The sequence below is a fragment of the Paenibacillus sp. 01T47 genome (assembly GCF_056398245.1).
In genome coordinates this window covers 403,701-460,387 of sequence record NZ_JBFTPA010000004.1, presented here as the reverse complement: position 1 = coordinate 460,387, position 56,687 = coordinate 403,701, and the positions used below count along the sequence as shown (strand labels likewise).

Genomic DNA, 56,687 nt, shown 5'->3' with positions numbered 1-56,687 from the left:
CTATACATCGGAAGCAGCTTGGCATACAACCAATCAGCCGGTACGGCCGGCCTCTCGAATACGAGTATGCCGTTTACCGTTCCTCCGCTGTTTTCGCTCTTCTCTACATGCGCATAACGATTCATATTGAGCGTCATCCCCGGGTATGTGACGCGATAGCCGGTAGGGCAGAGCAAAACCAATAGAAGCACTATCGTAATCGTTAGAGTGACCACCCCGCGCTTTGGCAGCCACAGAGGGCTTAGAAGCCTCTTGGGAGCGTTCGAACGATTCCCTCCTATATTCAATGCCCTCGCCGCTCGCGACCGCTCTAACGCTTCAGTAAGAAGCATATCTACAAACACTAGCGGTGCAGCAGCGCCGATAACCAGCAGCATCTGGAACAGCATCTCTGGCGCAAACAGCACATAACCTGCTCCGATTATGCCTAGTCCAGCGATTATAATGCGTACTAGCTGTAAAATAAGCGTCCAGCCTTTTCTTTTCCGCTGCTGCCAAACCCCGAGCAAGGCACCAGCCGCCCAGCTAATCGGTATAAGGGCTAATATATTGAACAACCAATCGATCATTTCTATCCACTGTATCCCGCCGGATGTCTTCAGCGGGGCCGGCAGCCAAATGAGCTCTGCTGCAGCCAAACAGACAAGCGCTAGGACTAGTCCAAATAGGTAATAACGTGCTGGCCTCAGCATTCTTTTCCCCCTAAGCTTTCTCAAACGAAGCATATGTATTTCTTTTAGGATAAACAAAGGACCCGGGCGATACACATCGCGGGGTCCTATTTCATTTGCAAATATTGCCGCTGTTCCGAATCAATGCCTCTGTCTCTCATTTCGCCTTTCTCCACGCTTTGGATACGTTCAAGCCACTGCGCTGGGGAATGGTTCATACGACGTGCACGATCGAGCAGTTGAGCATACTGGGCACAATTGTCATACCCGCTAAGCTTGCGGATAACCTGAATATATTCGACGACAAGCTCTCTCGCATCCGCTGCGGTATAGCCGTATTCGGCAGCTAAAGCCTCAGCAATTCCGCGTTCATATAAGCTTAACCTGACCTGTGTTTTCACTTTCATGATACATCCACCTGCTTCCCGAATAAATATGGTAGCCGACTAGTTTCAAATGAGTTTCCCACCGTTCGGAGCAAAAAACGACCTGATTGCCGAGCCGCAGCGAATCGAGCTTCCTGCCTTTGCGCGACACTGTGATTTGCTCATAAAACCATTGCTCATCTTTCTTTAATTGTACTGCTTTATGTACGATTTTTCCAGTGTCATTGTCCGCCATAGGACCGATGATGATATCTGGATGCGCATCACAGGGATCAGTACCTTTGACCGCTGCCTTGCGGTGAGCAAGAATGAAGGACGCCCATGCTGGTGAATCGGATAAAAACAAGAGAGGCTCGACCTGCTCCGGTACCGAGTTCAGCTCTACGACAAGCACACATGGACGACCGCCGTCCCATGACTCCTTTGCTGCCTTATGCGACCATTTGCGTGCTTGCTCAGCCGATATTGTCGTATAAAATCCTTCTCCAAAATCTTTCCCCGGCCGCCAATAGGGTGAATTCAACAGCTTCTGCCCAAATGATTGCACAGTATCGCTTGTGGTTCCATGATATAAAAGCTGAGGCGTCGTTATGTCCACGCTCGCACTCCTTTCGTTTGGCTCCTCGTATGAAAATACAAAGACCCTACGAAATCAAACTGTCGCAGGGTCTTGTCGTGTATGACGTTCTATAATATTAATATTGTTATTTATTTCTTGATGTAAGGAATGATCTTCTCGATGACCTCATCCTCTGAAGGCGCCTTAATGTACCGTCCATTAACAAAAATAAATGCATAGCGGGCACATGGCCCGCAGTACGACTTGCAGCCTACACGAACCTCTGTGTCCGGCGCCAGCTTCTGCAGCTTGGGCAAAATCGATTTGATCTTCGTATGCTTGCATTTGTCGCAAACCATTATATCGTTAGCCATTATTCATCGTCCTGTCTCAACCGAATACGGAAAAATGCTAGTGATCACCGTGGTTGCCCTTGGTTGGATTCGTAACGGCAAAACCTTCTTCAGGCACATAGAAATAATCGATGCGAACGCCGTCCAGAAAAGCATTGTCTTTCTCCAAAATAACATCGATCCCTTTGTCAGTGGATACAACAATATCCTTCTCAGTCGGCTCGTCGATTCCCATACCGTAATGAGCATGGTCGCCGTGCGAATGAGTGACATAAATACGCAGCTTTTTACCTTCGTTTTCAGGCTTGTCCAGCTCTACTTGTAGAACTTTAGCAGCATTTTTTGAAATTTTGCAGTTCATAAATTATCCAGCTCCTCTTATCGTTAGGCCTTTCGGCAATCGTTATTATTTTATATTATACTTGCTCTCCATTCTACGGGCAAACCATTCGGCAAGCACCATCGTAACCGCGATGTCGTCAATCGGCATGAACGGCATGACGTCCGGCAAAACCCAGTAAAGAAAAACAGGCACGGAAAAAATCAGCTTGTCCAGCAGTGAAACATCCTTTGATCGAAGCAGCTGAAAAATACGGACAAACGTACGCTGCCAATGGCGCAGCGACAGCAACTTACGCATGAAATCCCACCTTTGCTGACCTTTTCCGATTAGTATAGCATAAGCATGGCGTAATTAACTACTAGAGGCCAGCGGCCGCTAAAGGCGAAGCGCCTCTAGCAGCAGCGGCTGCAGCTCCACATAAATTTGATCAAAATTACTCATCGGCAGCGGATTTTCGCCATAACCCGCTTCCACTGTAAAGCCAGGTCTGCGGAACTGATGAATGAACCAGTCCTTATATCCCGCATCGCTGCCAGTCAGCTTTACCGCTTCATATCCACTTGCCTGAGCGAGCCGTTTGGCAAGCTGCTCTGCATTTGCAGGCTCATAATCACGATAATTCCAATAGATTTCCCGCCCCTGCGTATGAAGAGCAAGAACCGCATCGAAACCGATTCTACTCGTAAATTGAGCCATGGCATTCGCCTCCGGCTCACTTAGCGGATACGGTCCTGGATAGTCGCGTGGTCCAGGTCCCTCTACCCCTCTGCGCTTGCACTCCTCTTCCCAAAACGCAGGGAATTGATCATTTAAGTCAACACCTCTAATGTTGGCCTTCCAGTTGCTGAACTGATCGGAGCCGCCATTCCACTCCATTAGCTGCTGATAATAAGGATGCCTCGGCAATGCTCCGTATTGTGCGAGCTCTACACCATCTGGGTTTACCATCGGGACAGCCCATAAAGTCACGTCTTTGCACAAATCGGCCACTTGCTGTCCACCCATTCGCTCCCCGCTGCAATAAGCTGCCGACAAATCAGCAACGAAGCGCATCAGCAGTGCAGAGGTAATCCATTCATTTGCATGAAAAGAGCCGTTCATATGAATTTGACGCGGGCCGTTGCCGCAGCGGAGCGCCAATAACGGCTTGCCCATTACGCTCTCCCCAATAATATGTGCCGATAAAAACGAGTATCTGCCTGATAGCTGCCGAACACCCTCCACTAAATCAAGATAGCCATACGTTTGTAAGGAGTATATAACCATCGCCCCCAGCTGCATAAATTTGCTCCTATCATGCTATGCAAGGTCTTACTTGTCCTATGTAGCAATCAACAAAAAGAAGCCTTGCTATGTTTAAGCCCGGCTTCAGTTTCTTATCATTTAAATGATATTGGGTATTTGCCAAACTACAGGCGTCAGTTCAATCTGCTTCCCAAGCCACTGCTGAGTAATGGATTGAAACATCCGCGGATCTCCGCTGCAAAAAAATTGATGCACCGGTTCCCTCTCCTCGCTCGCAAGCTGGTCATTGTTTTCCAAAATACTCCTGATCTCGCGTGTCGTCTCGTCCGCTGAGCTGATGAGCTTCACGCTCTGGCCCATCACCTCGGATATGGTTTCTGCTAGAAAAGGATAATGCGTGCAGCCAAGTATTAACGTATCCATTGGAAAAAGCCGCAAATGCCCAATGGAGCTCTGCACCGTTTCGTACGTTTCAAAGGAACGAAAATTCCCCTTTTCCACTAGCGGCACAAATCTCGGGCACGCTTCGCTTATCACTTGCACCTTCGGCGACAACGTCTTTAAAGCTTGCTCATAAGCACCGCTTTTGATCGTTCCCTCTGTGCCGATGACACCAACATAACCCGTAGCTGTAAGGCCTATAGCTGCTCTTGCACCAGGATCAATGACGCCAACAACCGGGATCGCGACTCTTGAGCGAATGTCTTCAAGTCCGGCCGCTGTTGCTGTGTTACATGCTATAACAATCATTTTCGGATTAAACTGAATTAAGTAATCGACGATTTCCCTCGTAAAACGAACAATCTCTTCTGAAGAACGCGGTCCATAAGGCGTTCGAGCCGTGTCTCCAAAGTAAAGGATTTTTTCTCGCGGCAGTTGGCGCATAACTTCCTTGGCAACGGTGAGGCCGCCAACGCCTGAGTCCAGTATTGCAATCGGTTGCTGCACAAACACACCGCTTTCCTAAACATAATGTGATGAATAGAGACAAAATAGCATATGAATACAGGCACAAAAACGTACCAGTATCTTATCGACATTTCGGACAAGCGGTCTGAAATTTCAAATTGAAAGCTCAATGTAAATGACAAAGGACCGTCAATGACTACGTTAGGTAGCATTGACAGTCCTTTTTTGGTTAATCCAGCAATAATGCAGAGGAATAAATGGGGTGCAGCCTTTTGCATTCGGTTTAGATCATCTCGGATCGGGTACATACGTGTAGAAACAATGTGGAGCATTGCATTTGGATTGAAAACAAAAAGGAGGGCGTTCAGATGACAAAAGTGAAATATCCGATCGGCCGTTTACAAGAAAAGGTCGCTCTCATTACCGGGGCAGGCTCTGGTATTGGCAGGGCAGCAGCTTTGAAATTCGCGAAGGAAGGCGCCAATTTGGTTCTGCTTGATGTTAAAGAATCCGCCATGGAGCAGGTATGCCGCAGTGTTCGAGAATACAATGTCGACTGCCTGCCTATTGAAACTGATATTTCCAATGAAGCTCAGCTTGCAGACGCCTATCGACAAGCACGCGAGCATTATGGACACCTAGACATTGTATTTGCCAATGCAGGTATTAACGGTGTATTAACACCGATTGAACTGATGGATATCGAAGACTGGAATACGACGCTTCAAGTTAATCTCACCGGCACATTCCTGACTGTAAAACACGCTATTCCATTGTTAAAGGATAAAGGCGGAAGCATTATTATCACCAGCTCCATAAATGGTAATCGGGTGTTCTCGAATATCGGTTTCAGCGCCTACAGCAGCACGAAGGCTGGACAGGTCGCTTTTGCCAAGATGGCTGCTTTGGAGCTTGCCCAGTACAAAATTCGCGTGAATGCCATCTGCCCCGGAGCTATTGAGACGAATATCGAGCAAAATACAGAGCGTACGCCAGAGCTCGAGAGTGTGTCGATTCCCGTTGAATATCCAGATGGCAGCCAGCCGCTGGAAGATGGGCCTGGCAGCGCAGCTCAAGTGGCCAAGCTTGCATTATTCCTCGCATCTGATGATTCGGACCATGTCTCAGGTACCACTGTTTACATAGACGGAGCAGAATCCTTGCTGCGCGGATAGCAATTATTAAGAATAGATAGAAGACCATATGATAAGGGGCGAACGCCATTGTTTAAAGAATGTTTACATCATTCATCGGATCTGAAATGGGCATATGCATACGATCGTGATACTTTCCATCTTAGACTTCGCACCAAAAGAAATGACGTTGAAGAGGCTGTTGCGGTAACAGGAGATAAATACGATTGGGATCAGCATCATCATGATGTTCCGATGGAAAAAATAGCTGCCGATTCCCTCTTTGATTATTGGGAAGCTGCCATCAAGCCGGAGTTTCGGCGTTTTTCGTACGGCTTTCGTGTACGCAGCGGCGAAGAAACGTTATGGCTCATCGAGAATGGCATCTTTGAGGAGCAGCCCACCCCAGCTGGCGGATATTTTGAAATTCCTTTTATTCATACGGTCGATTTGTTTGATGCGCCTGAATGGGCAAAGGAAGCTGTTTTCTATCAAATTATGCCCGACCGCTTCGCAAATGGCGATACGGTCAACGACCCCGACCACATACAGCCCTGGGGTGAAGCGCCGAGCGGCGAAAGCCACTTTGGCGGCGATCTGCAAGGCATAATGGATAATCTCAAGCATCTGACGGACCTCGGAGTTACGGCGATTTATTTGACGCCTTTATTTACAGCACCGTCAAATCACAAATATGATACGGTCGATTATATGCAAATCGATCCGCAGTTCGGAGATGCCGAGCAGCTTAAGAAGCTGGTTAGCACTTGTCATGATCTAAATATCCGAGTTGTCTTGGATGCTGTCTTTAATCATACGAGCGAGCAGTTTCCACCTTTCCAAGACGTGCTGGCAAATGGAGAAAATTCGAAGTACAAGGATTGGTTTCATCTGAATGGCTTCCCTGTAGAGGTCAAAGACGGTGCAGCAAATTATGCTACGTTTGGATTTTATGGCAATATGCCGAAGCTGAATACCGCAAACCCAGAAGTAAAACAATTTTTGCTTGATGTTGCTGTGCACTGGATTAAGGAAGCAGATATCGACGGATGGCGGCTCGATGTTGCCAACGAAATTGATCATGCTTTCTGGCGGGATTTCCGTCATGCCGTTAAGGCTGAAAAGCCGGATGCTTTTATTATCGGCGAGGTATGGAGCAATGCGCTTAACTGGCTGCACGGCGATCAGTTTGACTCTTCGATGAATTACCCATTTGCGCAGCACATCTTGGATTTTTTTGCTTCCTCCGAAGGAAAAGCATCGGATTTCGCCGATCAAATCAACCGTTTACTTATGCGATATCCTCAGCAAACGAATGAGGCGATGTTCAACCTCCTATCCAGTCATGACACACCTCGTGCGTCAACTCGTTTAAATGAAGACAAGCAGCGTTTAAAGCAAGCCGTTGTATTCATGATGACTTCTATGGGTATCCCTTGCATCTATTATGGCGACGAGATTGGAATGGATGGCGGCGATGATCCGGACTGCCGCAAATGCATGGAATGGGATGCGGACAAACAGGACCGCGAGCTGTTTGATTTCTATCAGCTCCTCATTGCCCTACGCAAGCAGCATACCGTCCTTCGTGATGGACGATTCCGCTTCTTATTTGCAGATAACGAACGTGGCGCCTTCATTTATGAACGCTTAAACGCCAATCAACATTTCACCATCTGGATTAACCATACCGAAGAAACCATTAAGCTTACGCATCCAATGGAGGCGGACGACTGGAAAGATGCGCTCTCGAATGAAGAAGTAACCACATTCGAAGAGCAGCTTCAGCTTGAGCTCAGTCCGCATGACTTCCGAATTTTGTATAGAAATATCTAATCATTTGAGGGCTTTTGCACCGTCTTTCTGGCGGAGCAAGAGCCCTTTTCACTTATCTATTTCCCCCTTTTTTTCTCCGTATCGGTTTCAAAGTCACCATGAAAGGTTAATGACTCCATATAAGAAACAGAGCCAACACTACTACACTTACTGGTCAGGGGGAAATTGAATTGAAGAACCATACTGAATGTATTGCTATGCTGTTAGCCGGTGGAGAAGGGCGGCGCCTAGCCCCGCTCACAAGTCAGTTTGCCAAACCTGTCGTACCTTTTGGCGATCGCTTCCGAATGATTGATTTTCCACTTAACAATTGTGCAAACTCAAATATTACTACGATTGGCGTGCTTACGCAGTACTGCGCCGAAAGCGTTCATAAATATGTAAATCAATCCACGAACGGCTATCAAACGGATCAAGCGAATAGCGGAGTAGCCTTCCTCCCTTCTTCAAGCAAATGTTTAGAGGGCTATGCAGGAACGGCCGATGCTATTTATCAGAACATCGACTTTATCGATGAGAAAGCTCCTGAGCATGTACTAATCCTCTCGGGCGACCACATTTACGAAATGGACTACAAGCCTATGCTTGAATTTCACAAAAATCGCGGTGCAGCCGTTACGATCGCCGTTAAACAAGTTCCTTGGCGCGAGGCAAGCCGCTTCGGCATTTTAGAAACGGATGAACAATTTCGGATCAATTCCTTTCATGAGAAACCTTCGGATCCTAGCAGCAACTTAGCTTCCATGGGCATTTATTTATTCCGCTGGGCAGACTTGAAAAAAATACTCATAGAAGATGCTGCTTCAGAAGCGTCAACTCATGATTTTGGCAAAGATATTATTCCTGCTCTTCTTTCCTCCAAAACCAATATGATCGCTTATCCTTATAACGGCTACTGGCGGGATGTCGGCACAATCAACAGCCTATGGGAAGCCAACATGGATCTGCTGGATGGCGAGCTAAAGCTTGGCGCAGCCAAGTGGACAGCTCAATCCGGAACAAACCAGTCTAGCGAAAAGCCTTACTTAAGCCCCGAAGCATCAATTACCGACTCCATCCTCCACCCCGCTTGCGCTGTGGAAGCAGAAGTAACACGCTCCATCATTTGCTCAGGCGTTACGATAGGCGTAAACAGCGAAATTTATGAGAGCATCATCATGCCGGGAGCCAGAATTGGAAGAAATGTTACGCTCCATCGCGCCATTATCGGTGAAGGTGCTATCATTCATGACGGCGCGTTCGTCGGTCGATTAGATGATGAAATTTCTGTAGTAGGGCCAGGTGAAGCCATTACCGCAACTTCACCATCGATGAACGACTACAATATGGAGCCGCTCGCAAGCTTGCTTCGTCCCGTATCCAATTACGTTCACAACCATATTGTTGGCTAACCCCTATCCATACTCGTGAATAAAAAAACAAACGGCAGGAGACTTCGCTCCCTGCCGTTTGCCTTTTTGTATTATACGAGTGAACCATTTTACCCATTGTCTAATTTACGTATGTTGCATCTACCGCTAAGTCTCTATTGTTCCTTTGCTGTAGCAGCTTCTGTTTCTCCGGCTTCTACTGCTTCAATTGCGCTTGCTGCTTGCTCATTGCCCTCTTCTGTAAATGCAATATCGCCACTAACCGCTTCTGTTTCTTCTGTACCCTTGTTGCGGCCTCTTACCGTGCTTACAACGCTGCTTGCCGCTTGTTTCGTACGATCGGCAATTTGAATCGCTTGGCCGCTGATCTGTTTAGCAATACGGCCCGTCGTATCGCCTACTTGACCTGCAACTCTAACCGTCGTTTCTCCAACCTTCTGCGCGCCTGTTGAAATATCCTGACGCAATTCCTTGCCCGGCTTCGGTGCTAGCAACAATGCAGCAATCGAGCCTACAACACCTCCAGCTAATGCGCCGAGAAAAAATCCTTTTGTTTGTTTACGTGTTGTCATTGTTTTTGCTCCTTTCGTGTTTAGCGTGCTCTTCGACCTTAGCACCTTGACTTAAGATTCCGATTCGAATACAGGTCCATGCTCATCTTCGGCAGTCGTTGCTGCCTTTCGGCTAGTTTGCCACAGCTGCCATGCCGCCATCCCTAGCTCTGCCCATTCAAGCGCCTCACCGACTTGCCGCTTCGTCTCGTGCCGCTTCGCATGCTGCTCAGCCGACTCCGATAATATAGACGTTACCCGCTCAACCGTCGATGTCGTGTGGGCAATTGCTCCGCCGACCTGCCCTGCCGCTTCAAATAGCTTGCTCATGGCTTGCAGCTGACGGTGTACCGCGCGAATCGCTTCCTCGGTCGGCTGCACAAGCCCGCTAATCTCAGCGGATAACTTACTGAGGTCCTGCCTCATAACCTCCGCTTCAGCCTGCACTTGCTTCACTCTGCTTAGCGCCGACCGCAAGGCAATGAGTATACCGCCAACTAGAATGACAAATGCTCCAGCAACTACCGCTGCGCTCCACATCATGACCATGCCTGCATCCCTCCTCCTCTATCAATTGCAGGATCATACGTATATGCTCCTAGACGAATGCCCACTTGCGTAATGACAGTATAAGCAGCATGGGCTTGTCATGACACAACCGAAATAAAAATGATAAAGCATCACTGCTTTCTCCACATTGGCAATAAAAAAAGGCTGCCTCAGCAAATCTTCTCCGATTTGCAAAGACAACCTCTATTTATTTCATCAACCGATATGGTAGCTGCACTTGCCGCCGCCCTTCGCCAAACATTCCGTTCGTTCAACAGGCACGTCAAGCAGCGATTTAAACAAGGAGAGCTCACATTTGCAAGCTTGCAAATATTTGCCGGCTACTTGAGCAATCGGACAATTATACTCATACAACATATAGCTGCCATCGCTTTGTGGTTCCACTTCAGCCATATACCCTCCAGCGTTCTGAATCGCTGCGAGCTCACTCACCTTTTGCTCCAAGCTCTTGCCCGCCATCCGCGGCTCATAACGCTCGAGCAGCTTGTTCTTGCGTCCATCAAACATCCGGTCAATAAGCGCTGCGGTATCCGGGTCATCAGCGAGCTCGCCCAGCAAGTCGAGTGCGAGCATATGATAATTTTTTGGGAAAAGCTCATCCGCCTCAGCTGTCAGCTCATACGCATGGAGCGGTCTGCCCATGGCTTGCCGCACCGATACGATATTCACGCTGCCTTCGCTCTCTAGTGCATACATATGCCGCCTGATTGCCATTTCCGTTAGTCCGAGCTCGCTTGACAAGGAACCAGCATTCAATCTGCCACCTGTTTTCAGCAGCATCAATATGCGCTCTCGCGTGGAATGATCGCCGCGCGAAGCTGCCGTTATATCTGATGCACTTGCCGTTTTCATCCGCTTCAACCCTTCACCACCTTTGCAGGCTTGATAGCGTCATTGTAACGTATTTTTAGTTTTTCGTAAATCAAGCGTAAAACAATCATAAAGTCATAATCTATGCTTGCTCTGCAATCGTAATGGTTTACATGCAAATAGCAAAAACGCCTACAGCTCGCGTTCTAAATAATCATCAATCGATTGCTTAAAGGCAGGCAGCAGAGTAGTAAGCGTCTTCGTAAGCGGATGAAGCTCAGTTCTCGGCCAAACATAATAGTCCTGCACTAACGGCTTCCGAAGCTTCACCAGCTCCGTCAGCGTCGCCTGCATTTCAAGCGGAAACGCGCCTGCCTCGCCAGTAATATCGATGATGTCCTCATAGCTGCTCGCATCCCGCAAAATAAACCCGTCGATCAAGAAGCTGCCAACATCTGTTACGGTTTCAATAGCCAGATGCAGCGCTCTTTCCTGCGCCAGCCCCTCCAGCACCGTTCCCTGCCAATTAGCGGCAAGCGAGTCCAGCGCCGAAGCAATTTCAGTAATCGAATTCAACCTTACCGCTATTTGTTCACGATTCACATAATACATCAATCACTCGCCCGCTTTCAGCCTTGCTTCTTTTTTTTCCCTTTGCGTTTCAGCCACGCCACCATAATAATGCTGCTAAATATGATAACAAGCAAATAAGTAAATATTTCGTATACATCCCTCATGTCGCTCATAACTGCTCAACCTGCCTCTCAGCTTTCAAAATCAACGCTGACGGAAGCTTCACGAACTTGCATCATGTGTTCAATAACTTTTTTATGTACAGGATGCACTTGATACACTTCTAGCGCTTCCAAAGATTCGAACTTCGTAATAAGAGCGATATCGTAAGAACGCTCCGAATGCACAACATCCACGCCAACCTCAATCGACTTTAATACTTCGATTTGCCCTTCCATATCCCTAAGCACTTGTGCGGTACGCGCTACGCTCTCTGCGCTGCCATCTTTTAATTTAAAAAATACGATATGAGTAAGCATTATTTAGTTCCTCCTCTAATATTGACGCATAACTTTTGTCTATTTGTCACATAATAACCTATGCAGTCGCATTACGGCAATCTTTAACACGAAGGGGCTCGGTGTACGTTATGCGCTATCCGGTTACAATTGTTGCAACAATCATTGGACTAGCTATCTGCTTGTTCAACTCCACGGGTTACGACCCGCACAATCTTGTTTTCTTCATGTTTAGCATTCCCGCATGGGTCGTTGATTTATTTGTTGACGTGCACGAGGTTAACGTCTTGCTCATGTATGTGCTTACTGTTGCTACATGGGCGCTGCTTGGCTTTCTCGCCGACGTGCTTATCGTACGCAGTCGTGATAAAGAGCATCATCCTCGTTCAGCACGATAGCTTTATTTTAGGCAAAAAGGAGCCTTTCGGCTCCTTTCTCATTTCTACAGAACATGAATCAATTACGCACTAGGCTGCTTCAACCACTAAAGTCGATTCCATCGTTGTATGTCCTTGACCGCATGGAATGGAACAATAGATTCTGTAAGTACCTGGCTCTTTAAATTCCAAATCTGTTTCCGGGTGATCGTTATCCAAAGCTACTTGAAGCTCGTCAATATGCATCCCGTGGATACCGCTTTTGTTGGAAAGTTTTAGTCTAACTTTGTCTCCAACTTTAACTTTGTACTCTTTTTGATCAAATACAAAATCGTTGGACGCTACAACCTTCAATAAAGTCATGCCCTCTGGCAACGAGGCAGACTCATCAACCGGCTTAGCTGGCAGTGCGAATGTGAGCAAATATAAGCCCAGCAAAGACGCCGCTGCGAATACAGTAAACATAATCCACTTATGCATTGCTATGTGCTCCCCTTTGCGATCATAATGTCTACCTCTTATATTACATAAGATCGTCCGAAGTTCTCAACCTTAAACTACGGAAAGCTGAAAAGTTTTTTTGTTATTTTGACAAAACCATGAACAATTACAAAATTAGCTGGACAAATACTGTTTTAACACCCGTTCAGACTCCGCTTTTACAAAGCCCCACAGCATAAAAAAACGATGATGGTACCCTCTGCACACATATTCGGCATGCAAACCATCGGCTTCGCGCTTCTCCTCATACACCTTTATTCCTGTTTCGCGGAATTTCCTTCTAATTCCAGCGAGGTCAAGCAGCACCCGATCCTGCATGCCGCGCATCATCGATTCATAAAACCGCGGCAGTTTAATGGCTGAAGTGCCGATCACACGTATATCATGATCCAAAATACGCATAACAATGCCAAGCAAAACGTACTGCTTCACCAGCACAAGCTCTTCCTCGGTCTGTATCGGTGGATTAGCTGCCATTCTGACTTTTCCGCGGGCTTCTTCCTCTTTAGCGGCCATTGCCACCCCTCCAAATAAGAACGTTTGTTCTTATTATAGCGAGGAGCGAGGATTTGATGCAAGTTAATTTACTATTACCCAAAAGTTAACTTTTAATCCTGCTTGGCACGACTGTTTGCGAGTCATTGATTCGTATCCGTTGCATGACATAGGCATAAATCAATTTTTACCAAACCCAATGTAATGCAACATGCTTTCATTATGTACGTCTTCATATTACCATAGTAAAATCACGAAATTCAAAGTCAACTAACCTGCTTCTCCCAAACCAAACAACCCCTATAAATACAAAAGGAACCATCGCTGTAATTCGCGTGATTCCTTCGGTGTTTCTTATTCAGCTTCGCCTGCTTCTCCTGCAAAGTAGATGTACGTTTGATCGTTGGATTGACGCCCAGCCAGCTGCCCCTCAGTGCATCCGGTGTCATGCGCCCTTGCTGCGCCAGCTTCTGCCTTGCTTTTCTCGCCTTGCTAATAGACATTAGTAATGCCTCCCAAAAAAAGTATTATAAAGCAGCACCGCCGAGCAAGCATACATTTAGCTTCCTGCGGCTCGCTACCTTCTATTATACGATGAAAACGTCCTTTGCGAAAGACGCTAACGTGCGTGCAATAATTCAAACTCCTTGCGCAGCATCGTAAATACAAGCAGCTCAATAAAATTCCCATCCTCAAACTCAAATTCCCTTGGCTGACTATCTTGTTTGAAACCGAGCTTACAGAGCAGGTTGATCGATGCAGTGTTTGACGGATCTACCTTTGCCTCGATGCAATGGAGCTTCATGCTGTTGAAGCCAAAAGCGATAATGGGAGCCGCTACCTCACTCATAATCCCTTTCCGCCAGTGGCTTGGAGATAGATCATAACCTAAATCCGTACGCGCATGCTCCTTCAAATAATGTAAAAACCCACAGGTGCCGATTACTTTACCCGAGCTCTTCTCTTCAATTATCCATCTGATGCCTATTTGTAGAGCATAAATCTCCAAATGCCAATTCATTTCCTGCCATGCCTCGTCTTCTGCCGAGAAAGGCAGCAGCGGTGTATATTTGACAACATCATCATTGGAATAGAGCTCAAACAATTCATGCACATCCCGCTGCTCTGTTTTTCGCAAAATAAAACGATCCGTCTCTATTCGCGGAAACGTCTGAAATGAGAATGACGCACCCATCCATTCAACCCCTTTTTCCATCATACAAACACATAAAATACATAATCTTTCCCTTGCATCATAAGCTTGTAAAATGAGCCTTGCATGTGAACTTGCCATATAATCACGTTTGCGGGAGGAAAATAACTCATGTTAAATCCAAATGAGCACAGCCGCGAAGAAGCACGCTTCTTCACATCGACTGATCCAAGGAGAGATACGCTTATCTATCCTTTGCCTGAAACCTGGTGGAGCCGTCCCTATGAGTATGAATGGTGCCGATCGCTCATTTCACCAAATGATATCGTACTGGATGCAGCCTGCGGCATTTCGCACCCATTAAAATTTTATTTGGGCGGCGTTTGCAAGGAAGTGCATGCTTGCGATTTCGATGCGCGCATTAGCTCGTGGGAGGCTATTTCTCAGGAAGTTATTCAGGACGTAGGACAGCCAGCTCTCCAGTTAATAACCAACCATCAGGGCTGGTCCAAGGTTCAATATGCTCAGGCAAGTATAACTGACCTGCCTTATGAGGATAATTATTTTGACATCATCTTCTGTATTTCTGTGCTTGAGCATCTAAGGCATGTAGATCAGGACCTCAGCTTAAAAGAATTCGCTAGAACAGTGAAACCAGGAGGCCGGATCGCGCTAACCTTCGATTATCCGACAGTTGACTTGCAGCAGCTCAAACGCGCCGCCGAATCTGCAGGACTCACATATGGCGGCGAATTTGAGGCGACGCCCAGCTCTACTGCCATTCACTCAAATATGTGGGGAACGTTATATTGCTTTAGAGTACTGTTAAACAAACCAGTATGATTTTCTATTTGGGATGAATGGCGTATGGAGCAGAGCAGCCTTAACCGAACAACTAATCCTCTCGTCCGCTTAATGGCTTATTGTCGTAAACCGTTGTTCGGTTTCTGCCCGCTTCCTTCGAGCGATAAAGCGCTTGATCCGCCATTTCAATTATTTCCTTCGCGTCCTTCCCCTTCCCACTCGACATTGAAATGCCGATTGAAACGTAGATTGGACTGCCAGTCGGACTCGTGCCAGCAGCGATTCCTTCTCTAAGCCGCTCCGCAATATTGGTTGCCGTAGGAATGCTTCCTAGCTTAACCAGTATGCCAAACTCTTCACCGCCGTAGCGGAAGCTAAGATCGTGACTTCTGGAAAATGCTTTTATTTGCGCAGCTGTATAGATTAATACTTCATCTCCTATAAGATGCCCGTGCTGATCATTAATTTTTTTGAAATGGTCAACATCCAGCAGTATAAGCGCAAACGGTATATCCTCGGCGATCCACTCCTGAATGGTCAAATCAAATGTTTTCCTATTCGCAAGTCCCGTAAGCCCATCCAATCGAATTTCCTTGTTCAGTAAATTAAAATGGTTATTTATACTTTGATTAAGCTGTCTCACTTCATAGATGTAAGAATTTGTTTTGGGCATTTTGGAACGTATCGCCTTTGTTGATAAAATCGCTTCCTCTGAGAAAGCAGCTAGTTCAAATAGAGGCTTCGATATTAAATGGGAAACATACCACGCAAGCAGCAGGATTACGATAAATAACGGGAGAAATTGCAGCAGTATACTCCATATCAATTCATTTAACGGCTTATCAATAATTGAAGCAGGCGTTTGTGCTACGATTGCCCAACCGGTTATCGACTCGTTCGCAAAACCCGCAAAATAACGATTTTGCTTTGAATTAACGATCTCCTGCGATCCGCTATGGCCAGCTAATGCCTTATTAATAACCTCATTTGAAGCAATTTTTTCATTAATTCGCTGATGGTCTGGATGGAAAATAAGGCGGCCTTGCTTATCTGCTACGTAGACGTAAGAGCCGTTTCCGTAAAAATGTTCGTTGAGCAATTTGCTAAGCGCGTTGCTCTCGCTCAAATAAATGGTTCCAGCTACAAAACCTTCATATTCGCCTTGTTCATTAAATATGGGTGAAGAAATTAGCATAAGAAGCTGGTTCGTTGTTGTCCCCACATAAGGCTCTGAAATAAGCGGTCTTTTCTGTTCAACCGCTTGCTTCGATGCGTAAGAGTTCAGCACTGCCCCTGCCTTGACTCCTCCGCTTGACAAACTAGATAACATCACTTTACGATTGGAATCCACAATGATAATCGCATTAAAATATTGCTCATTCGCATCGTACCAGCTATCCAATTCCTTTTGCGATATATTTTGTATACCTGCTCTTGCAGCTATGGCATCAACATTATTTCCAATAATATCCAATAATTCTTTCGTATTAGAGGACAGCTTTTGCGCATATTGATAATTGCTTTCCAAATAACCCGACGTTAGTGAAGTCTTATTTGTCGTCCATGCAAAATAACCGCCGATGATGGCGGTTAAGATAACAGAGCCGATTACGAACAGTCCCAAGACGAATCGAAGTTTTAAGCCTTTGCGTGTACCCACAGTTGTTCCTTCTCTCGTTGCCAAAGTACAGCCTTATTTTAGCGTATATGGGCGAGAAAAGAAATAGTCCTTACTTTCGTCTATACAGAAGCCGGTTGAAGAATGGCCGTTAACAGGCCTGGAAAGCGAGCATCCAGATCCTCAGTGCGCAGCGTCAAAAAATGCTGGGTGCCTTGCTTTCTAACATTCACTATACCCGCTTCACGCAATGTACGGAAATGATGCGTCATTGTAGACTTAACGACAGGAAGATCAAAGTGGCCGCAGGACTGCTCGCCATGCTTAACAATAGCGACAACAATGCTAAGCCGAATAGGATCACTTAATGCATATAAAACAGAAGTAAGCTCAATATCCTCACGATTGGGATGGAATAATATCTTCAAAGGCATTCGCACCTCTCTCATTAAGTACTTATTGCATTATACCATAGCTCATGCTATATTTTCATTGTACGATAATATTCGTACAATGAAAATAGATAAAGAGACAACTTTGGAGGTTCTATATGAGAAACAGTGCCGCTGTTACTGCCCCACCCTTATTCACCGAGGAGCGGCCCGCCTTTAGAGACGGTCTCGTTATCCCGCTGCTAGGTTTAACCGTAATTATTGTGATCATGAATACGATGATGTTTAATCTGGCCTTGCCCCAAGTAACGGCTCAGTTTATGCTATCCCCATCGGCAGCTTCTTGGATCATAACGGGTTATTCCATTATTTTTGCCATTTCATCGATTACCTACAGCAGACTCTCTGACTTTGTTCCGATTCGTCTGCTGCTCACGATTGGCTTAATCGCCATGGGCGGCGCATCAGTGCTTGGTTATTTTAGTCATCATTATGTACTGCTGCTTGTCGCGCGCCTTATTCAAGCTTGCGGAGCGGGCTCCGTCCTTAGTTTAACCATCGTGCTCATTACACGATTCATTCCACTTGCTCGCCGGGGCAAATCCATGGCACTCATTACTTCGGCTGCCTCACTCGGCCTTGGTTTAGGCCCCGTCATCGGCGGTGCTATAACACAATATTTAGGCTGGAACGATCTGTTTATCGTTACCGGAATCTCACTTTTACTCATTCCTGTGTTTTATCGACTGCTGCCGGTTGAAGCATCGAACAAGGGGTCCTTCGATATCCTCGGTGCCGCGCTTGTCGGAATTGGCTCCACAGGTGTTCTGCTCTATATTACGAACCATTTCTTAATTGCTCTTATTGGCGGAATACTTGCACTAATCTTATTCTGGATACGAATTAATCGTGCAGTAAATCCTTTTGTTCAGCCTACTCTGTTCCGCAATAAAAGGTATATTCGTCTGATTACACTTGGTGTTGTATCTTACATTAACAATTTTTCCACACTTTTTCTGCTGCCTCAGGTGCTTATTCACCTGTTCAAGCTGACACCAGGTCAAGCAGGTCTCATTATTTTTCCGGGAGCCATTGTAGCTATGCTTTCCTCCAATCGCATTGGAAAAATCATTGATCAACACGGCAACAGCTTGCTGCTTCGGCTAACTCCTTGCTTTCTCTTGCTCGCTGCTGTTTCTTTCGCCTTGTTCGCGGATCAATCCATCTACGTTGTCATGGCAATTTATATCGTGATGAGCGTTAGTTTCTCCGCGTTAAACTCGGGCGTTTCGAACGAGCTGTCAAGAATTTTACCAAGTGAGCATGTAGGTGCTGGAATGGGCTTATTCCAGCTGTCGCAATTCATTAGCGGTGCTTTCAGCGTAGCGATTAGCGGTATCGTTCTCGCGGCACAAAGCAGTGTTCCGCTTGGCCGCGCATTTTCAAATATATTTTGGGGAATGGGCGTCATTGCCGCCTTCGCCATTGCAGCATCGTGGCTGTACTATTTCTCTTCAAAGCAGCGGCTCGATGAGTCAAATCAACGTTAAGCTAAACGATATGCTTTAACGCCTCTTTCTTGCTAAGCGGCGAGAGCGGCGTTTCTTCTACAAACCGATGCACACAGGCTGCATCGGTTTTTGCATATTCTCTAAGCGCCCAGCCGATCGCTTTGCGAATGAAAAACTCGCTTTCGTCCTTCGTGCGGCGTATGTAGTCAAATAACCGATCTGTATCCGTATCATGCTTGTACCTAAGCTGAAACAACAAAGCAGTTCTCCGGAGCCACATCTGATCTGAATCGATCCAGCGCTCCGTATACTCCGCTGTTAATTCCGGATATTTCGAGAGCTGACTGCCGACTAAATGTGCTGCCAGAAAATCAACGGTATCCCACCAAGAATGGGTCGTTACCCACCGCTCCAGCCTGTCGATATGTGAAGGCTCGGCCTCTTTGCTGTATCTTTCCATCAAACCCATCGCCACATAATGGAACTCTCGCTCGTTCAGCTGCCATAGCTGCTCTGCCGTTTGCAGCAGCTCCTCGCCCTTTGGCTTTTCATTTTGCTTCCAAAACTCGCGCAGCAGCTGCGTTCGCTCTGGAGTCTTTAGGCCAAGAAAAATAAATTGGCCACGCATGTAAGCCTCCATAGGCTGAGCCGTCTCCGGATTGGCGTGCTCCCTGAACTTTGCTTCCAAAGCATGCGCAATTGCAGTCATCAAATACCAGCTCCTTTTCTTGAACGATAACACAAAGCAGCCCTAACCATCAATGATGGTCAGGGCTGCTTCATCGTAACTATTTTGCCAAATAATCTTATTAAGCCGCTTCGTTATGCAAATATCTAAAGAATGGCTTATCTACCCAAAATTGAGTAGGCGTAATGTTGACATTAGGATCAATGGCTTTAAATCCTGCAACGACCTTCGCAGAATCCTCATTAAGCGAGAACGGGTTAACTGTATAAGGGCTGTCTGGATCTGTAATAAAGTTGTTCGTAATAATTTCATAATCCTTTAGTGCAGTTTGTGAGTAGTAGAGCGGCTGCCACCATGATGCAACGATAAGCCCCGCTTGATCCTCTTCATCTTTCTTCGCATAAGCTAGAACAACATCTTGGAAAGCTGCTTTATCTGCCGCAGTTGCAAATTCAAATTCAAGGTCATACTCTTTGGAATACGAAATATAGTTGCCATTTGCAATTTTAACTACGTTTGGACCAGGATTGCCCCATTCTGCTAGAAAAATAAATGCGGATGTTTTTGGCTCAAATTGCACTTTCGCATTTAGGCCTTCACTGCGAAGCAAACCAATAAGCTGAATCGCGTGATTAAAATCGGAATGACCATAAATCAGAGACAAAGAATCGATGAAGTTAGCATTGAAACGGGAGTCCTTGATGTTGTAGCCTGTGATCAAGCTTTGCTCCAAAGCAGTATTTACCAGCTTTTGCAGCTTAGGCGCATCGATAATATCAGAAGTTTCGTAAGCGCTGCTTAGCTTTTGGAAAATATCGTTGTCGTTAACATAACCGATATACTTTTTGTAAAGACCTTTTGTAATAAGCACTTTACCAAGCAATGTGTGGATCAATTGATCGCTTGCTGCATTTTTTGGTTTGAAGCCTGTGTAAAATTCAGCTGGCAGCAAGCCTGTATCTACTGCTGCTGCAACTTCTTGCGCACCTTTTGTGCCAAGCACGCTGCTTTTAACGTTCAGCTTCGTTAGTACTTTGTTTACTTTAACAGCCGGGTATGTATAAGCAAGCTCCTTCAAATCTGCTGCTCTTACCGCAATGGAAATCGCTACAGCGCTTGTAAGGACTTGATCGCCTTGAATGGCCGGGCCAGACAAAATGCCTTTCTCATACAAAGCCGCCGCTGCAGGATAAAGCTTGTTATCTGACTTTACATCGGAGAAAGTGACCTCTTTGCCTGATGGCTCGTAACCAAGAATATCAGCTACTGCTTCAATGAATTCACCCTTCGTCACTTTGCTGGAGAGGCTGACATTAAATTTTTCTTTCAAAAACTGCTTATACTGTGCTGCGCCATCTTCCTTTAGTGCCGCTGCTTCAGACGGAGCCGCAAAGGCTGCTGATTGTGTAAAGATAACAGAGAAAGATAAGAGGAGTGCTACTAGCAGTTTTGTGTATGATGCTTTTGTGTTTTTCATGAACATTGCCTCCATGTTTCTAATTCCGATGTTTTTAATCGGGTATGAGTAATGTTCCATAGTATACCAGCTAAAAAATGAAAGTGTCAATAAATATATTTTATTTATTAAGTTTTTCTTTGCTCGGTTGTCATCGTTATTTTGTCATACAATATTTCATTCGTTTTTACCTTTAGCAGAGATAACCTTGCACCACTCAAGAACTGCTTTGTCGACTTCGTCCATATGACCAATTTCTTCAATTAAATCCCAAAGTACGATCTGCTCAGTTTCTTCATTTGCTTGGAATGGGACGAGCTTATCTACACTAGCATAATAAATGGGATTATATTTGATATCTCCATTAGGCTTCTTCACTTTTATCAACCCGATGAACTCGAAGTCATTAACGATTTGTGATGTTTCTTCGAATAACTCTCTGCTTGCACATTCCCTCGGTGTTTCCCCTTCCTCTCTTCCCCCTGCGGGTACTTCCCATTGTTGTCTCCATTTGTTAAAACAAATAAGAAATCGCTCGCCACAGTTGATTACCGCGTATGATCCCGCCAAAGGTACATCCTCTCTGAGCTCATCCTCTTTCATAGGCAGGCATGCCAATAGCTCAAAACCATCTTTATTGGACTTTATACTCAACGTTATCTCTCCTTCCATCATTAACTTACCTTCGATTACTCCACTTTATAAGAGATTTATGGATTCGTGTAGCTCTATTACGTAGTACTCGAAATATCGGCTTTATTTAGTCATCATTTTCTGCTCAATCAGGCCGACCTAACAATACAAAAAGACTGCCCTTCGGCAGCCTTCATACAGAAATACATTTAATTCGCAGCATCTATTTGCTTATGTACGATAGTGATTTACTATAAATCTTCAAAGCCGACCGCTATAAAAATACCCGCACTAACGACTGCAATATGAACAATAGAAAATAAAACATGTACAGAAACTACATTCAAATCTTTTCTTGACAGCTGGGGGCTCGTTCTTAACTTATATATGGAAAAGCCAATTAGGCCCGTTATGAATAATGATTGAGCCAACCATCTTGAAACGGTTAAAAAAGCTGGAGTATTATTAACGATCGGGTTTAAAAACCATTGAAATGGATCAAATAACATTGCCGCAAGAATCATTGCCCATGCCAACAAATGAATCGGCAAAGCAGTTAAAATATGGTTTCGAATAGCTGCTCTCCTCCTATTTTTCGATCAGATATTATAGAGACGTGACAATTTAGATCAATGTTGCTTTGCTAACGGACATCAGGTACTCTATTTGCTACATTTTCACCCTTTTTTGCAAACTAACGGACATAGAGGACCTTATTCAGCTTCAAAAGTTATATTTATCCTCCTTTTCACAGCCATAACGTATCCTATGTCCGTTAGCAAAACTCATCCCATTGATTCTAAAAAAAACCGCAAAAGGCTGCCTTGTTGGCGAACTTTTTACGGCTTTAAGTGATCGTGCCTCGCTGGATAAAGTTGATTTATTTTTATTTTTGCTCCATAGCTTTAAACTGTTTAATTAAACTTTCGATATCAATTCCATTTATAGTTAAACCAGAAATATCGCAGTTGTCCAATTTAGCATTCTTCAAATTGCAATCCGTAAACACGCTTTGATGTAAATTACAATTAGTTAATTGCACAGGTGTTCTGTTGAATTCAACATCAGGCTGATTTGGATTACCGAATCCAATGTTGCGAAAATGGGCTCCGCCCCACTGTGCACCGTCAATGACAAACTCACTCAAATTAGCATCAGAGATATGTAGTCCCGTTAAATTCACATCATTCATATTCATACCGCTAAGATTACAACAGTTAAGCGTGACCTGCTCCGCCCGAACATTTTTGAAGCTGGAAGCTGTAACATCTGAATTAACGATTGTCAGGATCTCTTTTTCATTTTCTAATTTCATATTTTACCCTCCAAATTATCGTTTGAATTCTATTCTAGTTTAAAACAGCAGCTGATCTCTGTCCAAAATAATATTCACAATATCATGTACTGAAATAAATGACATATAGTAGATTTTATTATTGCACGGCGGATTCTTCAATCGAAAAAAGTATCCCTCGTTCCTCAGTGGCTTGCAAACTTGCCATAACACCATTCGGAAGTACAATCATAGGGTCCGTGTGGCCAAAATCCGCATCATATATGATCGGAAAATCATATCCTCTCGTTGCATTTTGTAGCAGCTCTTGCAATGAATCTTCTTCATTAAATCCTACATTTGAATGGAATCTTCCAATAATCAGACCGGAAATTTGATCATAAATACCCATCTGGCGAAATTGTGTAACATATCTATCAATTGTACTTGGCTGCTCACTCTCGTCGTCTTCTAGACACAAAATTTTGCCCTCGAAGCTTGGTAAATAAGGTGTACCTGCCAGCAGGAGAAGTGTACCCATATTCGCAGCTAGTATAGGCCCTCTCGCATGCCCTGGCTTTAAAATCTTCATGCCTGTATTAGGGGCGGTCGCTCTTGGGCGTGAATCGTCAATGTCCCAGCTTAAATGTTCCTCTGTCCAATGATCGCTGGAGTCAATCATTCCTATTGGTGTATCTTTCATTAGCGTTCTTACAAAGGAATGGTATGTAAAATCAATGAGTCCACCAAATTCTCCAAATTGCGGCATAATAGCGGGTCCCATAAATGTAATAAGATTTGTTTTCGCATGTATGCCTGCTAGAAGTGCAGTGATATCACTATACCCCATTATAATTTTTGGATGGCTGCTAATGAGCGAATAATCTAATTCTTCAAGCAGTTGATGTGAATTGTATCCCCCGATTGTAGCAATAATTGCTTTTACATCCGGGTCTCGAATCATATGATGAAAATCATCCAAACGATTATTTAGGCTGCCAGCCGTGTGACCTGTTCTCTTCCTGCTATGCTGTCCTGTAATTACTTTAAATCCCATATTTTCTAAAGCATTTATTCCACGATTCAATCTGTTAGGGCAATAAAAAGCAACCGGCGAGGATGGTGAAACAATTCCAATGGTATCTCCGGGTTTTAGTTTATCGGGTTTCAAATGTGAGGATGTCAAGGAATAACCCTCCTAATCATTCTTTTTAAATAAATATATACAAATATTTGTAAGTTCTCAATCACTCTTACAATAAAAAAAAGCTGCCATTGCGGCAGCCAATCACTCGAACTCAATAATCATTCACAATAGGATTGTATGGTTCTCGTCCCATTTCAAGTTTTCACACCACTGCGATTAAATGGACTTCATCCGATTATTCCTTGGATTATGCTCTACTTCTGCAAGTCCCAGCTTCTCCATTAATGGTGGAAGATACATTCCGAATCTGCCGCGCAACCCTTTTTTCAATCCATACCAGCCGCCAATCGGGTTTTCAGACGAGCGTCCCCATGCTTCAACAGTACCCTCTTTAGCAGGCTTCTGCTCATCGGCGCTGCCAAGCTCAATCCAGTCACCATGTTGTTTGAGCATCGCGCTTAAGTCATCAATGCAGCGGAAATCATAATGCAAGACCGTCTTCCCAACTGTGCATACTAAAATTTCTTTACCATCTTTTTCATCCTTATACATTTCATATTTAGATGTCTGAGGGGGTGTTTTTAATTTCCATGGGTTTTCTTTTGTACCTTCTGCCAACGCCATATGTATTCGCTCCTTTTGTAATCCACTCTTATTATGTACTTTATCTTTCAGATATCCTTCAGATGTTACTACATGTTTACTCTGGAAGCTTGTTGATGACGCCATCCAAAGGAAATACCATTTGAACAAACTCCCCCGAATGAGCATCTACATTTACAACGACACCATCAATCATAGAAGACCATTGTTGATTGCCCAACAATTTGTTCCAAATCGTATTCTTCTCTAGGACAACATACTTTGCATTAATCTCAGTGTCAAATTTAGAATTCAATTTTTCATTTACGATGTCCACATATTCTTTTGCTTTGATCATAGCATTGTATTCGCTTAGGATAGGCTTTTGAATTTGAAAAATTACAACTATTCCTATTGCTGCAAGCAATAACAACAAAGTAATCTTCTTCACATTACGACTCCCTAATGTTCCCATTTAAATCGCAATCTCCATCTTAACAGATGGATGGTATATGTAATTTTTTAATTCAAAATCATGAATTGTAAAATCATCAAATCTTTTGATTTCTGGATTTATCCAGAGCTCAGGAGCAGGATATGGCTCACGCAACATTTGCTCCTTTAATGGTTCTTCATGTCTTTCATAGATATGAGCGTCATTAATATTAAACGTTAGTGTCCCTAGTTTATATCCTGTCACCTGAGCGATCATTCGTTGTAAAACATAATATTGAAACACATTAAATGGATGCCCTAAGCCAATGTCGTTGGACCTTGCATTTACGATGAGATGAAGAGCTCCTTGCTTAATGAGCCATTGGTTATTCCAAACACATGGATATAGCTCCATTTGATCAAGGTCATCAATATTCCAGAGCGATAGGACATGCCGCCTTGATGAAGGATTTTGGATGAGCTGATCAATCAAATGATGCACTTGGTTTGTAATTTTGCCTTTTAGCATAATTGGTTTTCCCAATTGATATCCGTATGCCTTGCCGATATTATGATTAGAATTGGTCCATTCTCTCCATATCTTCACATCATGTTCATCCAAATAAGTGGAGTCGCTTGTTCGCTTTACGTAAAACCATAACATTTCATGAATGGCAGATTTCCACGCTACTCTTTTTGTTGTAAGTATAGGAACCTCAGTATTTTCAAATGTTAGCTGCTTAGAAATTAAGCTTTTTGTGTAGGCAGGCGTACCATCAGACCATTTGGTTCTAACAGCTTGATCTTTGTCCCAATTACCATGTTCAAAAATATCCGCTACCAATTGATTGTAAATCCCATCAGCCTTCCCCATCTCCCAAGCCCCCAGGTCCTGCTTATTTCCATTTCGTATGATTAAAAAAATTCGATAAAAAAATTACTTTTCCTTTATGACGCGTAAGCACAATCACCGCTCGATGAGTTCATATTTACTTCTAACGGACATAGAAGCCCTTATTTGCAATATTAAAAGCCAAATTAGATTCTAACGGACATAGAGTCCGTTATCTGGCAGAAATCGTAGCCTTTTATAACGATTAGAGCCAAATAACGGCCTTCATGTCCGCAACCACGGCCAATAGAAGAGGAATAAAGCAAATAAGGCATCTGATGTCCGCTATTATCAAAAACAACTTCCGCTTACGAAAGAATCTCCCACTTCGCCCATATTTCTTGCGGATTCAATTCGTATATATCATTTTCTCTAAACATCAACTGATGCATAATGAACTCTCTGCGAATGGTCGCGAAGTCATCATGATAACCTTTGATAAATTCGTTAATTTCCTTCTCTGTATACTGTTTCCCTCTCGTCAAATGAGAAACCATATGCTGAAGCACGATCAATTTTTTCTTATGCTGAGCCGGCATATGCTTCAGCTTACCCTCAGCTGTAAAAAAGTTGCGGATGACTGAATCCTTCAGTTTCTTATTGCTATCCTCCATGTTGTCCACTCCCTTCTCTGCACCTGCATTCCGGTAAATGAGCTCCGCCGCCGCATTAGCGTTGCTCTTAATAAAATAATGGTTCAGCGAAAAATAAATCGTATTTTTCTCTCTGCGTTCATTAATTAAGCTGGCCTCTCTTAATTTGGTTGCATGATGCGTAATCGTAGCAGGCGTCACGCCTAATTTCTCTGCGAGCACCTGTCCGTTAAGCTCACCTTCAGCCAGCATAATCAACAATTTAATTCTCGTCGGATCGGATAATGCCTTATGATAGGCTACCACCTTATCTAATTGCACCGTTCGCCACCTCTTCCTCCACCAAACAAATTTAACTTTCGTCTAATTAGATGTTTATCTAATCAGATAATAATACGCCACCTATTATTTGTCAAACACAATAATCTCGAAAATACAAACTGTCAGCTTTGCGCATAAAAAAAGCTGACAGGTCTCTGCCTGCCAGCATGAAATAAACTCCTCTTACTCAACTCCCATGCATCGTTAATTTTCCGAATACAGGTTGTCATCATCCGCAATGCTCTGAATGTCCTCCGAGCTTATGCTGAAATAACCATAGCCCTCAGCCTGCTGTTTCTTTAACGCTTTTTCTTTAAAAAACTTGGGGCTGCCCTCGCCTGCATCCTCATCATAAACGAGCAAAATACCGTCCGTTTTCCGAAACAGCAGCTCGTCCCTAGCCGTAAACTGCCAAATGCCATTATACGGCTGGTTGCTGACCGAAGCGTAATAATCGACCCCTTTTAAAACCTGCTGATAAAACTCCTTTTTATCATCCTTCCATTTCTCTTCCGGATTGCTGTATGCCGAAATAATTGAAAGTCTCAAATGAGGATAAATTTCCTTCAGCGCAATAACGACCTCGCACGCCCACAAATCCACGCCATATTGGCCCGGGGTAATCACCCACTCAAGCCCATCTTCTATAAGCGGAACCAGCTTGCCTTTCAGCGCTTTTTTTATATAAACAATGCCCTCATGCTTCTGGCTAAAAATATTAAGCTCATGCGCTCGGTAGCCCGTTACGAGTAAATTTTTCATTTGTCCAACGCCTTTTCGGATAATTATGGTTTACATCTATCCAGTGTATGCTATAGTAGAAAAAATACAAATTGCATATAAACCTATTTATTTCACTAGGGGAGCCTAACGGCTGAGATGGAGCATCTGCTCCGGACCCTTGGAACCTGATCTGGATCATTCCAGCGGAGGGAAGTGGAGCAGCAAAGCATTCATTCATGCGCGCAAGCCTTGTGTGATCGTTAGACCCGCTCATTTCCCCTCGGAAATGGGTGGGTCTTTATTTGTTTACGGAGGGATGCGTATTACAGCTATAATCTCACTTCACCAAGTAAGCTACACCTACGACAAGCTTGCTGAAACATCTATACTGTCTAATCTTTCGCTTCAAGCCTACTCAGGTGAGTTTGTCTCTATCATCGGTGCTAGCGGCTCAGGCAAAAGCACGCTCTTTAAGCTCATGGCTGGATTGCTTCAGCCTAGCCTAGGCGAAATTAGGCTGTATGGCAAGCCTGCCCCCAATCGTCTCGGCAAGATTGCTTATATGCCGCAAAAGGATCTTCTTCTGCCATGGAGAACAATACTCGGCAATTGTCTGCTTCCACTTGAGATGACACGCAGCAATCCCCATTATAACACGATCCAAATCTTGGAGCTGCTAGAGCGCTTCGGACTGGCAGGCTATGAACAAGCTTACCCTGACGAGTTGTCAGGCGGCATGCGACAGCGGGCAGCTTTTCTGCGCACACTAGTAACCGGACAAGAGCTGCTGCTGCTGGACGAACCGTTTGGCGCGCTTGACGCCATGACCAAACGCGGTATGCATAAGTGGCTGCTAGAGCTGTGGAGCGACCTTGGAAAAACAGTACTCTTTATCACACATGATCTTGAGGAAGCGATATTGCTGAGCGACCGCATTTATTTATTGCCAAGTGCAGCTAACGAGGCGCAAGGGATACAGGAAATAGTCGTTCCTTTGCCGAGACCAAGACACTATGAGCAAAATTACGAACCCGACTTCATCAAGCTGCGGCAAGATTTGGAGCGAAGACTGCATGCGCAAACCTCTAATTAACCAGTGGCTGAGCCATTACGGACTATTCATACTGCTGCTCATTAGCTTACTGCTCGTTTGGCAAGCGGTCGTACAGCTCGGATTGGTTCCACCCTACATACTGCCGTCACCTAGCTCAATAGCTCAGGCATTAATCGAAGATGGCCATCTGCTGCTTGGCAACCATCTGCTGGCTACGCTTAAAGAAGTGTCCCTCGGTTTTCTATTGTCGATTATTATTGGGACTACGCTCGCAGCAGGCATGCACACTTTCCGAATACTGGAGAAGGCGCTGTACCCGTTTGTCGTCATCAGTCAGACCATCCCGCTTATCGCTCTGTCTCCAATTTTCATTATGTGGTTTGGCTATACGATTTGGAGCAAGGTCGCTGTTGTTTTTTTGACTGCTTTTTTCCCTATCGTTGTGAGCACCTATGACGGGCTTAAGAAAAGCGGTAGCGAATATGAAGAGCTGCTGCTCACAATGGGAGCAACGCGCTGGGGTATTTTCAGAAAAATACAAGTCCCCATCGCCCTACCGTCCTTCTTCTCAGGACTTAAGTTATCGATCGTTTATTGCGTTGTAGGCGCCACCATCGGTGAATGGCTTGGAGGCAGTGAAGGCCTAGGCTACTATAGTCGCCGAATGTCCAGCAATTTGAACGCCGACTCCATGTTTGCATCCGTTTTTCTGCTATCCCTCATTGGCATCTTATTATTTGCTGCCATTGTCCTATTGGAGAAATCAATACTAAAGAGAAAGAGGTTCAATACATGATCATCAAAGCAAAAATGAAATGGATTATTCCGATGCTTGCTTCTCTGCTGCTCGTACTTAACGGGTGCAGCAGCAACGCTGTCCCAACTGAAAACAAACCCGAGGACACTACGGCAAAACAGAATCCTCAGACTATTAGCATTATGCTCGACTGGTATCCAAATGCGGTGCATTCCTTCCTCTATGCGGCTCAAACAAACGGTTATTTTGCGAAGCATGGTTTACAGGTCAACATTCAAATGCCCGCGGATACGAATGATGCATTGAAGCTAGTGGCTGCCGGCAAGGTTGATTTGGCGCTCAGCTACCAGCCACAGGTATTGATGGCTCGCGGCGAGGAAATTCCTGTTAAATCCATTGCAGCAATCGTCAGGCATCCACTTAATCATCTAATGGTACCAGAAGGCGGAAGCGCCAAATCACCCAAGGAACTTGTTGGTAAAAAGGTCGGCTTCTCCTCCATCCCTCTGTATGAAGCAATGATGCGCACCATGATTAAGCATGACGGCGGCGACCCGCAAAATGTGGAAATGATTGACGTTGGTTTTTCCTTTATTCCGGCTATAGCAACCAATAAGGTAGATGCGATCATCGGTGGATTTATTAATCATGAGCAATTGCTGCTTGCCAAGGAAGGGCATCCCATGACGGCGATAAACCCAACTGATTTTGGCGTGCCGGATTATTACGAGCTTGTGCTTGTAGCAAGTGATCAAGGACTAGCTGAGAAGCAGGCGTTGTTCAAAAGCTTCATCGCAGCCATTACGGAGGGTCAACAATTTGTAGCTGAAAATAAACAAAAATCGTTGTCGATTTTATTTGAGCATGAGAACCAGACCTCCCCTCTCGATCAAGAAATCGAGACAAAAAGCTTGGACATTCTTCTGCCTCTCATGGATGCAGGGAAGCAATCATTTGGATATCAGGAGCCTGCTTCTTGGTCTAATGTTAGGGATTGGCTCGTCGATAACGACTTGCTGCCAGACAATATAAAGGCTGAGGATGCTTTTTCAAACTTGTAAATTAATTCTACTCTTTCGAAGGAGATGCACGGATGAGAAGATATCAAGCACTTACGATTGCAGGCTCGGACTCCGGCGGCGGCGCAGGTATTCAAGCTGATCTAAAAACATTTCAAGAGCTCGGCACCTACGGCATGTCGGTTATTACCGCAGTGACTGCGCAGAATACGCTTGGCGTTCAGGGCATCTACCCGCTGGATGCTGAGGCTGTTAGCTGCCAGCTCGATTCGATCGGCGAGGATCTGGAGCCATCCGCAGTTAAGACAGGCATGCTGTTCAGCGCAGAGATTATAAAGATCGTTGCAATGAAAGTAAAGCAATATAACTGGCATAATCTCATCATTGATCCTGTCATGGTGGCGAAAGGCGGCTCATCTCTGCTTCAGCAAGAAGCTATTCAGACACTGATTACGTATTTGCTGCCGCTCGCGCTTATAACGACTCCTAACATTCCAGAAGCTGAGCTTATCGCAAGAATCCCGATCCGGACGTTAAGCGATCGAGAGGAAGCGGCCCGAATATTGCATCAGATGGGCTCCCGCTATGTTGTCATTAAGGGCGGCCACGGTTCAAGCAGCGAACCGCTCGTTGATCTCATCTACGATGGAGAACAATTTGTATATTTGGAAAGCAAACGTATCGACACTAAGCATACTCACGGCACTGGATGCACTTTCTCCGCTGCGATTGCTGCAGAAATTGCTCAAGGCAAACCTGTACTTGAAGCTATAAGAACTGCCAAAGCCTTCATTCAAGCCGCTATTGAAGATAAGCTGGGGATTGGGAGCGGACATGGCCCAACCAATCATTTTGCTTATAGGGACAGACAGCGCTTGAGCTGATTGTATTCTATTAGAAACAGCAAACGCCGCTTCCATATAGGTCGCGGCGTTTACTAATTAGTCATGCGTTCATGCAAGTTTAGGCTTGTGTTAAAACAGCCTTCATGCCTTTTCATCCTGCTTTGGCTGCAACAAGAAGGGCTCAATCATATTATCTATACTAATATATTCAGCTTGTGACGCGCTTGGAGCTGCAAGCGCTCGAACGGGAGATACTCCAAAGTTCGTTAATGCAGATGCTATGGTGCAAAGCAGTACAGACATACAAATCGCATTTTTAATCATCGTTTGTCCACCTATTCTCTAATAACTCTAAACTAAGTATAGACTTTAATAGAATAATTGAAATGGACTTCAGGCATGAAATTCACCTAGACCTTAGTCGGGCAATTCAGAAAAATCTATCATAAATGTATCTCTTTTACTAATTTGAGCTGCAATTCTAAATTAACGATTATCCACTTTCTCTGGGTACAAATCATGATTCATGAGACGATGCTCAGCCATTTGCTCATATTTTGTGCCAGGCTGGCCATAATTGCAATACGGATCGATGGATATGCCGCCACGAGGTGTGAATTTGCCCCAAACTTCTATATATCTTGGACTCATCAGCGCAATTAAATCATTCATGATAATGTTCATGCAATCCTCGTGGAAATCACCGTGATTGCGGAAGCTGAACAAATACAGCTTAAGCGACTTGCTCTCTACCATTTTGTCACCTGGAATATATGATATATAAATGGTTGCAAAATCCGGCTGTCCCGTCATCGGGCAAAGACTCGTAAATTCCGGACAATTGAATTTCACGAAATAATCGCGATTCGGATGCTTATTATCAAAGGCCTCCAAAATTTCCGGTGCGTAGTTAAACAAATATTGTGTTCCTTGATTGCCTAGCAGCGTCACACCGCTCAGCTCCTCTTTGCTTCTTCCTTCCATGCTCGTTTCCGCCTCTCTCAGCTGTTTTGAATTAAACGCCTTTTTTATTGCCCCATACCCAGGTATGAAGCTGCGGCAGAACGTGCACCCGCTTTAAATCCTGATTCGGCATAACCTTCTCGATCAGCCATTCATAACGCTCCAATAAATAAGGAAGCATGAGCTGCGGCTCTGTTTCCTGCAAGTTTCCATTGCCTGCCTGCAAATAAAATGGAACCATTGGATACCTGAGGTGAACGTATGTCGCGTACTCTAGATCATCCTCGTCGAAAACGACTGTTTTTAAGCAAAAACTAGTTGATTTCCGATTCAGGTTGGACACGATTTCATCGAGCTTCGACCAGTCTGTCTTCATGCCAGAGCTCGGCGGCTTAGGCGACAAAGTGAGCTCATCAATCGACCAAAACCAGTCCTGCCAACGACTCCCTTGTGTCTCCAGTGCAACGCTGATGTTTTGTTTATGGAGCTCATCAACAAATTCACCCAGCTGCGGGAGCAGTGCGGGATTGCCGCCGGAAATCGTCACATGCTCAAACGCATTTCCACCTATTTCTTTTAATTGCTCTATCATTTCAAATGCTGTCAGCATGCGAATATCTTCTTTGCCGCTGCCGTCCCAAGTAAATGCCGAATCGCACCAAGAGCAGCTGTAATCGCAGCCAGCAGTACGAACAAACATCGTTTTCCGGCCAATTACCATACCTTCTCCTTGGACCGTAGGGCCGAATATTTCCATTACAGGAATTCGTTTATTGGATTTCATCATTAGACCGCCTCCCGCTTCGGACGATAAATACAATAGCTCGTCGGCGTTTCACGCAAAAAGACTTGAACGCATTGCGGACGATTTACAGTACCATCCAAATGGCGCTGAACGATGTCGCTAATCGTTCGTGCTACCACTTCAGTCGTAGGAAAACGATCGGGCAACACATTGCTAAAGTGTTCGTAGTCGTCATTAAGCAAAGAATGGTCAAAACGATCATGAATCAACCTTTTAATTATGGCGAAGTTGACAAGAAAACCTGCCTCGTCAAGCTCATCGCCTGCAACTGTTACATTCGCATAATACGTATGGCCATGAAGCTGCTGGCATTTTCCAGCCTCTTCACTCGGTACGAAGTGAGCAGCTGCAAAGTGAAAATCCTTATTAAGCTCATAACTATAGTTATGCTGTGCGGCCGGATAAATCTGCTGCATCATCGCTTCACCCTACATGCGCTGGACTAAATATTCGTCCAACCCATTCTTTCGAAGCTGGCAAGCGGGACAATCGCCGCAACCATCCGCAATAATCCCGTTATAACAGGTCAATGTGCGTTCACGGACAAAATCGAAGGCGCCCAGCTCATCCGCAAGCTTCCATGTCTCGGCTTTGTTCAGCCACATAAGCGGCGTATCGATCACAAACGGATAGTCCATTGACAAGTTCAATGTCACATTCAACGACTTTACGAATATATCCCGGCAGTCCGGATATCCGCTAAAGTCCGTTTCGCATACGCCTGTTATGATATGTTTCGCACCAAGCTGCTTTGCAAGCACTGCTGCGAACGTAAGAAATAAGAGATTGCGGCCATCAACAAAAGTTGTAGGCAGCTCTCCTTCTTTTTGCTCAATCGCGATATCGTCTCTTGTGAGTGCGTTGGGTGCTAATTGATTAAGAAGGGACATATCAAGAATATGATGCTTAATCTGAAGTTCCTTGGCGATAGCCGCCGCGCAATCCAGCTCAAGCTTATGGCGCTGTCCATAGTTGAATGTAACGGCCTCTACCTCCGCGAATCGTTCCATTGCCCAAAATAAACAGGTCGTGCTGTCCTGACCGCCGCTAAACACAACGATCGCTTTTTCTGATTTCATGCTGCATCTCCCTCTCTGATGTGAGAAGACCTGAGATCGCTTGAATTCCTTCGTATGTACATAAAAAACCAAAGAAACGGCGCGAAGCGTTAAAAAAAACCGCTTCGCGCCGAACGCGAAAACGACGATGTCACCTAATGGGACAATCGTTTCGCATAGTTTTTTATAGAGGGAGTTCGCGAACCTCTCCCGAGAGCTAGAATTGTCCGTAGACAACAGCTTCGGAGTTTCTTCTTCAGTTGTTCATTCACAAGTACTATAGCATAGCTTCATGCTTAAAGAAACAGACAGTATTTCACTGTAAATATTAGGAACTTAGAGGGCTAGAATATAAAAAAACATCTATCCAGCAATCTCTTTCAGCTTCATCAATGTCTTAAGGACATGATCAATCAGCTCCGGAATATCCTCCATTTGCTCTTCGCCTATTTTGCGACTAAAGCCAAGCTCGATTACATTCGAAAAGGTAGGCAGCTCCGTGCCAAAAAGGTAGCTTATCGTTTGTGTCGGTTCTATATCCGGCTCCCAAATACGCTGCATGACTTGCTTAATTTGGCTGCACTGCGTTGTGACATCCGTCACTTCCATGAAGAAACGAATTCGAAGCGAGCATGCAGGGGTCTCGCCCGTCAGCTCTAATATTTCCGCCGCCAAATCCTTAAGCGAAGCAGTCAGCTGAATTTCCGCAGACACCCCTGCATATTCAGCAAGCTTAAACTCCAGCATAAATTCTCGCGACATAACCGCCAACTCTAGACGATCTACCCGGTTAATAATATCAATTTTCCGGTCGAGCGTATCCAAATCATAGAGCTGATTCTCAAAGACTACTTTCAAATTTTCATAAACAGTTGGATCAAACATCGATTTCCCTCACTTATACTACAATATCGTCTTTGCTATTGTAGTCGATAAGAGAAACAGAATCGAGCCTTCGATCCGCTTTTTTGACACTTTAATCTATACCGAAGTCCATATTTGTAATATTATTGCAATAAAGAAAAGAGGTGTTGCATCGATGAAAATAGCTTTTATTTTATTTGATGGCGTTACTTTTTTGGATTTTGTCGGCTTCTATGATGTCATCACTCGTTTGAAGTACTACGAATCAACAAAAGAGTTCTCTTGGGATATTTGTGGGCTGCAGGAAGAGGTTACGGATGAGCTCGGCATGACGATTAAAGTCAATCAAGTCAAGCCGGATCTCACGCAATATGACCTTATTTTTATTCCCGGTGGACTTGGAACAAGAGCGTTAAGGTTTGATGAATCGTTCACCGCTTGGTTAAAGGAGGCTCAGCAGGCAGCGTATATCGTATCGGTTTGCACAGGATCGCTGCTGCTTGGTGCTGCTGGTTATCTGACCAATAAAAACGCGACCACCCATCCGTTCGCCTATGATTTATTAGAGCCCTACTGCAAAGAGGTTATTCGCTCACGAATTGTACGGGACGGCAATGTCATTACAGCTGGAGGAGTTGCCACCTCGATTGATTTGGGTCTTTACATCATCGGTTTTTTCTTACAAGAGCATGAGGTGAAAAGTATTAAAATACAAATGGATTACCCTTATGAAATGGAAGGCATAGCGATCTATTAAACCCCACCTAGTAAATACGATGTTGTTTCGCAAGAACAGACGGAGGTGATCCATTGAGCACCATTGATACGATTATCTTTGACCTAGACCAGACCTTGCTTGATAAAAACCAATCGTTGATCAACTTTGCAAAGTATCAGTATGAACGTTTTGCACTCCATGCCCTCATTGCAAACAGAGATGATTTTATAGCGAAGTTTACTGAATTAAATAATAGGCTCATACCCAAAGAAGATGTTTATAACGAGTTAATCGGATTTTTCAAGATTGAAGATGCTCTATTTACGCCGCTGCTCGATGATTTAAACAATCACTTTCATCAGTACAGCGTCGGGTTTCCCGGCATGAATGAAATGCTTCTCTCCTTAAAGCAGCGAGGATATAAATTAGGCATGATTACGAATGGCAGGGAATTTTATCAGAGAAATAAAATAACTGCTCTCGGTATTATGGAGCTGTTTGATGATATTGTGATTTCAGGTGCGGTCAATTTGCGAAAGCCTGATCATGCTATTTTTCAATTGTCGCTCTCTAATTTAAGCTCTTCGTCTGCGCAGTCCGTTTTTGTTGGCGATAATCTCAAGGCTGACATTATTCCGGCGAACGAATTAGGGATGCGAACGATTTTGAAGAGCAATGACCACTCGATTAAATATCCAGATGCGATATGTCATGATTTACGTGAAATTCCAGCCATCATCCTTCGTTTTTCAGCATAAAAGAAGCCTCAGAGGCTGCTCCTCAAGTAGATTTATCTACATGTGGAGCAGCCTCTTCGTATGTCAATTCAGCTATTTAGCTTCACCACCGCTGCCGCTTCTAACGCCCCTTTAAATATAAAAGCAGCGGCGATAAAGCGAGCTCTCGCACGCCTTCTGCTACTAATCCAGCAATTTGAATGCCGCCCAGCTCTTGAAAATGTGTGTCGTCCTGAGCGCCATCAGGAAAATGAATAAATTCCCCCGGGTAAGCCCACATGAACAGCGCCTTAGAGGGCTCGTCTCCCAAACGCTCATACAAATCCTTACTCTTTGCAGCCAAATCGATCAGCGGAACATCCAGCTCTGCCGCAAGCTGCTTCATTCCGAGCAAATAATCACCATGAGTATCGATAATCCTGCCTTGCTCGTCGAATTTGCGGCGATGCATCGGTGTAATTAATACAGGTTTTGCACCGCGTGCCCTTGATTCCTCTACATAAACAGCCAGCATCTCCTTAAAGCTGCCAAACGGTTCAGTTGCCCGCTCTTCATCCGGCTTCTCGTCATTATGTCCGAATTGAATCCATAAATAGTCGCCCGGCTTTATTTGCTCTATGATTGCTGCCAATCGTCCTTCGTTAATAAAGCTTCGTGAGCTTCTTCCCGACATGGCATGATTATCAATTGCTACATCCGTCTTAAAATAAAGCGGAAGCATCTGCCCCCATCCGGCATATGGGAACGTATCTTGATCGGTTACGGTTGAGTCTCCCGCCAAATAAATCGTCGTCGCTTGCTTCGCCTCGTCAATCTGAAGTGCATTTATTCGCGGCGCTACTCCTGAGAAGGCAAGCCGCAGCCGTCCATCTGTTACTTTGACGGTGAAGCTGTGCACCGCATATTGTCCTGCTGATGTGACGGCCTTGTGCAGCACTATGCGCCCTATGCCATATTTTAAAGTAGTAGAGGTTGGAGCAATGGCATCGCCTATCGTAGCTGTTATCGTGTAGCAGCCATTTGGCAGATCAACAACAAACGCGGCTTCAAGTGGAATACAGAAAGCTCCGCGAAGACGATCCGCCTCCTCTCTATTCCGTGAGCTTATACGCAGGGTTGACTCAAAACCGTAGCCTGCATCTTTGTTATAGATCGTATTCGGCAGTACTTGTATATATGGTGAAGCGGGAGCGCTGCCGATCCCAAAATCAAACTTAAGCGAAACAGTCATGAAGGCACCATCCTAACGGTTTATTTATGTCATTCTAGAATATCAAAATACGACAAGATAGGAAGTTAAATAGAAGGGGTTTTTGTTCAAAATTCAGTCCACCTGCGTTTGATTGCCTTATGAAAGAGCGCAGTGCATTATCTTTTTCACTCGATGGCTCTCTACTAGTTATGCATACGAGAAAAATTCCATACGAATAAATTCGTCAAAATTTGCGTTACCCGCGGAATTCCGTATACTAATAGATAGGAATCATATAGGAGCTATTTACTAATTGAGGTGACACAAGTGGACGAGTTAAAACAAGCCTATGAAACGATGGGGCTGCCAGAACTTGCGGCCAAAGAGGAAGTGGAGAAGCGTTATACGACACTTATGCGTCAATCACGCTCCAGAGCACAGCTGCAGAAGGATAACGCGGGGGATGCGGATGAATCTTTTGCAACGATTACGAAAGCATATCGACTGATTCTAGAGTACGAGGATCGCAAGCTAACCGATGCCTTCAACGAGCAAGAGTACGGTAAATACAAGAAGATGGCTGGACAAGCTCAGAAAATGGATCATTTCTGGCGCTATTACAAGTTTCACACGCTCGGAGCCATTGCTGCAGTAGCACTTATTATTTATGGTGTAATCAGCTTCATGAACTATCGTGAAGAACAAGAGCGGCTCGCTAATTTGCCGCCCGTCGATTTGAACGTTTCATTTATGGGCAATTACATGCTGAAGGATGATGCACCTAAGAAAGAGCCGATTGAAACCGCTCTTTTGACAGCGTTTCCCGAATGGAAAAGATTTGTTTCTACGCTTACGTTTGTCCCTAAAGACCAGCAATCGCAATTTGCCTATATGCAGAAAGCAGTGCTCGTACTAGCTACTGAGCATCCGGATGTATATATTATGGATGAGAGCATTTTCGATTGGATCGGCGTTCAGGGAATGCTTATGAAGCTAGACGAAGATGTTAACGGAGTGTTCAAGCCGCACATGACTGACAGCCTTTCGAAGAAGCTTAAGACCGACGAGGATACCCAAGAGCATGTATACGGAATTGACCTCAGCAAGAGTGCACTGGTCAACCAGCTTCCGCTGTACAAAGAAAACATGATTATCGGCATCAGAGTCGATAGCAAAAATCCAGACAAAGCCAAAGCATTCATTAATAAATACTTGGCTACAATAAAATAGCAGAATAACAAAAAAAGCCCGATTCCGACAGCCATAATGATGGTTTGTTCGGTAATCGGGCTTTTTAAATGTTGACTGGCCGACAGTACTATTGAAAAACATCTTATCGCATGCTATTCAAGGATTCTCCATCAACTAGCCCTCTCCCAAATGCTTCAGCACGATGCTCTCAACATGCTTCAAATGCTGCTTCATTCGCTCAGCTGCAAGCTCAGGGTCCTTCTTCGCAATCGCTTCAACTATTGTAGAATGCTCCCTATGAAGTCGTTCCGCTACCGCCGCGCTCGAATAAAGCTCCACCCGTCTAATATCATGGATAGCTGTTTCGATATGATTCATAATCGATTCGAACAAACGTACCATGATCGTGTTATGGGTCGCATTGGCAAGCGTGAGATGAAATCGTAGATCCAGTCTCTCACCTTCGGACTCATCACCAGCGGCACGCTCCATCTCATCGATAATTTGGCTCAGCTGTTTAAGATCCTCATCCGTATGCTTTACAGCCGCGATTGCTGCATTGGATACCTCTAGAGATTCGCGAGCTTCCAGTAATTCCAGCACTGTCTTTCGGTTCATACGAAGAGACGCTAGCTCCGGCAGCTCCATATCAATCGGTACGCTGCGAATGACGCGACAGCCGCCTCCTTGCCGAATTTCAATCAAGCCCATCGCTTTAAGTGCGCTCAGCGCTTCGCGGGTAGTCGAGCGCCCTACCCCAAATTGCTCGGACATTTGTTTCGTAGAGGGAAGCTTATCTCCCACTTTTAATTTGCCATCTATAATAAGACGCTTCACTTGCTCGGTAATTTCCTCGTAATGATTGCGTTTTGACAGCTTCTCTACTTCTAATGACGGAATAACCTCTCACCTCCAACCTTAAACGGCATGCACTGCCTTCTAACAACGCCAAGCCGCTTCTCCTACCTTACTTTACAGCTACCCGACTAACAGCGCATACACGATGCCTGGTCCGTGAACGCCGATAGTCAAATCATTCTCAATATCGGATGAGCGGCTTGGGCCAGTAATAAAATGAATACCTGCTGGCAGCTGCTCGCGTCCCGCTTCATCAAACGTCACGAGCACTTCGCCAAGCCTCGTTTTTAAACGTTCGATCGGGATAATAATAATAAGTACGGTTGGCAGCAAACTGACGGACCGCCCTTTATTCGGAGCTGATAATACAGTAACCGAACCCGTATAGGCAACGGCATGATCCGCGATCACGATGCCAAAATCTGCTTCAGCTGCACGAGCGCGCCAATGCTGCTCAGCATCCGTATTCCACACCGATACGTGCGAATCCTTCAAAGCGCCTTCAAGCTCGAGCTCATCCAGCTCTGGCTGGTTTTGACGAATAATATATTTAGCACTCATTTCCTCCGCTTTGGAAACGATAAAGGATTTCACATCATCCATCGATGGAAGATGGGCTACATGACCGCCTACTGAAAGAAAATTGTCTGTAAACTGTTTGATTCGCTCTTCTTCCGGCCATTCGAATGAGTTCCAGAAATCGGGAGCTCCGCGAAATGGATGCTGTGGCTTATGTGTCATTCGCGGATGTCTCAGCTTAGCCGCAATATCATTCATAAAAAGCTCCTGTTTCGCCCGTGAATCTGCTTCAAGCTTTTCCAGCCATTGTTTATGTGTCTCAGCCATGACCATGTCCTCCTTTACCTTGCTTCTCCTCATGCTCACGATTACGTACAAGCTCTTCCATCCGATTTTGCATCGACGGCTCCATCTGTTTTAGACCCTGCTTCAGCTCCTGATCAAGCGTATCCCAGCGATCACGGAACGATTCCTTCGGCAGGCTAGGTGTCACACGATAGGTGTTCCAGCCCTTTAGCGGCCCAAGCTTCGTCTTAATGACGCCGCTTCGTACGACGAGCTTCTGACCGAGCTTACCGAGTCGCAGTACCCCGCCAAGTCGCGAGGAATTGCCCATAACGGTGGCGAAGCCTTGCATACCGATGGACTCCATTTTGCTGCCATTTCCACTTTCCACCTTGCGTCTGCGTAAATAAACAAGCATATCATGAAGGGGGATTTTGACCGGACATGCCTCATAGCAAGCGCCGCATAAGCTGGAAGCATTGGCGACATCATCCCATTCGGCGATGTTTTTGTTCAAGGACGGCGTAAGCACGGCTCCAATTGGTCCGCTATACGTGCTGCCATAAGCATGACCGCCAATGTGGCGATATACCGGACAAGCATTCAGACATGCACCGCAGCGAATACAATTGAGCAGCTCTTGGAACTCCGGATCGCCAAGCTGCAAAGAACGGCCATTATCAATTATAATGATGTGCATTTCGTCCGGGCCGTCTGCATCCTCGGAGCGGCGCGGGCCTGTAATGCCATTCATATACATCGTCAGCTTTTGTCCTGTTGCCGAGCGCGGCAGCAATGTAGCCATCACCTCAAGATCAGACCACGATGGAATGATTCGCTCCATACCCATCAACGTAATTTGCGTTTTAGGGACGGTACTCACCATTCGAGCATTGCCTTCATTTTCAAAAAGCACCATCGATCCCGTCTCCGCAATCGCAAAGTTGCAGCCGGTCATGCCGATCTCAGCCTCCAAAAACTTCTCGCGCAGCTTTTTGCGAACGAAGCCTGCAAGCGCCGTCGTATCCGGCGGCAGCGTATAGCCCGCCTCTTTGGAGAGCAATTCAGCGATTTGATAACGGTTTTTGTGAATGGCTGGGATGACGATGTGGGATGGCATTTCACCTGCAAGCTGAATAATATATTCGCCTAAGTCGGTTTCTACCGCTTCAACGCCAATGGATTCAAGCGCATGATTAAGATGCAGCTCCTCTGAAACCATTGACTTGGATTTGACGACCGACTTCGCATTCGCATGTTCTGCTATGTCTAGCGTCAGCTTGACCGCTTCCTCAGCCGTACTCGCAAAATGAATATGAACGCCGTTTGCGCGGGCATTGTTCACAAACAGATTCAAATAATAATCCAAATGCGCGATCGTATGGAGACGAATTTGTCTGCCCCGCTCCCGCCATTCTTCCCAATTCCCGTGCTCGTCAGTCGCTTTTTTCTTCCCATTGCGCAGCCGTTCTGTAGTGAATCGCACCGCTTTGCGCAAAAATTCGTCGTTGAGGGCAAGATCCGCTCTTGCTTTTACTGTAGCTTCCTTTTTCACGACAGCCATCTTATTTCACCCCTTCATATAGCAGCTCAGCCAAGTGCATAACACGGACGGGTTCGTTGCGATAACGCAGGTTTCCAGCAATGTTGAGTAAACAAGCCATATCTAGCCCGACCAACACTTCCGCTTCCGTCTCCAGCACATGATCGACCTTCTCCGTCACCATTGCTCCAGAAATATCAGCCATCTTGACAGCGAATGTTCCGCCAAAACCGCAGCAATCCTCAGCAAATGGGAGCGGTACAAGCTCAAGTCCCTTCACATTCTGAATAAGCGCAAGCGGCTCATCCTTTACGCCAAGTATTCGACTGCTGTGGCAGGAAGGATGATAGGTCACTTTATGAGGAAATGCAGCGCCAACATCGGTAACGCCAAGCACCTGCACCATAAACTGCGTGAATTCATAAGACTTGCTCTGAAGCTTGTTGGCCCGTTTCAGCATGACCGGATCATCCTCGAACAGCTTCGGATAATGGTGAATCATTCCCGTGCAGGAGCCTGATGGTGAAATAACGAAGTCGCTGTCTTCAAACGCATCCAATATCGTTTTGGCAGACTCCCTCGCTTCCTTCCAATAGCCGCTGTTGTAGGCCGGCTGTCCACAGCAGGTTTGTACCGTCGGAAACTCCAATGAAACACCGTACTTTGCCAGCAAGCGCACCATCGCTTCGCCGACTCTTGGATATAACGCATCGCTTAAGCAAGTAATAAATAATGAGACCTTCATACCCGCACCCCTTTCGTAACTTATACTTCTATAATATCAGGTTGTCAGACAAGTTTGGTAAAATTTTTTTGTGTGATAAATGTTTTAGATATAAGAACACATATGCGCTTTCCAGCTCTCTATCGCTGATAACCAAACTGCCGCTGTATTCTGTAAGCACATATAGGTGCTTACAGGCTCTCAACAATGTAACTTTTACGGCCGTAAGAACACATATGCGCTTACAGCTCTCTTTCGTAGGTAACCAGCCTGTTAAGTTGCTCAATAAGCACCTATATGTGCTTACAGACACTCATGAACGTGACTTTCAACGCTGTAAGAACACATATGCGCTTACAGCTCTCTTTCGTAGGTAACCAGCCTGTTAAGTTGCTCAATAAGCACCTATTTGTGCTTACAAGCACTCAGAAACGCCACTTTTAACGCTGTAAGAACACATATGCGCTTACAGCATTCTTTCGTAGGTAACCAGCCAGTTAAGTTGCACAATAAGCACCTATATGTGCTTACTAACACTAAGAAACGCCTCTTTTACCGCTGTAAGAACACATATGCGCTTACAGCATTCTTTCGTAGGTAACCAGCCTGTTAAGCTGCTCAATAAGCACCTATTGGTGCTTACAAGCACTCTGAAACACCACATTTCCCGCTGTAAGAACACATATGCGCTTAAAGCTCTCTTTCGTAGGTAACCAGCCTGTTAAGTTGCTCAATAAGCACCTATTTGTGCTTACAAGCACTCAGAAACGCATCTTTTACCGCCGTAAGAACTCATATGCGCTTACAGCTCTCTTTCGTAGGTAACCAGCCTGTTAAGTTGCTCAATAAGCACATATAGGTGCTTACAAGCACTCAGAAACGCCTCTTTTACCGCTGTAAGAACACATATGCGCTTAAAGCTCACTTTCGTAGGTAACCAGCCTGTTAAATTGCTCAATAAGCACCTATATGTGCTTACAAGCACTCAGAAACCCCACTTTTACCGCTGTAAGAACACATATGCGCTTAAAGCTCACTTTCGTAGGTAACCAGCCTGTTAAGTTGCTCAATAAGCACCTATTGGTGCTTACTGACACTCATGAACGTGACTTTTACCGCTGTAAGAACACATATGCTCTTACAGCATTCTTTCGTACGTAACCTGCCAGTTAAATTGCTCAATAAGCACCTATTGGTGCTTACTGACACTCATGAACGTGACTTTTACCGCTGTAAGAACATATAAACTCTTACAGCTCACTTTCGCCAGTAACCCTATACTATACAACAATAATGGCGCTGCACTTCTACTGAAGCCAGCGCCATCTATGCTCTACACCGTTGTAACGGAAATTTGTTTTTCCTTAAGCTGCGATAAGATCGCTGCTGGCAGCCGCTCATCCGTAATGATTGCATCTACATCATCTAAATCAACCACATGAGTAAATGCTTGAACGCCGAACTTGCTGGAGTCGGCGACCAGAATGACTTGATCCGCCATACCTACCATTTTGTGCTTGATGCGTGCTTGCAGCTCATTCGACTCGCTTACGCCGCGCTCCAAATGAACACCTTTGCAGGAGAGAAATGCTTTATCCACATGATATGCATCAAGAGAACGCTCGGCTAACGGACCAACATAGGACAATGAACGCGAAGCCAAAATGCCGCCCGTCGAGATCACTTCAATCTTCTCTTTGCTGCTCAGCTCCATCGCAACTTTGATGGAGTTGGTTAGCACCGTTAGAGGAATATCCGGCATGCTTGCCGCCATATACCAAGCCGTCGAGCTCGCATCAAGCAAAATACGCTCATTCGGCTGAATCAACTTAATCGCTTCCACAGCAATTCGTTTTTTCTCCTCCGCATGCGTAATCTCCCGCTCGAAATACGGAATTTCCGGCTGCTGATCCTTTACGCTAACCGCACCGCCATGGGAGCGGCGCAAACGTCCGGCTTGCTCCAAGCGGTCAAGGTCACGCCGAATCGTTTCCTCGGTCACCTGACATAGCTCGCTCAGCTCCGTAACCCGGATGCTGCCTCTCTCATTTACCAGCTGTACAATTTTATCGTATCGTTCATGGACCAGCATAACGTACCTCTTTCTTACTTATATTTGTATTCGCTGCTTAAGCGATTCCTGTTGTTTCTTTAAAAGCACGATATGCGCTCTCCCAAGCCTCATGCTGCTCTGGCTCATACACATCAACTGGGAATGACTCGCTTATCACTTTGCGCGCTTCCCAAATGTCAGCAAGCTGACCATTGGCAATCCACTGCACAATCATGTTGCCTATTGCGCTTCCTTCCACGGGTCCTGCCCACACCGGCTTGCCAATCGCATTTGCAGTCCATTGGCAAAGCAGCGTATTTTGAATGCCGCCGCCAACCATATGCAAACCGCTGAACGCTTGACCAGACAATTGCTCTGTTAACTCTAGCACATTTCGGTACTTCAAGACTAAGCTCTCCAAAATACACCGAACAATCGCCCCTGTATCAGCAGGTGCCGTCTGCCTTGTGCGCAAACAATACTCCGTTATTCTAGCAGGCATATCACCCGGGTGCAAAAACAACGGATCATCCGGATCAATAAACGCAGCGAATGGTTTAGCTTCTTCGGCAAGCTTTACTAATTCGGGGAACGTATAAGAAATTCCTGCCCGCTCCCATGAACGTCTGCATTCCTGCAAAATCCACAGCCCCATAATGTTCTTCAGCAAACGATACGTGCCATAAACGCCGCCTTCGTTCGTAAAGTTCAGCTTCTGCGACAATTCATTAATGACTGGCTCGTCGACTTCTGTACCCATAAGCGACCAAGTGCCGCAGCTTAAGTAAGCAAATGACTTTTCAAGTGCAGGTACTGCGACAACCGCTGAGCCCGTATCATGCTCCGCTGCTGCATAAACAGGAACGGACTCTATGCCAAGCTCCTCGCAAAGGGAAGCTCGCAAGCTGCCAACCTTCGCCCCTGGCTGTACAACCTCACCAAACAGTTCCGGCGAAATGCCAATCGAGCGAATCAGTTCCTCGTCCCAGCTGCCTGCAACAGGGTTATACAGCTGAGTTGTCGTTGCGTTGGAAAATTCATTATATTTCTCACCCGTCAAAAAATAACGGAGCAAATCCGGAATCATTAGAAAATGTTTGGCATCCCGCAGCAGCGGTGAATCTGCCTTCTTCAAAGCAGCCAGCTGGTAAATCGTATTAAACGGCAGAAACTGAATACCCGTCTTCGCAAATATCCCCGTTGCCGTCAATTCCTTTACTACCTGCTCCATTACGCCATCAGTATGATGATCGCGATAATGATAAGGATTGCCAAGCAGCTCCCCATTACTTCCAATCAAGCCAAAATCAACGGCCCAAGAATCAATCGCAAGGCTGTCCAGCGTAATATCGCGATGCTTAACTAGCAGCAGCGCTTGCTTTAACTCATGAAGCAGTCGCAAAATATCCCAGTGCAGTCGATCGCCGACCTGCACCGGATCATTGGAGAACCGGTGCAGCTCCTCTACCTCGATCTTGCCATTATTCAGCCTGCCAAGCAGCGCTCTTCCGCTGCTTGCTCCGAGATCGTAAGCAAGGATGGTCACCAGCTGGCACCGCCCTTGCCTCTCGCCAATATGTCTTTGCCATAGCTGCTGCTTAGGTATGCTTTCATTGGATCATGCGGCAAGCCCTGCTCTTCGCGAATCGTGTGCAAAAGCGGTGTAACATCGAATTCGAATGCGCGGCGCACAGCATCCTCAGCGCCAAGAACATCATTGCGTTCAGCAGCATCATTTACTTCATCATGGTTAATGAGCAGCGCCTTTGCCAGCTGGGTTTGCACATTCAGGACGGAGCGGAGCATGGCAGGGATTTTTTGCTCGATATTATGCGACTGGTCAATCATATAAGTAATGCTCTCTGCATTGCCGCGAACAGCAGCATCCGCATCGCCTGCAGCACTCAAGATTTGATAGAAAATCAAGAACAGCTCATAAGGATTCACAGAACCTACAATGAGATCATCATCCGCATATTTGCGGCTGTTGAAGTGGAAACCTCCCAAACGTTTCTCGTCCAGCAAATAAGCAACGATATGCTCGATGTTTGCGCCTGGCAGATGGTGGCCAGTATCAACAAGCACTTCCGCTTGCGGCCCTAGCTTTTGCGCCAAGTTGTAAGCCATGCCCCAGTCGGCAAGATCCGTATGGTAGAACGCCGGCTCGAAACATTTGTATTCAATGAGCATACGCATGTCCGGAGTCATTGCACTATACATTTCGGCCAAAGCTTCCTGCATCCAAGCTTTACGCTTGCGGATATGTCCTTGACCTGGATAGTTTGTACCGTCGGCGAACCATAAGCTAAATTCACGCGAGCCCGTTTCCTTGGCAATATCCACGCATTCAAGCAAGTGATCAGTCGCTTTCCGGCGCACTGCAGCATCGGAATTCGTTACGCTTCCAAGCATATAGTCTTCATCTTGGAATAGATTCGGATTTACCGCTCCAATCGAGAGTCCAAGATCTTCCGCATGACTTCTAAGCTTGCCGTAATCCTCTACCTTATCCCAAGGAATATGGATAGCGATAGACGGAGCGATTCCTGTCAAACGATGCACCTGTGCAGCATCCTCAAATTTCTCAAACGGATTGCGAGGCACGCCTTCCTTCTGAAATACCTTAAAACGAGTACCGGAATCACCATAGCCCCATGAAGGTGTTTCGATTTTGAGCGCTTTCAATTTTGCTTTTACCTCTTCAATGTTAATGCCTCTTTCTTTCTGCTGCTCCTCAAAAAACGTATAAGCGCGATCAGTCATTATGGAACACCCTCTCATTTATATTTTCAACCTATTTGATTGGAAAAGCCATCGTAGACATCAACGTATTCTCTGCCTGCGTCGAATCTAATCTGCTGTATTGTACAATGATTGGAATATTGCTCTGCACCTCAATGGCGTAAGGAACGCCGATTGGAATCGACGCCCCTTCCTTCATTAATGAGCTGGTGCGTATATGGTTTGTTCGTCTGCCGGGAACAACAACTTGAATATCTTCCATCGGCTCGCGATCCTCAAAATAAATCGTAATATGAATAATGGCCTCTTCGGTGGAGCAATTCAGCACGCATATCGATTCATGGCTGGTAAGCGTTCCCGTGCTGTCTGGCGGTATATAACCATCCGGTATATACCAAGATTTCTCGCCTCTCCCTTGGATCATATCGCCTAACCTCCTAACGGGTGAATGCAGCAGGTACGCCGCCGTCAATAGTTAACATACAGCCTGTCGTTTTATCTGCTTTGGAGGAGGCAAAAAATGCAATGCCCTCTGCGATGTCGCGCGGATAAATGTTGACGAGCAGCGTCGTACGCTTGCGGTAGTATTCTTCCAGCTGATCCGGCTCAATGCCATAAGCCGCTGCACGTTCATTGCGCCAGCTGCCGTTCCAAATTGCCGACCCCTGCAAAATCGCATCCGGCAAAATCGTATTTACACGAATGCCGAATTCGCCGCCCTCAGCTGCGATACAGCGTGCCAAATGAGCTTCAAGCGCTTTTGCCGAGCTATAAGCAGATGCATTTTTACCCGCGTACACAGAGTTTTTCGAACCGATGAACACCATGTTGCCGCCAATGCTCTGCTGCTTCATTAATTTAAACGCTTCGCGAGCGACCAGGAAATAACCTGTTCCGAGCACATTCATATTCAAATTCCATTCCTTAAGCGATGTCTCGTCGAATGGGCTTGAAGTCGCAAGTCCAGCGTTGTTCACGATAATGTCCACGCCGCCGTAAGCAAGTGCTGTCTCTGCATAAGCAGCTTTGACCTGCTCTTCGCTCGTTACGTCCATTTTCACTGCTGTTGCTCGGCATTCGCCAAATTTCTCATTAATTTCAGAGGCAACCTTTTGCGCGCCTTCAAGATTAAGATCTGCAAGCACGACATGCGCACCCTCTGATACTAAACGGCGAGCTGTTTCACTTCCGATACCGCCAGCGCCGCCTGTAATGAAAGCAACCTTGCGCGAAAATTCCGTTTCAGCCGGAGCAAGCGACAATTTGTAAAGCTCTAATGGCCAATATTCCACGTTGTACGACTCGTTCTCGCTAAGCGATACGAAATCACCTAATGCTGTTGCGCCGCGCATCACGGCAATCGCACGGTGGTATAGCGCTCCGCTCACTTGTGCCATCGCCCAGCTCTTGCCGGTGTTGATCATACCGATACCCGGAATTAGAATTACGCGAGGCGCTGCTTCAAACATGACGTCGCCTTCATTTTTGTTGCGTTCAAAATAAGCTTTATATTGCTCTTTGTATGCAGCGATTCCTTCTGATAGTTTCGCCTTCAAACCATCGATATCCTCTGCATTTGGCGTCCAGTCAATAAACAATGGAACAACCTTCGTATGCACCAAATGATCCGGGCATGCAGCGCCGACCTGCGATAATGTCGGAGAATTATTCCCGCTTACGAATGCAAGCACATCCGCCTCATCGTCAAATGTCAAAATCATCTTCTTCGCATCGCTCACTGCGCCGCGAATGGTTGGCATAACCTGTGCAGCTACGCTTTTGCGAACATCAGCTTCGAGCACCTCGTATTTCACGCCGCCAAACAATGAAGCCTCGTCAAAACGAGATTCAATGAATGCCTCTGCCTCGGAAATGATTTTGATCGTTTGCGCGTAACACTCCTCGCTAGTCTCGCCCCAAGTAACAAGGCCGTGCTTTTCCATCAGCACCAGCTCGGCATTTGGATTGGCAAGAACACCTTCGGCAATCATTTTGGAGAGGTTGAAGCCTGGACGAACATAAGGAACCCAGACAAAACGGTCGCCGAAAATTTCCTTCGCAAGCGCTTTTCCGTTATCCGCACAGCACAAGCTAATAATAGAATCGGGATGTGTATGATCCACATGTTTGAATGGAAGAAAAGCATGCAATAGCGTTTCAATCGACGCACGCGGGTGCTTCGAATCGATCATGCAGTTGACAAGGTAAGCAACCATCTCTTCGTCCGGCATTTCAGCACGTTCAAATAATGGACGGATATCATCCATCCGCAGTCCAGTAAAATTGCCTGCTTTCATAGAAGCAAGATCCGAACCGCTGCCCTTCACATACATCACTTCAACGTCGCGACCGCGGAAATCTTTTACGATTGTTTTGCTAGACGTATTGCCGCCGCCGTAATTGCAAACTCTGCGATCTGCACCAATGATGTTGGAGCGATATACGAGCTCAGCCAATCCGCCTTCCAACTGCGATGCTTTTTCGTTTTCCCACAAACTTTGTACCATGGATATACCTCCGAATGATGTTTTGTATTTGTTTGAATCGATCATATCACATTTGTTTATGTTTGAATACGATTATTTCAAACACAAACAAAAATGTATATTTGTCGTTTTCTTTTTATATTTTTGACTAAACAAGCTATTCCCACAGTTACGGGCAGCAAGCATGTACTTAGTAGACAAACAAAAAAAGATGCCCCTCAAGGTTGTAAAAAACCTAAAGGGGCATCTCTTCATTATATACACTACGCAGCATGCCTTACTGGCAGCGCAGCGTCACTTCAATATCTTGGTTATAATTCCCGAATCCTTTGCCAAACAGCGTAACGCCGCCGCAATTTCTCGTCGTTGTGCTGGATGAGATGCGGAATAAAATTTCTTTGTCATAAGCGAGCATTAGCTCGCCAATCGTAACATCAGATACTTTTATCCCGTCAATGTAAGATCCTTGTTGATTGACGCGGATCGTTTTCATAAATCCATACTGAATATTTTTATGCCACCACTCAGGAGTATACAACCCTCGTGAGCTTCCAAAATCGCCTGGATACGTCCACGTTCCAACACCGACACCGTTAATCGTAAAAGCAATATCCGATGGCAGGTGGTTGACGCTGCAAGGCGTGTCCGAACAGATCTCCATCGCAATTTCGAGCGACTCTGGCATTTCGTTATTCACCATATAATTAGGTATACGGTATTCCACAAATCCTGAACCAAACCATAAGACTTTGGCATGGACATGCTCTGGATCGGCAAAATAACGTGGATCATCGCACATCCCGATCATTTGAGTATCGGATGCCAGTCCACAGGTTGGTTTAATTTGGTACGATGAATAATGTCCCACGGGAAGTGAAACCGAGTAACGCTTCGTTTCGTCCGTGACGGGTTCACTCTTAAAAACCAACATCGCCTGCGACAGCTGGAGATGGCATACCTTTTGCATGCCGCGCTTGCCCGCCACGCTTTCGCTGCGAACAATGCCGGCTTCCTCCAGCATATGAATATGTCTTGTAACGATAGGAGACTTTATATCTAGCGCCTCGGATAAGCTTTTTATATTCATAGGCTGCACGCCTAGCAATTCAATCATTTTGACCCGTGTGTGTGATGAGAAGCATTCAAGAAACTTCATATTGCGGCTGCTCACTTCAATTTCCATTGCTGCTTCCCCTGTCTCTAGCTAATTTCAAATCATTATATAACTAAAAAGTTATCCTTTCAACACTTCCCTGCTCCACCTTGACTTATGGAGTAGAATTCACTAAAATAAACGGCGTATACATAACTCAAAAGATATTTAGTTACCTTTTTAGTTATCTAAATAGTTTTAGGAGGAATTAAGATGAACTCATTTCAATTCGTTAATCCAACTCATATTGTGTTTGGTGAAGGTACAGCCAAGCAAGTAGGCCAATTAACCTCCAAATACGGCAAAACGGTCCTGCTCGTTTACGGATCAGGCAGCGTCAAAAAAACAGGCTTGTACGATCAAACCGTAAGCCTTCTTCAAGAAGCTGGCATCAAAGTGCACGAGCTTCCTAATATTGAACCAAACCCGCGTTTAACTACCGTCAAAAAAGGGATCGACATTTGCCGCGCTGAAGGCGTTGATTTCATTCTAGCCGTTGGCGGAGGCAGCGTTATTGATGCAGCCAAAGCTATCGCTGCAGGTGTTCCTTATGAAGGCGATGTATGGGATTTCTTTACAGGCAAAGCTGTTATTCAAAAAGCGCTTCCGCTTGGTACGATTTTGACACTGGCTGCAACAGGTTCGGAAATGAACGGCTCTTCGGTCGTTACGAACTGGGAAGAAAACTTAAAGCGTGCTTTTGGCAGCTCGCATACGTATCCGGCGTTCTCGATTCTCGATCCTACGCTTACGTACACGGTTCCTCGCAACCATACCGTTAACGGCGCTGTGGACATCATGTCACATGTGTTCGAGCAATATTTCAGCTTAACGCCAAATACTCCGCTGCAGGAGCGCTTCTGCGAGTCCATTTTGCAAACGGTAATTGAGAATGTTGAGCTAGCTCTTGCAAACCCTGAGGATGCGGCTGCTCGCGCGAACCTTATGTGGTGTGGTACGATGGCTTTGAATGGCGGTCTTATCAGCGTTGGCATGAGCAATGACTGGGCTTCGCACGGCATTGAGCATGAAGTGAGCGCCATTTACGATATTCCGCACGGCGCAGGCTTGGCTGTTATTTTCCCGAACTGGATGAAGTACGTTTATGAAGAGCGGGTGGATCGTTTTGTTCAATATGCAACTCGTGTATGGAATGTGAATCCAGAAGGAAAATCAGACAACGAAATCGCTCTTGAAGGCATTCAAGCCACTCGTGATTTCTTCACGAAAATTGGTGCTGAGTCACGTCTTGCCGACTTCGAGATCGGAAGCGACAAACTGGATCGCATGGCTGAGGAAGCTGTACGTTATGGCACGATTGGTTCATTCAAGCGTTTGGAAAAACAAGATGTTAAAGCTATTTTGGAATTATCACTTTAACTGGAGGTTACGATAAATGACTCATGCCCTAACAGCACATACCACATTAAGTAACGGTGTAAAAATGCCTTGGCTTGGTCTTGGCGTATGGAAAGTGAAAGATGATGGCGAAGCGGAAAGAACGGTCGCCTCTGCGATTGAAGCTGGTTATAGAAGCATCGATACAGCAGCAGCTTACAATAATGAAGAGGGTGTTGGCGCTGGTATTCGCAACAGCGGGATCGCGCGCGACGAAATTTTTGTAACGACAAAAATTTGGAATGCTCATCAAGGCTACGATTCCACGCTGACTGCCTTTGAAGACAGCAGACGGAAACTTGGCATTGAAGTTGTTGATCTATTGCTCATCCACTGGCCTGTAAAGGATAAGTACTTGGAAACTTGGCGCGCGCTTGAAAAGCTTTACCGTGACGGTTATGTACGTGCAATTGGCGTGAGCAACTTCCAAATCCATCATCTACAGGATGTCATTACAGCAGGTGAATTTGTTCCTATGGTCAATCAAGTGGAATACCACCCGCTTCTTACACAAACGGAGCTTCACGCTTTTGCCAAGAGCCGCAGCATTCAGCTAATGGCTTGGAGCCCGCTTATGCAAGGAAACCTGGATCAAAGCGTGCTCGCTGATATTGCTGCCAAATACGGCAAATCGCCTGCTCAAGTGGTGCTTCGTTGGGATCTGCAAAACGAGGTCGTTACGATACCAAAATCGATTACTCCGGCACGCATTAAAGAAAATGGAGATATTTTCGATTTCACGCTAACGTCTGAGGAAATGGCTCAAATCAGCGCGCTTAACCAAGATCACCGTTTTGGCCCAGATCCAGATAATTTCAACTTCTAAATTAAATCACTCCAAAATAATAACGGCTCCATCCTTGTTTCAAAGGATGGAGCCGTTTTTTGCTTAAATGGAATTATACACGCTTAGTAACGTATATCTGTTTGGCCTAACGAGATGGGCTTTCTGCAAACTTGCCGTGAGCAGCTCCGTATCGACCCCGAGCTCCTCCGTCGTTGTCGGACCGCCAACCTGCTTTAGCCACGCTCTAATTTGGGCATCATCCGGAAGTGCGGCAATGGCCTCCCGTACCTTCTCAGGATTAGCTATAAAAGCTAGACCTTCTTCTTCAGCAGCAAGCTGGTGATATAGCTTGGAAATTTCCGCGCAGGCTACGCCAACCTTTGCACCGTGCAGCAGCTGCCTTTTGCCAAGGCGAATATATTCCATTTCCCAGAAATGCGACAAATGATGCTCTGATCCGGACGCCGAATGCGATTGACCGAATAATAGCATGGCAAGGCCGGACTCAATAAGCGCTTCAATAAGTATGCGAATGCCTCGCTGGTCACGGGTAGCAATTAACGAAGCATTCTCTACACATTTGTTAAGTGCAATACGCGTAATTTCAGCAACCTCTTCTGAATAGGGCTCACCGCCTTCGGCTGCGCCAAAGCTCCAATCAAATAACGATGTATATTTTCCCAGCATATCGCCAAAACCAGCAGCTACCATGACTGCTGGCGCCGCTGCGAGGATTTCCAAATCAGCAAATATCGCATCGGGGCCAATGGCTGCGATCGTCTTCTTCTCGCCGCGAATAATAATCGGCGCTCCTTTGGAATTGAAGCCGTCAACAGATGGCGCAGTCGGAACGGATACAAAGGGAATGCCAGCTGTATAAGCGGCATAACGAGAGATATCATGTATCGTTCCTGAGCCTGCTGCAATGACTACCTGTGCTTTGCGCAGTTGAATGTCCAATAAGAGCTGCACGATCGATGCTTCATCCGCAATGACATCGCCTTGACGGTCCGCTTTTATAATCGTCACATGAACAGAAATTCCTTGCGCTGCAATGGCTTCCTCAAGTTGTTTCCCAGCAATGCTGTATGTAATCGCATCCGCAGCAATAACAACCCGACTATACTGCTTTTCCTTTATATATGGTGCTACCGCTTGAAGAGCACCCGCTTCGACAAGCATAGGGTTTATTTCAATCGCTCGCAACGTTTCTTCATCAAAGCCTGCTGCTAGCTTTTTCACTCTATCAATAAGGTTTGACATGGGCTATGCCTCATTTCGTAGTGTAATATTTTTATTCTGCTCTTGATGGCATACCTTGTCAACTTTAACAGCACTCTCCTTCTATTAATATTCACGGCTTGCTAGCGCCATTTTGGCAGATTCCTGCGTAAAAACGCCTTCAGCAGTAATAATCTTCATCGGAAGCACCTTGCCCTCTGACAAATCCTTAACCGCCTTCATGAGCTGAGGACCAAGCAGCGCATTGCATTCAACTGCAAAGTTAAGCTTTCCGATACTTAATGCTTTAAGAGCTGACTTTGTTGCATCAACAGAGATGATCGTAATGTCCTTACCCGGCCGCAAGCCAAAATCCTCAATGGCCTCAATAGCGCCTAAAGCCATATCATCATTATGAGAATAAACGACGTTTATCGCAGAGCCATGCCGTTTCAGCGCCGCCGCCATCAGCTCTTTGCCCTTCTTCTTCGTAAAGTCGCCTTGCAATGATTCAAGCAAGGTGAAGTTTTTATCGGTTTGGATAACCTCCTTGAACCCTTGCATCCGCCCAACAGCTGGCGCAGAGTGCGCTGTTCCTTGCAGCTCGACGAATTGATAGCTTCGTCCTTCCTCTCCCTCTTGAATCAACCATCTTGCCGCCCTTCTGCCTTCCTCGCGAAAATCTGAACCGATGTAAGCTGTCCACAGCGTATCATCGCTTACGTTCACTTCACGATCAGACAGTATGACTGGAATTCCTGCCTCCTTCGCCTCCTTCAATACTTCTTCCCAGCCGGTCTCCGTCTTCGGTGAGAAGGCGATCACATCCACCTTTTTGTTTATAAACTGCCGAATCAGTTCAATTTGTTTATCTTGCGACTGCTCCGCATTCTCATAAAGCAGCTCCACACCTGCTTCCTTTGCCGCATTAATGACCGACTTTGTATTCGCGATTCGCCAGCCGCTTTCCGTACCCACCTGTGCAAACCCTAATACAATCGGAGATTGTGCCTCTTGGAGCGTTGGCGCTGGTGAATGCGTAACACGCGGCTCACCCTTCCCCTCCAGTTGATTCGTTATTTTCTGACTGCGCAAAATAACCTTTTTGGGAATTCCCTTTTCTTTATTCAATATATCAACTGCATAACGAATCGCTTCCTTGCCGCCAGGGGGGCTTGTAAAAGTGCCTGTCAGCTTGTTCTCCGAGACGAGCTGCAGGCTGCCGTTTTCAGAATTGACGCCATCGATACCGATAATATTAATATCATTCCTATCAAGCTTCTGTACTGCTCGGTAAGCGCCAAGCGCCATGGCTTCGTTATGGGCAAAGATTAAGTCAACCTCGGGTTGATCCTTTAACCAATCCGTTAGCAGATCCTCCGCTCGATCGCGCTGCCAATCCGCATTCATCGTCTGCACGATGCTAAGCTTGGAATTATGAATCGCTTCTCGAAATCCATTGCTGCGTTCTTCAACGGTCGGTGAACCGGCCAGCCCTTGCATTTCAATAATTTTACCGCCCGACTCACCCAGCGTTTCCATTGCAAATTCGCCAGCTTTTCTGCCGATCATTTCATCGTCCGTACCGACATAAAGCGTATAATCATACCCTGTCACGCCTCTTCCGAGCACGATAACAGGAATATTCTCGTAAACGGAGCTTACTGTTTGCGTGAGAGCTACTGGATCATCAAGCGATATGATGAGCAGATCGACGCCATATCCAACCAGCTTCTTCACATCCTTCGCCTGCTGCTCGCTGCTTTGCGCGGCATCGGTGAAGATAACCCGCATATCCGAGTGCCTGCTGACCTCCTGCTGAATTTCCTCATTCATGGCCACGCGCCAAGGCTCGCTCAGATTGGGTTGGGACACTCCGATCAAATAATTGTATCCGCTGTCATTTTTCACAACCTTCTCGTTCATTACGCACGCCCGCGTCCATACTACCAAAGCCACAAAAATCAAGCAAAGGATAAGAAAACCTGCTGCCTTTCTTCCAATCATGAACGTATCCCTTTCTTATAGACCATAGGAGAGGTTCCAGTCACCTTCTTAAAGGCGCTGCTGAAATAATGCTGGCTGCTGTACCCTACCTTCTCCGCAATTTCATACACTTTGAACAAGGGATCGCTCATCAATTGAATCGCTTTCCGAATTCGAACCTCCGTCAAATAATCGATAAAAGAAAGCCCAAGCTCCCGCTTCAGCTGCTTGCTTAAATAAGTAGGACTCACCTGCACACCTTCAGCGACATCGCCAAGCGTCAGCGAAGGCATGTAGAAATTACGATCAATAAATTTTTTCGTCAAAATAACGATCGGAGACAAGCTCCCTTTGCTGCCAAGCTCTCT

General features: G+C 45.6%; 64 protein-coding genes and 2 riboswitches (2 of these 66 cut by a window edge). Of the genes, 15 read left to right on the top strand and 49 right to left on the bottom strand.

Annotated elements, in window-relative coordinates; genetic code table 11:
• From AC1DOV_RS11960 to racE, 8 genes are all read right to left on the bottom strand, one after another.
• On the bottom strand, positions 1-692 hold the 5' portion of the coding sequence (locus AC1DOV_RS11960; RefSeq protein ID WP_477550040.1) for a PDZ domain-containing protein. 751 nt of this gene lie to the left of the window's left edge; only the first 692 of its 1,443 coding nucleotides appear in the window; the start codon lies at positions 690-692; the stop codon falls past the left edge of the window.
• An 86-nt stretch (positions 693-778) separates the two neighbouring features.
• Positions 779-1,078, bottom strand: a complete 300-nt coding sequence (locus AC1DOV_RS11955; RefSeq protein WP_076266793.1) for a hypothetical protein — start codon at positions 1,076-1,078, stop codon at positions 779-781.
• Positions 1,041-1,655 (bottom strand): DUF3990 domain-containing protein, encoded by a 615-nt coding sequence (locus AC1DOV_RS11950; protein ID WP_477550039.1) that lies wholly within the window; start codon positions 1,653-1,655, stop codon positions 1,041-1,043. The genes AC1DOV_RS11955 and AC1DOV_RS11950 overlap by 38 nt, the downstream gene beginning before the upstream one ends.
• 110 nt (positions 1,656-1,765) lie before the next feature.
• Positions 1,766-1,990, bottom strand: coding sequence for a YuzB family protein (locus AC1DOV_RS11945; RefSeq protein ID WP_076266791.1), 225 nt, complete (start codon positions 1,988-1,990; stop codon positions 1,766-1,768).
• A gap of 37 nt (positions 1,991-2,027) precedes the next feature.
• Entirely contained in the window at positions 2,028-2,330 is a 303-nt protein-coding gene (locus tag AC1DOV_RS11940) for an iron-sulfur cluster assembly accessory protein (RefSeq protein WP_339203589.1), read from the bottom strand.
• A 45-nt stretch (positions 2,331-2,375) separates the two neighbouring features.
• Positions 2,376-2,609 (bottom strand): hypothetical protein, encoded by a 234-nt coding sequence (locus tag AC1DOV_RS11935; RefSeq protein ID WP_076266789.1) that lies wholly within the window; start codon positions 2,607-2,609, stop codon positions 2,376-2,378.
• A gap of 78 nt (positions 2,610-2,687) precedes the next feature.
• A complete protein-coding gene (locus AC1DOV_RS11930) occupies positions 2,688-3,593 on the bottom strand; it encodes a M14 family metallopeptidase (protein ID WP_339203591.1) in 906 nt (301 codons plus the stop codon).
• Between the two features lie 102 nt (positions 3,594-3,695).
• Complete coding sequence (gene racE / locus AC1DOV_RS11925) at positions 3,696-4,505, bottom strand: glutamate racemase (protein WP_477550038.1); 810 nt, start codon at positions 4,503-4,505, stop codon at positions 3,696-3,698.
• 329 nt (positions 4,506-4,834) lie between these two features.
• On the opposite strand from racE, the gene AC1DOV_RS11920 reads away from it, so the two are divergent.
• From AC1DOV_RS11920 to AC1DOV_RS11910, 3 genes are all read left to right on the top strand, one after another.
• The gene (locus tag AC1DOV_RS11920; protein WP_477511284.1) at positions 4,835-5,641 is read left to right on the top strand and encodes an SDR family oxidoreductase; all 807 of its coding nucleotides are present in this window, start codon (positions 4,835-4,837) and stop codon (positions 5,639-5,641) included.
• Between the two features lie 48 nt (positions 5,642-5,689).
• Positions 5,690-7,435 (top strand): alpha-glycosidase, encoded by a 1,746-nt coding sequence (locus AC1DOV_RS11915; RefSeq protein WP_477550037.1) that lies wholly within the window; start codon positions 5,690-5,692, stop codon positions 7,433-7,435.
• 170 nt (positions 7,436-7,605) lie between these two features.
• Complete coding sequence (locus AC1DOV_RS11910) at positions 7,606-8,826, top strand: sugar phosphate nucleotidyltransferase (protein ID WP_477550036.1); 1,221 nt, start codon at positions 7,606-7,608, stop codon at positions 8,824-8,826.
• 134 nt (positions 8,827-8,960) lie between these two features.
• On the opposite strand, the gene AC1DOV_RS11905 is transcribed toward AC1DOV_RS11910, so the two are convergent.
• The 5 genes from AC1DOV_RS11905 to AC1DOV_RS11885 all read right to left on the bottom strand — a co-directional run bounded on the left by AC1DOV_RS11905 (position 8,961) and on the right by AC1DOV_RS11885 (position 11,788).
• A complete protein-coding gene (locus tag AC1DOV_RS11905) occupies positions 8,961-9,377 on the bottom strand; it encodes a YtxH domain-containing protein (protein ID WP_441880991.1) in 417 nt (138 codons plus the stop codon).
• A gap of 51 nt (positions 9,378-9,428) precedes the next feature.
• On the bottom strand, positions 9,429-9,905 hold the full coding sequence (locus tag AC1DOV_RS11900; RefSeq protein ID WP_441913066.1) for a DUF948 domain-containing protein: 477 nt from the start codon (positions 9,903-9,905) through the stop codon (positions 9,429-9,431).
• A 216-nt stretch (positions 9,906-10,121) separates the two neighbouring features.
• Positions 10,122-10,778, bottom strand: a complete 657-nt coding sequence (locus AC1DOV_RS11895; protein WP_339209688.1) for a helix-turn-helix transcriptional regulator — start codon at positions 10,776-10,778, stop codon at positions 10,122-10,124.
• Positions 10,779-10,928: 150 nt separating this feature from the next.
• Complete coding sequence (locus tag AC1DOV_RS11890) at positions 10,929-11,348, bottom strand: DUF86 domain-containing protein (protein WP_441881081.1); 420 nt, start codon at positions 11,346-11,348, stop codon at positions 10,929-10,931.
• 152 nt (positions 11,349-11,500) lie between these two features.
• The gene (locus AC1DOV_RS11885; RefSeq protein WP_076266783.1) at positions 11,501-11,788 is read right to left on the bottom strand and encodes a Dabb family protein; all 288 of its coding nucleotides are present in this window, start codon (positions 11,786-11,788) and stop codon (positions 11,501-11,503) included.
• Between the two features lie 110 nt (positions 11,789-11,898).
• On the opposite strand from AC1DOV_RS11885, the gene AC1DOV_RS11880 reads away from it, so the two are divergent.
• The gene (locus tag AC1DOV_RS11880) at positions 11,899-12,165 is read left to right on the top strand and encodes a hypothetical protein (RefSeq protein ID WP_076266782.1); all 267 of its coding nucleotides are present in this window, start codon (positions 11,899-11,901) and stop codon (positions 12,163-12,165) included.
• A 69-nt stretch (positions 12,166-12,234) separates the two neighbouring features.
• Here AC1DOV_RS11880 and AC1DOV_RS11875 read toward each other — a convergent pair whose 3' ends face one another.
• The 4 genes from AC1DOV_RS11875 to AC1DOV_RS11860 form a co-directional block, all read right to left on the bottom strand.
• Positions 12,235-12,624: a cupredoxin domain-containing protein gene (locus AC1DOV_RS11875; protein ID WP_441880990.1), complete on the bottom strand. Its 390-nt coding sequence runs from the start codon at positions 12,622-12,624 to the stop codon at positions 12,235-12,237.
• Between the two features lie 135 nt (positions 12,625-12,759).
• Positions 12,760-13,161, bottom strand: a complete 402-nt coding sequence (locus AC1DOV_RS11870) for a YhjD family protein (protein WP_083681694.1) — start codon at positions 13,159-13,161, stop codon at positions 12,760-12,762.
• Between the two features lie 245 nt (positions 13,162-13,406).
• The gene (locus AC1DOV_RS11865) at positions 13,407-13,643 is read right to left on the bottom strand and encodes a hypothetical protein (protein ID WP_477550035.1); all 237 of its coding nucleotides are present in this window, start codon (positions 13,641-13,643) and stop codon (positions 13,407-13,409) included.
• 116 nt (positions 13,644-13,759) lie between these two features.
• Positions 13,760-14,335, bottom strand: a complete 576-nt coding sequence (locus AC1DOV_RS11860) for a GNAT family N-acetyltransferase (protein ID WP_477550034.1) — start codon at positions 14,333-14,335, stop codon at positions 13,760-13,762.
• A gap of 129 nt (positions 14,336-14,464) precedes the next feature.
• Between AC1DOV_RS11860 and AC1DOV_RS11855 the strand changes: the two genes are divergently transcribed.
• The gene (locus tag AC1DOV_RS11855) at positions 14,465-15,136 is read left to right on the top strand and encodes a class I SAM-dependent methyltransferase (RefSeq protein WP_477550033.1); all 672 of its coding nucleotides are present in this window, start codon (positions 14,465-14,467) and stop codon (positions 15,134-15,136) included.
• Between the two features lie 52 nt (positions 15,137-15,188).
• Here AC1DOV_RS11855 and AC1DOV_RS11850 read toward each other — a convergent pair whose 3' ends face one another.
• Positions 15,189-16,757, bottom strand: coding sequence for a sensor domain-containing diguanylate cyclase (locus tag AC1DOV_RS11850; protein WP_477550032.1), 1,569 nt, complete (start codon positions 16,755-16,757; stop codon positions 15,189-15,191).
• 80 nt (positions 16,758-16,837) lie between these two features.
• Complete coding sequence (locus AC1DOV_RS11845; RefSeq protein WP_475449684.1) at positions 16,838-17,143, bottom strand: ArsR/SmtB family transcription factor; 306 nt, start codon at positions 17,141-17,143, stop codon at positions 16,838-16,840.
• Between the two features lie 122 nt (positions 17,144-17,265).
• Here AC1DOV_RS11845 and AC1DOV_RS11840 point away from each other — a divergent pair, with 122 nt between their 5' ends.
• On the top strand, positions 17,266-18,657 hold the full coding sequence (locus tag AC1DOV_RS11840) for an MFS transporter (protein ID WP_477550031.1): 1,392 nt from the start codon (positions 17,266-17,268) through the stop codon (positions 18,655-18,657).
• Between the two features lies 1 nt (position 18,658).
• Here the strand turns inward: AC1DOV_RS11840 and AC1DOV_RS11835 are convergent, their stop codons facing one another.
• The 10 genes from AC1DOV_RS11835 to AC1DOV_RS11790 form a co-directional block, all read right to left on the bottom strand.
• Positions 18,659-19,327, bottom strand: a complete 669-nt coding sequence (locus AC1DOV_RS11835; protein ID WP_339203612.1) for a DNA alkylation repair protein — start codon at positions 19,325-19,327, stop codon at positions 18,659-18,661.
• A gap of 100 nt (positions 19,328-19,427) precedes the next feature.
• A complete protein-coding gene (locus AC1DOV_RS11830) occupies positions 19,428-20,783 on the bottom strand; it encodes a hypothetical protein (protein ID WP_477550030.1) in 1,356 nt (451 codons plus the stop codon).
• A gap of 156 nt (positions 20,784-20,939) precedes the next feature.
• On the bottom strand, positions 20,940-21,416 hold the full coding sequence (locus AC1DOV_RS11825; RefSeq protein WP_477550029.1) for an NUDIX domain-containing protein: 477 nt from the start codon (positions 21,414-21,416) through the stop codon (positions 20,940-20,942).
• 865 nt (positions 21,417-22,281) lie between these two features.
• Positions 22,282-22,710, bottom strand: coding sequence for a pentapeptide repeat-containing protein (locus AC1DOV_RS11820; protein ID WP_441880979.1), 429 nt, complete (start codon positions 22,708-22,710; stop codon positions 22,282-22,284).
• 118 nt (positions 22,711-22,828) lie between these two features.
• Entirely contained in the window at positions 22,829-23,854 is a 1,026-nt protein-coding gene (locus AC1DOV_RS11815; RefSeq protein WP_477550028.1) for a S66 family peptidase, read from the bottom strand.
• A gap of 177 nt (positions 23,855-24,031) precedes the next feature.
• Complete coding sequence (locus AC1DOV_RS11810; protein WP_477550027.1) at positions 24,032-24,439, bottom strand: DUF6855 family protein; 408 nt, start codon at positions 24,437-24,439, stop codon at positions 24,032-24,034.
• Positions 24,440-24,515: 76 nt separating this feature from the next.
• The gene (locus AC1DOV_RS11805) at positions 24,516-24,872 is read right to left on the bottom strand and encodes a hypothetical protein (RefSeq protein WP_477550026.1); all 357 of its coding nucleotides are present in this window, start codon (positions 24,870-24,872) and stop codon (positions 24,516-24,518) included.
• A complete protein-coding gene (gene thyA / locus AC1DOV_RS11800) occupies positions 24,873-25,706 on the bottom strand; it encodes a thymidylate synthase (protein ID WP_477550025.1) in 834 nt (277 codons plus the stop codon).
• Positions 25,707-26,032: 326 nt separating this feature from the next.
• Positions 26,033-26,638: a DUF2087 domain-containing protein gene (locus AC1DOV_RS11795; RefSeq protein WP_441913093.1), complete on the bottom strand. Its 606-nt coding sequence runs from the start codon at positions 26,636-26,638 to the stop codon at positions 26,033-26,035.
• Positions 26,639-26,842: 204 nt separating this feature from the next.
• Positions 26,843-27,400, bottom strand: coding sequence for an SLOG family protein (locus AC1DOV_RS11790; RefSeq protein ID WP_477550024.1), 558 nt, complete (start codon positions 27,398-27,400; stop codon positions 26,843-26,845).
• Positions 27,401-27,487: 87 nt separating this feature from the next.
• Positions 27,488-27,590: riboswitch (TPP riboswitch) on the top strand.
• Between the two features lie 87 nt (positions 27,591-27,677).
• Between AC1DOV_RS11790 and AC1DOV_RS11785 the strand changes: the two genes are divergently transcribed.
• Genes AC1DOV_RS11785 through thiD form a run of 4 tightly spaced genes read left to right on the top strand, consistent with a single transcriptional unit; the run spans position 27,678 to position 31,075 of the window.
• The gene (locus tag AC1DOV_RS11785) at positions 27,678-28,454 is read left to right on the top strand and encodes an ABC transporter ATP-binding protein (protein WP_477550023.1); all 777 of its coding nucleotides are present in this window, start codon (positions 27,678-27,680) and stop codon (positions 28,452-28,454) included.
• Positions 28,435-29,211 carry an ABC transporter permease gene (locus AC1DOV_RS11780; protein ID WP_441880975.1) on the top strand — a complete coding sequence of 259 codons (777 nt, stop codon included), beginning with the start codon at positions 28,435-28,437 and terminating at the stop codon, positions 29,209-29,211. The genes AC1DOV_RS11785 and AC1DOV_RS11780 overlap by 20 nt, the downstream gene beginning before the upstream one ends.
• Positions 29,208-30,233, top strand: coding sequence for an ABC transporter substrate-binding protein (locus AC1DOV_RS11775; RefSeq protein WP_477511302.1), 1,026 nt, complete (start codon positions 29,208-29,210; stop codon positions 30,231-30,233). Before AC1DOV_RS11780 ends, AC1DOV_RS11775 begins: the two co-directional genes overlap by 4 nt.
• 32 nt (positions 30,234-30,265) lie before the next feature.
• Positions 30,266-31,075: a bifunctional hydroxymethylpyrimidine kinase/phosphomethylpyrimidine kinase gene (gene thiD, locus AC1DOV_RS11770; protein ID WP_477511303.1), complete on the top strand. Its 810-nt coding sequence runs from the start codon at positions 30,266-30,268 to the stop codon at positions 31,073-31,075.
• Between the two features lie 102 nt (positions 31,076-31,177).
• Here thiD and AC1DOV_RS11765 read toward each other — a convergent pair whose 3' ends face one another.
• From AC1DOV_RS11765 to AC1DOV_RS11740, 6 genes are all read right to left on the bottom strand, one after another.
• Complete coding sequence (locus AC1DOV_RS11765; RefSeq protein WP_076266766.1) at positions 31,178-31,360, bottom strand: hypothetical protein; 183 nt, start codon at positions 31,358-31,360, stop codon at positions 31,178-31,180.
• Between the two features lie 162 nt (positions 31,361-31,522).
• Positions 31,523-32,020: a preQ(1) synthase gene (gene queF / locus AC1DOV_RS11760; RefSeq protein WP_339203627.1), complete on the bottom strand. Its 498-nt coding sequence runs from the start codon at positions 32,018-32,020 to the stop codon at positions 31,523-31,525.
• 31 nt (positions 32,021-32,051) lie between these two features.
• Positions 32,052-32,786: a 7-carboxy-7-deazaguanine synthase QueE gene (gene queE, locus AC1DOV_RS11755; protein ID WP_477550022.1), complete on the bottom strand. Its 735-nt coding sequence runs from the start codon at positions 32,784-32,786 to the stop codon at positions 32,052-32,054.
• A complete protein-coding gene (gene queD, locus AC1DOV_RS11750) occupies positions 32,786-33,223 on the bottom strand; it encodes a 6-carboxytetrahydropterin synthase QueD (RefSeq protein ID WP_477550021.1) in 438 nt (145 codons plus the stop codon). The genes queE and queD overlap by 1 nt, the downstream gene beginning before the upstream one ends.
• A 9-nt stretch (positions 33,224-33,232) precedes the next feature.
• On the bottom strand, positions 33,233-33,883 hold the full coding sequence (queC, locus tag AC1DOV_RS11745) for a 7-cyano-7-deazaguanine synthase QueC (protein ID WP_477550020.1): 651 nt from the start codon (positions 33,881-33,883) through the stop codon (positions 33,233-33,235).
• 149 nt (positions 33,884-34,032) lie between these two features.
• A riboswitch (PreQ1 riboswitch) is annotated at positions 34,033-34,076 on the bottom strand.
• Positions 34,077-34,225: 149 nt separating this feature from the next.
• The gene (locus AC1DOV_RS11740) at positions 34,226-34,747 is read right to left on the bottom strand and encodes a hypothetical protein (protein WP_477550019.1); all 522 of its coding nucleotides are present in this window, start codon (positions 34,745-34,747) and stop codon (positions 34,226-34,228) included.
• A gap of 154 nt (positions 34,748-34,901) precedes the next feature.
• Between AC1DOV_RS11740 and AC1DOV_RS11735 the strand changes: the two genes are divergently transcribed.
• Both AC1DOV_RS11735 and AC1DOV_RS11730 read left to right on the top strand, forming a co-directional pair.
• Positions 34,902-35,483, top strand: coding sequence for a DJ-1/PfpI family protein (locus AC1DOV_RS11735; RefSeq protein WP_477550018.1), 582 nt, complete (start codon positions 34,902-34,904; stop codon positions 35,481-35,483).
• 53 nt (positions 35,484-35,536) lie between these two features.
• Positions 35,537-36,202, top strand: a complete 666-nt coding sequence (locus AC1DOV_RS11730) for an HAD family hydrolase (protein ID WP_477550017.1) — start codon at positions 35,537-35,539, stop codon at positions 36,200-36,202.
• 100 nt (positions 36,203-36,302) lie between these two features.
• Here AC1DOV_RS11730 and AC1DOV_RS11725 read toward each other — a convergent pair whose 3' ends face one another.
• Positions 36,303-37,412: a rhamnogalacturonan acetylesterase gene (locus AC1DOV_RS11725; RefSeq protein WP_477550016.1), complete on the bottom strand. Its 1,110-nt coding sequence runs from the start codon at positions 37,410-37,412 to the stop codon at positions 36,303-36,305.
• Positions 37,413-37,700: 288 nt separating this feature from the next.
• Between AC1DOV_RS11725 and AC1DOV_RS11720 the strand changes: the two genes are divergently transcribed.
• Positions 37,701-38,603 carry a J domain-containing protein gene (locus AC1DOV_RS11720; RefSeq protein WP_477550015.1) on the top strand — a complete coding sequence of 301 codons (903 nt, stop codon included), beginning with the start codon at positions 37,701-37,703 and terminating at the stop codon, positions 38,601-38,603.
• 135 nt (positions 38,604-38,738) lie between these two features.
• Here the strand turns inward: AC1DOV_RS11720 and AC1DOV_RS11715 are convergent, their stop codons facing one another.
• From AC1DOV_RS11715 to AC1DOV_RS11670, 10 genes are all read right to left on the bottom strand, one after another.
• The gene (locus AC1DOV_RS11715) at positions 38,739-39,413 is read right to left on the bottom strand and encodes a FadR/GntR family transcriptional regulator (RefSeq protein ID WP_477550052.1); all 675 of its coding nucleotides are present in this window, start codon (positions 39,411-39,413) and stop codon (positions 38,739-38,741) included.
• Positions 39,414-39,542: 129 nt separating this feature from the next.
• The gene (locus AC1DOV_RS11710; RefSeq protein WP_477550014.1) at positions 39,543-40,268 is read right to left on the bottom strand and encodes a LutC/YkgG family protein; all 726 of its coding nucleotides are present in this window, start codon (positions 40,266-40,268) and stop codon (positions 39,543-39,545) included.
• On the bottom strand, positions 40,261-41,790 hold the full coding sequence (locus AC1DOV_RS11705; RefSeq protein WP_441880962.1) for a LutB/LldF family L-lactate oxidation iron-sulfur protein: 1,530 nt from the start codon (positions 41,788-41,790) through the stop codon (positions 40,261-40,263). The genes AC1DOV_RS11710 and AC1DOV_RS11705 overlap by 8 nt, the downstream gene beginning before the upstream one ends.
• 1 nt (position 41,791) lies before the next feature.
• The gene (locus AC1DOV_RS11700) at positions 41,792-42,514 is read right to left on the bottom strand and encodes a (Fe-S)-binding protein (protein ID WP_477550013.1); all 723 of its coding nucleotides are present in this window, start codon (positions 42,512-42,514) and stop codon (positions 41,792-41,794) included.
• Between the two features lie 1,312 nt (positions 42,515-43,826).
• On the bottom strand, positions 43,827-44,585 hold the full coding sequence (locus AC1DOV_RS11695; protein WP_477550012.1) for a DeoR/GlpR family DNA-binding transcription regulator: 759 nt from the start codon (positions 44,583-44,585) through the stop codon (positions 43,827-43,829).
• Between the two features lie 37 nt (positions 44,586-44,622).
• On the bottom strand, positions 44,623-46,092 hold the full coding sequence (locus AC1DOV_RS11690) for a rhamnulokinase (protein WP_477550011.1): 1,470 nt from the start codon (positions 46,090-46,092) through the stop codon (positions 44,623-44,625).
• Positions 46,089-47,309, bottom strand: a complete 1,221-nt coding sequence (gene rhaI, locus AC1DOV_RS11685; protein WP_441881464.1) for an L-rhamnose isomerase — start codon at positions 47,307-47,309, stop codon at positions 46,089-46,091. Before rhaI ends, AC1DOV_RS11690 begins: the two co-directional genes overlap by 4 nt.
• A 31-nt stretch (positions 47,310-47,340) precedes the next feature.
• Positions 47,341-47,712: a sensory rhodopsin transducer gene (locus tag AC1DOV_RS11680; protein ID WP_076266750.1), complete on the bottom strand. Its 372-nt coding sequence runs from the start codon at positions 47,710-47,712 to the stop codon at positions 47,341-47,343.
• A gap of 13 nt (positions 47,713-47,725) precedes the next feature.
• Positions 47,726-49,795, bottom strand: a complete 2,070-nt coding sequence (locus AC1DOV_RS11675; protein WP_339203653.1) for a bifunctional aldolase/short-chain dehydrogenase — start codon at positions 49,793-49,795, stop codon at positions 47,726-47,728.
• Positions 49,796-50,051: 256 nt separating this feature from the next.
• Positions 50,052-50,957, bottom strand: coding sequence for an ArsR/SmtB family transcription factor (locus tag AC1DOV_RS11670; protein ID WP_477550010.1), 906 nt, complete (start codon positions 50,955-50,957; stop codon positions 50,052-50,054).
• Positions 50,958-51,140: 183 nt separating this feature from the next.
• On the opposite strand from AC1DOV_RS11670, the gene AC1DOV_RS11665 reads away from it, so the two are divergent.
• Together AC1DOV_RS11665 and AC1DOV_RS11660 are read left to right on the top strand one after the other, a co-directional pair.
• Positions 51,141-52,307, top strand: coding sequence for an iron-containing alcohol dehydrogenase (locus AC1DOV_RS11665; RefSeq protein WP_477550009.1), 1,167 nt, complete (start codon positions 51,141-51,143; stop codon positions 52,305-52,307).
• A gap of 16 nt (positions 52,308-52,323) precedes the next feature.
• Complete coding sequence (locus AC1DOV_RS11660) at positions 52,324-53,151, top strand: aldo/keto reductase (protein WP_441881476.1); 828 nt, start codon at positions 52,324-52,326, stop codon at positions 53,149-53,151.
• A 63-nt stretch (positions 53,152-53,214) separates the two neighbouring features.
• Here AC1DOV_RS11660 and AC1DOV_RS11655 read toward each other — a convergent pair whose 3' ends face one another.
• The 3 genes from AC1DOV_RS11655 to AC1DOV_RS11645 form a co-directional block, all read right to left on the bottom strand.
• Complete coding sequence (locus AC1DOV_RS11655; RefSeq protein ID WP_477550008.1) at positions 53,215-54,375, bottom strand: sn-glycerol-1-phosphate dehydrogenase; 1,161 nt, start codon at positions 54,373-54,375, stop codon at positions 53,215-53,217.
• An 84-nt stretch (positions 54,376-54,459) separates the two neighbouring features.
• Complete coding sequence (locus AC1DOV_RS11650; RefSeq protein ID WP_477550007.1) at positions 54,460-56,340, bottom strand: substrate-binding domain-containing protein; 1,881 nt, start codon at positions 56,338-56,340, stop codon at positions 54,460-54,462.
• Positions 56,337-56,687: the end of a response regulator gene (locus AC1DOV_RS11645; protein WP_477550006.1), read on the bottom strand. The gene runs 861 nt beyond the window's last position; 351 of the gene's 1,212 nt are visible here — the last part of the coding sequence; its start codon lies off the right edge, out of view — the gene reads right to left on this strand; the stop codon is at positions 56,337-56,339. Before AC1DOV_RS11645 ends, AC1DOV_RS11650 begins: the two co-directional genes overlap by 4 nt.

Coding starts and splice junctions, on each gene's coding strand:
- AC1DOV_RS11955 (WP_076266793.1), bottom strand. CDS start 1,078: ATGAAAGTGAAAACACAGGTCAGGTTAAGCTTATATGAACGCGGAATT.
- AC1DOV_RS11945 (WP_076266791.1), bottom strand. CDS start 1,990: ATGGCTAACGATATAATGGTTTGCGACAAATGCAAGCATACGAAGATC.
- AC1DOV_RS11940 (WP_339203589.1), bottom strand. CDS start 2,330: ATGAACTGCAAAATTTCAAAAAATGCTGCTAAAGTTCTACAAGTAGAG.
- AC1DOV_RS11935 (WP_076266789.1), bottom strand. CDS start 2,609: ATGCGTAAGTTGCTGTCGCTGCGCCATTGGCAGCGTACGTTTGTCCGT.
- AC1DOV_RS11930 (WP_339203591.1), bottom strand. CDS start 3,593: ATGCAGCTGGGGGCGATGGTTATATACTCCTTACAAACGTATGGCTAT.
- AC1DOV_RS11920 (WP_477511284.1), top strand. CDS start 4,835: ATGACAAAAGTGAAATATCCGATCGGCCGTTTACAAGAAAAGGTCGCT.
- AC1DOV_RS11905 (WP_441880991.1), bottom strand. CDS start 9,377: ATGACAACACGTAAACAAACAAAAGGATTTTTTCTCGGCGCATTAGCT.
- AC1DOV_RS11900 (WP_441913066.1), bottom strand. CDS start 9,905: ATGGTCATGATGTGGAGCGCAGCGGTAGTTGCTGGAGCATTTGTCATT.
- AC1DOV_RS11895 (WP_339209688.1), bottom strand. CDS start 10,778: ATGAAAACGGCAAGTGCATCAGATATAACGGCAGCTTCGCGCGGCGAT.
- AC1DOV_RS11890 (WP_441881081.1), bottom strand. CDS start 11,348: ATGTATTATGTGAATCGTGAACAAATAGCGGTAAGGTTGAATTCGATT.
- AC1DOV_RS11885 (WP_076266783.1), bottom strand. CDS start 11,788: ATGCTTACTCATATCGTATTTTTTAAATTAAAAGATGGCAGCGCAGAG.
- AC1DOV_RS11880 (WP_076266782.1), top strand. CDS start 11,899: ATGCGCTATCCGGTTACAATTGTTGCAACAATCATTGGACTAGCTATC.
- AC1DOV_RS11875 (WP_441880990.1), bottom strand. CDS start 12,624: ATGCATAAGTGGATTATGTTTACTGTATTCGCAGCGGCGTCTTTGCTG.
- AC1DOV_RS11870 (WP_083681694.1), bottom strand. CDS start 13,161: ATGGCCGCTAAAGAGGAAGAAGCCCGCGGAAAAGTCAGAATGGCAGCT.
- AC1DOV_RS11865 (WP_477550035.1), bottom strand. CDS start 13,643: ATGTCTATTAGCAAGGCGAGAAAAGCAAGGCAGAAGCTGGCGCAGCAA.
- AC1DOV_RS11860 (WP_477550034.1), bottom strand. CDS start 14,335: ATGGGTGCGTCATTCTCATTTCAGACGTTTCCGCGAATAGAGACGGAT.
- AC1DOV_RS11855 (WP_477550033.1), top strand. CDS start 14,465: ATGTTAAATCCAAATGAGCACAGCCGCGAAGAAGCACGCTTCTTCACA.
- AC1DOV_RS11840 (WP_477550031.1), top strand. CDS start 17,266: ATGAGAAACAGTGCCGCTGTTACTGCCCCACCCTTATTCACCGAGGAG.
- AC1DOV_RS11835 (WP_339203612.1), bottom strand. CDS start 19,327: ATGACTGCAATTGCGCATGCTTTGGAAGCAAAGTTCAGGGAGCACGCC.
- AC1DOV_RS11830 (WP_477550030.1), bottom strand. CDS start 20,783: ATGAAAAACACAAAAGCATCATACACAAAACTGCTAGTAGCACTCCTC.
- AC1DOV_RS11820 (WP_441880979.1), bottom strand. CDS start 22,710: ATGAAATTAGAAAATGAAAAAGAGATCCTGACAATCGTTAATTCAGAT.
- AC1DOV_RS11810 (WP_477550027.1), bottom strand. CDS start 24,439: ATGGCGTTGGCAGAAGGTACAAAAGAAAACCCATGGAAATTAAAAACA.
- AC1DOV_RS11805 (WP_477550026.1), bottom strand. CDS start 24,872: ATGGGAACATTAGGGAGTCGTAATGTGAAGAAGATTACTTTGTTGTTA.
- thyA (WP_477550025.1), bottom strand. CDS start 25,706: ATGGGGAAGGCTGATGGGATTTACAATCAATTGGTAGCGGATATTTTT.
- AC1DOV_RS11790 (WP_477550024.1), bottom strand. CDS start 27,400: ATGAAAAATTTACTCGTAACGGGCTACCGAGCGCATGAGCTTAATATT.
- AC1DOV_RS11785 (WP_477550023.1), top strand. CDS start 27,678: ATGCGTATTACAGCTATAATCTCACTTCACCAAGTAAGCTACACCTAC.
- AC1DOV_RS11780 (WP_441880975.1), top strand. CDS start 28,435: ATGCGCAAACCTCTAATTAACCAGTGGCTGAGCCATTACGGACTATTC.
- AC1DOV_RS11775 (WP_477511302.1), top strand. CDS start 29,208: ATGATCATCAAAGCAAAAATGAAATGGATTATTCCGATGCTTGCTTCT.
- thiD (WP_477511303.1), top strand. CDS start 30,266: ATGAGAAGATATCAAGCACTTACGATTGCAGGCTCGGACTCCGGCGGC.
- AC1DOV_RS11765 (WP_076266766.1), bottom strand. CDS start 31,360: ATGATTAAAAATGCGATTTGTATGTCTGTACTGCTTTGCACCATAGCA.
- queF (WP_339203627.1), bottom strand. CDS start 32,020: ATGGAAGGAAGAAGCAAAGAGGAGCTGAGCGGTGTGACGCTGCTAGGC.
- queE (WP_477550022.1), bottom strand. CDS start 32,786: ATGATGAAATCCAATAAACGAATTCCTGTAATGGAAATATTCGGCCCT.
- queD (WP_477550021.1), bottom strand. CDS start 33,223: ATGATGCAGCAGATTTATCCGGCCGCACAGCATAACTATAGTTATGAG.
- queC (WP_477550020.1), bottom strand. CDS start 33,883: ATGAAATCAGAAAAAGCGATCGTTGTGTTTAGCGGCGGTCAGGACAGC.
- AC1DOV_RS11740 (WP_477550019.1), bottom strand. CDS start 34,747: ATGTTTGATCCAACTGTTTATGAAAATTTGAAAGTAGTCTTTGAGAAT.
- AC1DOV_RS11735 (WP_477550018.1), top strand. CDS start 34,902: ATGAAAATAGCTTTTATTTTATTTGATGGCGTTACTTTTTTGGATTTT.
- AC1DOV_RS11725 (WP_477550016.1), bottom strand. CDS start 37,412: ATGACTGTTTCGCTTAAGTTTGATTTTGGGATCGGCAGCGCTCCCGCT.
- AC1DOV_RS11710 (WP_477550014.1), bottom strand. CDS start 40,268: ATGGCTGAGACACATAAACAATGGCTGGAAAAGCTTGAAGCAGATTCA.
- AC1DOV_RS11705 (WP_441880962.1), bottom strand. CDS start 41,790: ATGGCTGTCGTGAAAAAGGAAGCTACAGTAAAAGCAAGAGCGGATCTT.
- AC1DOV_RS11700 (WP_477550013.1), bottom strand. CDS start 42,514: ATGAAGGTCTCATTATTTATTACTTGCTTAAGCGATGCGTTATATCCA.
- AC1DOV_RS11695 (WP_477550012.1), bottom strand. CDS start 44,585: ATGCTGGTCCATGAACGATACGATAAAATTGTACAGCTGGTAAATGAG.
- rhaI (WP_441881464.1), bottom strand. CDS start 47,309: ATGACTGATCGCGCTTATACGTTTTTTGAGGAGCAGCAGAAAGAAAGA.
- AC1DOV_RS11680 (WP_076266750.1), bottom strand. CDS start 47,712: ATGATCCAAGGGAGAGGCGAGAAATCTTGGTATATACCGGATGGTTAT.
- AC1DOV_RS11675 (WP_339203653.1), bottom strand. CDS start 49,795: ATGGTACAAAGTTTGTGGGAAAACGAAAAAGCATCGCAGTTGGAAGGC.
- AC1DOV_RS11670 (WP_477550010.1), bottom strand. CDS start 50,957: ATGGAAATTGAAGTGAGCAGCCGCAATATGAAGTTTCTTGAATGCTTC.
- AC1DOV_RS11665 (WP_477550009.1), top strand. CDS start 51,141: ATGAACTCATTTCAATTCGTTAATCCAACTCATATTGTGTTTGGTGAA.
- AC1DOV_RS11660 (WP_441881476.1), top strand. CDS start 52,324: ATGACTCATGCCCTAACAGCACATACCACATTAAGTAACGGTGTAAAA.
- AC1DOV_RS11655 (WP_477550008.1), bottom strand. CDS start 54,375: ATGTCAAACCTTATTGATAGAGTGAAAAAGCTAGCAGCAGGCTTTGAT.
- AC1DOV_RS11650 (WP_477550007.1), bottom strand. CDS start 56,340: ATGATTGGAAGAAAGGCAGCAGGTTTTCTTATCCTTTGCTTGATTTTT.